This window comes from Pseudomonas sp. Q2-TVG4-2 (assembly GCF_013620795.1).
Lineage (GTDB): Bacteria > Pseudomonadota > Gammaproteobacteria > Pseudomonadales > Pseudomonadaceae > Stutzerimonas.
Genome location: NZ_LGLW01000004.1, coordinates 396,851 through 452,221, shown reverse-complemented (window position 1 = coordinate 452,221; position 55,371 = coordinate 396,851). Strand labels below are relative to the sequence as shown.

The following is a 55,371-nucleotide window of genomic DNA, read 5'->3' as shown; positions in this document are numbered from 1 at the left end:
TACACGCTTTGGTTGGGTGCAGAGTTACGGTTCGCGTTGCGTGAAACCGGCGATCATATACGGTGATCTGAGGCGCCCGGCGCCAATGACCGTGGAGTGGATTCGCTACGCACAGCAGCAAACCGGGAAGGTCATGAAAGGCATGCTGACCGGGCCGGTGACGATGTTGATGTGGTCGTTCACCCGCGAGGACCTCAGCCGAGAGCAGCAGGCACGACAGCTGGCGCTGGCAATCCGCGACGAGGTCTGTGATCTGGAAGCGGCAGGAATAAGAATCGTGCAGATCGACGAAGCGGCCTTCCGTGAAGGCCTGCCGTTGCGCCGTGCACAGTGGCAAGACTATCTCGACTGGGCGGTCGAGGCGTTCCGCCTGTGCTCCAGCGGAGTGCGCGATGAGACCCAGATTCATACACACATGTGTTACAGCGAGTTCAACGATGTGATCGAGTCGATCGCAGCGATGGACGCCGACGTCATCACCATCGAAACCTCCCGCTCGCAGATGGAGCTGCTCGAGGCCTTCCGCGCCTTCGACTATCCCAACGACATCGGCCCGGGCGTCTATGACATCCATTCTCCTCGGGTGCCGGATACGGGCGAGATGGTTCAGCTGCTGGAGAAGGCCTGCGAGCGCATCCCCGCGGAGCGGCTTTGGGTCAATCCGGACTGCGGTTTGAAGACTCGCGGCTGGCCGGAAACAGAGGCAGCGCTGGTCAACATGGTCGCCGCGGCTCGGCAGCTACGTTTGGCGCAGCGGGCAAAGGTGGCCTGAGCCAGGATTGGCCGTCGCCCCGCTCGGTCCCGCTGCAACCTGTTCGGCCTGCACACTGTGCGGGCCGTTGTGTTTTTGGCTAATGTAGCGGCTCTCATTCAATGACCTTACCGTAATGACGCCCGCCATCGATCTGCTGAAAAAGGCCAAGGCTGGCCATCGCATCCACAGCTACGAACACGACCCGAAATCCGCCTCCTACGGGCTCGAGGCGGCCGAGAAGCTCGGCCTGGAACCCGCGCGGGTGTTCAAGACGCTGCTAGCCTGCAGCGAGAAGAACGAACTGCTGGTCGCCGTCGTGCCCGTCGCCGGTAGCCTCGATCTCAAGGCGTTGGCGCAGGCGGCGGGGGTGAAAAAGGTCGACATGGCCGATCCCATGGCGGCGCAGCGGGCGACGGGCTATTTAGTGGGTGGTATCAGTCCGCTGGGTCAGAAGAAACGACTTCGTACCTTTATAGACAGTTCGGCTCAGGCGCAGCCGAGTATCTATGTCAGTGCCGGACGGCGAGGATTGGAGGTGGAGTTGGTGGCCCAGGTGCTGGCCGAGCACACCGGCGGCAGCTTCGCGCCGATCGGCCGGCCTTGATCAGGCTGGCAGCAGAGTGGGTTAGAGCGGCGGCAGGATCTCACCGAGATCGGTATCGTTGATGCCGGGGATGTGAATGTCGTTGTGCACCAGCTGCTGGCCTTCCATCTGCGGCTGGGTCACCCAGGTCAGAATGTCGTAGTAGCGGCGGATGTTGGCGACGAAGTGCACCGGTTCGCCTCCGCGCGCATACCCGTAGCGCGTCTTGGTGTACCACTGTTTCTGCGACAGGCGTGGCAGCATCTGCTTCACGTCCAGCCACTTGTTCGGATCCAGCCCTTCGCTCTCGGCGAGCTTGCGTGCGTCTTCCAGATGGCCTCCGCCGACGTTGTAGGCGGCCAGGGCGAACCAAGTGCGGTCCGGTTCCTTGATGCTGTCTGGCAGGTTGGCATGTACGCGGGCAATGTACTTGCCGCCACCCTGAATGCTCTGGACAGGGTCGAGGCGGTTGGTCACGCCCATGGCCTTGGCGGTATTCAGCGTCAGCATCATCAGGCCGCGCACACCGGTTTTCGACGTCGCTTCCGGCTGCCAGTGGGATTCCTGATAGCCGATCGCGGCGAGTAGACGCCAGTCGACGCCATACTCCTTGGCCGTTTCGCGAAATACTTTTTCATAGCGAGGCAAGCGCTGCTGCAGGTGTTTGGCGAAGGCGTAGGCCCCGACGTAGCCGAGCACGTCGACGTGGCCGTAATAGCGCTCGCGCAAGCGCTGCAAAGTACCGTTCTCCTGAGCCAGATCGAGAAACTTGTTGGCGGCCTCGAGCACCGTGTCGTCTTCACCCTTGCCAATGATCCACGACAGGCTGTTCTGCTCGCCCAGGTCGAACGCCACCCGCGCATTAGTGAAGTACACCTGATTGAGCGCCAGTTCATTCGACTCGACCAGCGTCAGGTCCACCTGACCTTCGTCGACCATGCGTAGCAGGTCGACCACTTCCACTGCGTCGGATTCCTCATAACGCAGATCGGGCAGCTCGGCTTGCAGCGCCTCGAGCTTTTCCGCCTGGCTGCTGCCCTTGAGCACGAGAATGCGCTTGCCGACCATATCTTCGGGCTGGGTCGGTCGGCGTTGCCCGCGGCGGTAAACCACCTGCGTGGTAACGTCCAGGTAGGGTTTGGTGAAGCGCGCCAAATCTTTACGCCCTTCGCTGGCCACCAGGCCGGCCGCCGCCAGGGTAGGGCCACCGGGGCGATTAAGGCGGGTGAAGATGTCTTCAATGCTATCGGCGGTTTCGATCTGCAGCTTGACGCCGAGGTGGCTGGCAAAGCGCTTGACCAGCTCATACTCGAAGCCGGCCTCGCCGTTGCGGTCTTGGAAATAGGTGGACGGGCTGTTGCGGGTGATCACGCGCAGTACACCTTCCTCCTTAACACGCTCGAGTGCGCTGGGCGGTTCAGCGCAGCTGCCGAGCATCAGGAAGAGTCCGGTCGCTAGCAACCAGGAGGTGCAGCGCTTGCGGAACGCGGTTTGGGCAAACATCGGCGCAGTATACGCAAAGGCGAACCGCCACCATATCTCGACAGGATCGACGGACTTTGCTAAGCGAGGCGGCGAGCGCTGGTAATGCCGGGCTGGTCTGGGCCGATTTAGTAAGACCCGTCAGGGCTCATATGTGTCGAGACATTGCCGTACCGATCGTTGGCGATGCCAGGGTTGGATTAGCCTGTACGTACTCGCCAGCCTGGCGAGCTTGCCGTGGGCGATGTGGACCGGGAAAATCTGCCGTCCATGGCCGGATGTCCGGTATGTCCGGTATGTCCGGGTGGTTATCCATCCTCGTCGAGGAATTCCGTCGCATGAGCGTCGCTTCTGCAAAGCCCTGGTTCGTTTACCTGGTACGGGCCGCCAACGGCTCGCTGTATTGCGGAATAAGCGATGATGCGCAGCGCCGCTTCGCCACGCATCAGGCCGGGCGAGGGGCGCGTTTCTTTCATTCGAGCCCGGCAGTGGCGCTGGTTTATGTCGAAGCCTGCGAGAGCAAGAGTGATGCGCTACGCCGGGAGCGTGCAATCAAGCGCCTGAAAAAGCCGGCCAAAGAAGTGCTGGTCGCCATGCACGGTGGCTGCGACATGGTGAATACTGCGGCAATCAGCTGAACGGCTGGGCTGCCTCGTCTCTCGCGAGTAAGCTGCCGGTCTACTTACAAGACTGGCGGAGCCTGCAATGCACGAGATCATTCTGCACCATTATCCAACCTCTCCCTTCGCCGAAAAGGCGCGTCTGATGCTGGGCTTCAAACAGCTGTCCTGGCGCTCGGTGGCAATTCCGCCCATCATGCCCAAGCCGGATCTCACCGCATTGACCGGTGGTTATCGACGCACGCCGGTGCTGCAGATCGGGGCCGATGTGTATTGCGATACCGCACTGATGGCCCGCCGTCTCGAGGCGGAGAAAAGCACGCCGGCGCTGTTTCCTGAGGGCCAGGAATTCGTCGCCGCGACCTTAGCGCAGTGGGCTGACTCGGTGCTGTTCCTGCATGCGGCGAGCCTGGTGTTCCAGCCCGAGTCCATGGCTATGCGTTTCGCTCAGGTGCCCAAGGAATTCGTGCAGGTGTTCAGCAAGGATCGCGCCGCGTTGTTCAGCGGCGGCTCTGTGACACGCATCCCACCGGAGCAGGCCAAGAGTCATTGGCCGGTGCTGATGGCGCGCCTGCAGCAACAGCTGGCACGGGAGGATGGTGAGTTCCTGTTGGGCAGTGCGCCCTGTGTGGCTGATTTCGCGGTGGCCCATTGCCTGTGGTTCCTCAAGGGCACCCCAGTGACTTCGCCGCTGGTCGATGATTACCCTGAGGTCGCGGTCTGGCTGAGTAAGATTCTGGGTGTCGGGCATGGCTCGCATAGCGAACTGTCATCCGAAGACGCGCTGACAATTGCTCGGGAGGCCTCGCCAGCCGCTTTACCCGACGAAGCCTTCGTCGAACCCAATGGCTTCCAGCTCGGCCGGCAGGTCAGCATCAGCGCCGTGGATTACGGTACCGAACCGGTGACCGGCGAGTTGGTATTCGCCGGTGTCGAGGAGCTGATCCTGCGCAGGGAAGACGAGCGCGCTGGTGTGGTGCACGTGCATTTTCCGCGTATCGGCTATCGAATCGACGCGCTTTGATGCGTATGGCCCGCGGTTTGGCGAATCGCCGCGCCGCGGGTCGCTCCGGCGCCTGCAGCTACAGCGCGATGAACAGCAGGGTGACGCCCAGCAGCAATCGGTAGATCACGAACGGCAGCATGCCCATTGCATCCAGTGCCTTTAGGAACAGCTTGATGCAGAGAAAGGCGGCGACGAAGGACAGCGCCGCACCGATGAGAATGTCGTTCCACTGCGCATCTTCCCCTGATTGGGCCAGTTCCACGGCCTTCAGCCCACCCGCCGCGAGAATCAGCGGTATCGACAGCAGAAACGAGAAGCGCGCGGCGCTCTGCCGGGTAAACCCGAGCAGCAGCGCCGCGGTCATGGTGATGCCTGAGCGGGACGTACCAGGAATCAATGCCAATGCCTGGGCGCAGCCGATGATCAGTGCGCTCTTCCAGGTCAGTTGATCCATCTCGGCGACGCGTCTGCCCTTGACGTCCGCGTACCACAGCAGCAAGCCGAAAATGATCGTGGTGGCGGCGATGAACAGCATGGAGCGGGTGTACTGCTCGATGTAGTCCTCCAGCAACAGTCCGATGATCGCCGCCGGCAGGGTACCAATGATGATCGCCCAACCCAGCCGGCTTTCGGCACTGGCCTGCTGGCGGAACACATGTGCCAGCCAGCCGCGGCTGGTGGCGATCACTTCATGGCGGAAGCAGATCAGCACGGCGAACAAGGTGCCCACGTGCACGGCGACGTCGAATGCCTGGCCCTGGTCCGGCCAGCCAAGAACCTGGGAAGGGAGGATCAGGTGAGCAGAGGAGGAGATCGGGAGAAATTCGGTGATGCCCTGAACCAGGGACAGAACAATCAGGTGAAGCCAATCCATTGTGAATCCTTACCAGAACGGGTCGTGCACAGTTGCTGCTCCAATCAAGCAGCCCATGTGACTGACAAACCGGCGTTTCATTCAGCCGCGGTTGGAATTCGTTCCGCTCAGTGAACCGGCGCCGGCAAGTTCTCGAGCCGCTGCAGCGGTAGCGGCTGCTCTGCAGCCAGGGTGAAAGTAGCGTCAGCTGTTGCCGCTGGCTGACGGCTTAGCCCTTGCGGCGCTTGAGCTGATCGGTCAGCTGGGTCGGGAGTTGACGGATGATCAACATATCGCGGGCTTCGTCATATTCGACCTTCGAGCCCAGCAGATGAGATTCGAAGCTGATCGACAACCCCTCGGCGCGCCCGGTGAAGCGCTGGAATTGATTGAGGGTGCGTTTGTCCGCCGGAATCTCCGGCGAAAGTCCGTAGTCCTTGTTGCGGATGTGCTCGTAGAAGGCGCGCGGGCGCTCTTCGTCGATCACGCCAGACAGCTCCTCGAGCGACATTGGCTCGCCGATCTTGGCCTGACTGCTGGCGTAACCCACCAGGGCGCTGGTTTTCTCGCGCGCCTTCTCGTCCGGGAGGTCTTCGCTCTCGACGTAATCACTGAAGGCCTTGAGCAGCGTTCGTGTCTCGCCGGGGCCATCGACGCCTTCCTGACAGCCGATGAAGTCGCGAAAATACTCCGAGACCTTCTTGCCGTTCTTCCCTTTTATAAAAGAGATGTACTGTTTGGATTGCCGATTGTTCTTCCACTCCGACAGGTTGATCCGGGTGGCGAGGTGCAACTGGCCGAGATCCAGATGCTTGGCTGGCGCGACGTCCAGCGAGTCGGTGACGGTCACGCCGTTGCTGTGGTGCAGCAAGGCAATCGCCAGATAGTCGGTCATACCCTGTTGATAATGGGCAAATAGCACGTGGCCGCCGGTGGAGAGATTGGACTCTTCCATCAGCTTCTGCAGATGTTCCACCGCCTGCCGGCTGAACGCGGTGAAATCCTGATTGGCTTCCATGTACTGGCTCAGCCAGCCGCTGAAGGGGTAGGCGCCGGATTCCTCGTGGAAGAAGCCCCAGGCCTTGCCCTGCTTGGCGTTGTAACTCTCGTTGAGATCGGCCAGCAGGTTTTCGATGGCCTGGGACTCGCCCAGCTCCGAGTCGCGGGCGTGAAGCACGGCAGGGGTGCCGTCCGGCTTTTTCTCGATCAGGTGGACAATGCAGTGGCGAATCGGCATGGGTTACTCGCGTCGGGTGAGGCAGACAGGCGGCAGTTTACCCGAGCAGTCATGTCCGCCGCAGAGCAAAAAAAGTGGATGCGAGCGGGTGGGGGTATACGAGTAAGATGATCCCCCCTTGTTTTTGCTAAGTGTGTCGGCGATGAATGCGATATGGCGCAACAGTGTCTGGATTCTGCTGGGTGGTTCCCTGATCTTGGCCGTTTCTCTCGGGACGCGACATGGGTTCGGCTTGTTCCTGCCACCCATGAGTGCGGAGTTCGGCTGGGGGCGCGAGGTCTTCGCGTTCGCCATCGCGCTGCAGAACCTGATCTGGGGCCTGGCGCAGCCGGTCACCGGAGCTCTGGCCGATCGTTTCGGGGTCGCGCGGGCGGTACTGATTGGCGGCGTGCTTTACGCGGTCGGTCTGTTATTCATGGCTGGCGCGGATTCGCCGCTGTCGCTCTCGCTGAGCGCCGGACTGCTGATCGGGCTGGGGCTTTCCGGCACCTCGTTTTCGGTAATTCTCGGCGCGGTCGGTCGCGCCGTACCGGCGGAGAAGCGCAGCATGGCGATGGGCATCGCCAGTGCAGCGGGATCTTTCGGCCAGTTCGCCATGCTGCCCGGCACACTCGGACTGATCGGCTGGCTGGGCTGGTCCTCGGCCTTGCTGGCCTTGGGGCTTCTGGTGGCGTTGATCATGCCGCTGGCGCTGATGCTACGCAGCGGTCCACCAGCGCCGGTGACCGGGCCGCAGCAGTCGCTGGCTGAGGCGCTGCGAGAGGCTGTTGCCCATCCGGGCTTTCGCCTGTTGGCGCTGGGTTTTTTCGTCTGTGGTTTCCAGGTGGTGTTCATCGGCGTGCACCTGCCGGCGTATCTGGTGGATCAGCAACTGCCGGCCATGGCGGGCACCACGGTCCTGGCGCTGGTAGGGCTGTTCAATATTGTGGGTACCTATACCGCCGGTTGGCTGGGTGGCTGTTATTCGAAACCCAAGCTGCTGACAGCGCTCTATCTGCTGCGAGCGGTGGTGATCAGTGCGTTCTTCTTCACCCCGCTGACGCTGTGGACCGCCTATGCCTTTGGCATCGCCATGGGCCTGCTGTGGCTGTCCACGGTGCCGCTGACCAACGGCACCGTGGCGACGTTGTTCGGTGTGCGCAACCTGTCGATGCTCGGTGGCATCGTCTTCCTGTTTCATCAGATCGGCTCGTTCTTCGGAGGTTGGCTGGGCGGTTGGGTATACGACCAGACCGGCAGCTACGACCTGGTCTGGCAAATCTCCATCGCGCTTAGCCTGATGGCCGCCGCACTGAACTGGCCGATTCGAGAGCAGCCGGTCGAGCGGGTGCGCCTGGCTGCGGGAACAGCCTGATGCGTAGCGTTGGACTCTGGGCAGGCGGCGCCGTGCTGGCGTCGTTGGTGCTGGCTGCGGTCTGGTGGGGCTGGCAGCAAGGCGGACTGGCTCTGCTGCAGCTGGGCGTAGGCATCTGCTGATCGACCGTTTGGTCGTTTTTGCCGCTGGCTATGGAATCAATTCGCTAACCAATGGCTCCAACAAACGAGACGATTGAAAGCTGTCGCGCAATCGTCATCGAAGATCTGTAAAAAGCTGCGGCATGCAGTTATCTGGAGCCACCGAACCATGTCTACTCTCACCGAACTCGCCCAACAGATCGCCCAGCTCTACCCTCTGCAGGACAAGCGTGTTGGCAAGCGCTACCGCGTGGTAGGCGAGCTTGCCGGAATGACCGAGCTGGAGGAGATCAATGGCGAGCCGCGCTACATCCAGACCATGGCGCTGAAGAACAAACAATTATGGGACGTGGCAATCTGAGCCATGGCTCACGTGCGCGACGCGCATTGCGGCGATGCTACAGCGATAACCCATCTGCTTGCCGAACTGGGTTACCCAGGGACCGGTAAGTTCATCGACCATCGCCTACAACAACAGCTGAATCACGCTGATGCCTGTCTGCTGGTGGCGGAAGGGGACGATGGTCAATTGATGGGGTTCATCTCCCTCCATTTCGTCGTGCAACTCGCCCTTGAAGGCGACTTCTGCCGCATCAGCTATTTCTGCGTCGACTCGAAGGCACGCAGCCTGGGGGTCGGGTCGCTGCTGGCGAGGGCTGCCGAACAGCGAGCCCGTGCCCGTGGCTGTGATCGGCTGGAGCTCCATTGCGATGTTCGTCGCGAAGCGGCCCATCGCTTCTATACGAGACTGGGCTACGAAGATGCACCGAAGTACTTTCTCCGCTCGCTGACGACCTGAGTCAGCCGGGCTGACGCTTCCAGCGTGTCGCGCGCCACTCGCTCTGCTGGTGTTCGGTCAGGAAGGACCAAGCGACGAATCGGCTACGCTTCTGCCCTTGAGACATGTCCGAGACGCGTACCAGCCGGGCGCCAAGCTTCTTCAGTCGGGCCTGTAGCGGTTGCACATTGCCTGCCTTGGATACCAGCGTGCTGAACCAGCAGACTTGCTGCGCCACACTGTGGCTTTCGTCCGCCAATCGCGCGATGAATGCCGCCTCGCCCCCTTCGCACCAGAGCTCGGCCGCCTGGCCGCCAAAGTTCAACGCCGGTAGCTTGCGCTTGGGGTCGAGCTTGCCGAGGTTGCGCCACTTGCGTTGGCTACCACTGCTGGCCTCGGCCTGCGAGGCGTGGAAGGGTGGGTTGCAAAGCGTGATGTCGAAGCGGTCCTCCGGCTGCAGCAGCTTCTCGAAAACGTGTCGTGGGTCAGTTTGCTGGCGCAGGGCGATGCTCTTGCCCAGCTTGTTCGCAGCGACGATGGTACGCGCCGAAGCCAGGGCAGTGGCGTCGATGTCCGAGCCGGTAAAGCGCCAGCCGTATTCGCGCAAGCCGATCAGCGGATAGATGCAGTTGGCGCCGGTGCCGATATCCAGCGCATGAATGCTTGCGCCACGAGGGATCTCGCCGGCATTTTCGTCCGCCAGCAGATCGGCGAGTCCATGCACATAGTCGGCCCGGCCCGGAATCGGCGGGCACAGGTATCCCGGTGGAATATCCCAGTACGCGATTCCGTAGAACTGCTTGAGCAGCGCCCGGTTGAACACGCGCACCGCATCCGGGTTGGCGAAGTCGATGCTCTGCTTGCCGTAGGGGTTGATGACCACGAAATCGGCCAGCTCCGGACTGGCGGCTATCAGGGCGGGGAAATCGTAGCGCCCGGTGTGGCGATTACGGGGATGCAAAGTGGTCTTGTCAGCGGCGGGCTTGGCGGCGCGCGATGGCGCCTTGGCTGATTTCGAGACGGTCATGTTCGGCTGCTGGTAGCGATTGAAAAGCTGCATTGTCCCACAGCTTTCAGGCGCGACGTGGAACCAGCAGCATCCAGATCAAACCCCACAGCAGCGCACCGGCACCGAGCCAGAAAGCGCTGTGTAGGGAGCCGCCCATATTTAGCCAGACGCCAGTGAGCCAGGGGCCTACCAACTGGGTCAGGCTGTAGAGCGCTATCAGCGCAGCGGAGAGCCGCGGCCCCTGGTGTGGATGCAGCGCGCGGGCCAATCGCTGGGTCAGCAACACAGTGCCGAGGAAGGTTCCGCCGACCAATACCCCACAAAGCAAGATGCCCGGTGCACCCGGCAGTAATAGGGCGGCCAGTACGCCGGCCAGTTGGGCGACATAACTTAGACGCAGGGCCAGGATGTCTCCGAGCAGCGCACCGAGACGGTTCCACAACCAGGGTGAGGGAAGTGTCGCGAGCGCGACCACCAACCAGCTGCTTTCGATGAGGAAATCACTCGGGTCGACCTGCAGGCTAGCCACCATGGGTAGGAAGGTCATCGGCAGGATGTAGCCCATACCGGCGCCAGCGTAGGAGAGAAATAGCGGTGTGCTGGCGCGATCCAGCAGACGCCCGCTTGGTACGTGTACTGGCTCCTCGGTGGGCTCAGCTTCCGGCATGTCCAGGCGGGCCAGCCGCCACCAGCCCCACCATGCCAGCGGAATGGACAGCAGCGCGGCCGGCCACCAGCGATCGGCACCTTCGAGCACGCCGTTGCTCAGGCTCACCAGGAGGCTGGAAAGGATCATCCCGACACCCACGCCTAGGTAGACCAGGCCGCTGGAGGACACGCGGCGATGGCGCGCCAGCCACTCGAGGATCAATGAAGGGGCCTGGACGAAAACCAGCCCATTGCTGATGCCGTTGAGCAGGCGCAGCGCGGAGAGCGCGTCGGCTGATTCGACCTGAGTCTGCGCCAGCGTGCTGAGCCCATGCAGGACCAGCGCCCACGGCAGGCTGCGGCGGATCTGAGCAACCCGGTGCCAGCGCAACGCAAGGAGCGCCCCGATGAGATAGCCCAGGTAGTTCCAGCTGGCGATGCTGGCGCCTTCCTGTACCGTCAGCAGTCCGTCTTGCACCAGCCACGGCAGTAGCGGTGTGTAGACGAAGCGGCCAAGGCCGTGAACGACCAGCAGCAGCGTGGCACCGGCCAGCAGAGTCGGGAATAGGGCGGGGCGTTGGGGCATCGGGAGCGGACCATCAAGCAAAAAGGTCCACAGCTTAGCGATACCCGCGACAAACGAACACGCTACCGATGGATAGTACGGCGCGTGTGTCAGTGCATGGCAGAGCGGAGCGTAACCCTATCGGCGGCGCCTCGCCGCCGGGCGCAAGTCATGGATAGCCGAGAACAGATTTGAGTTGGGCGAGGTTGCGCTCGATCCATTGCTGGTCGATCGCACCCCAATCGTAAATACGGTACTGGCCGGCGTTATGTCGCTCACCGTCTTCCTGGGTGAACCGGCAGTCGATATCGAGATCGGCCAATGCAGCCAGGGTGTCCTGAGCGGTACGTCTGGGCATGCCGGTTGTAGCCATCAACGCTGGCACGCTGGTGGCCGCTCCGGTGTCGATCAGCCAGGCGACGTAGAGGCGTCGGTAGAAACTGCTCTTGGTCTTGCTGATGGTCATCGCGATTCCATGATTTTGAAACCCGGGCCGTTGAAGCCCGCTTTATGCGGCTTCGACGACTCGAGGATTGCCACGCATCAACGCAGGGCGAGCATGCCGATGTAGGTGACCGTGCCGGCCGTGTAACCGAGGAAAGCAAGCAGGCTGACACGCTTGACGTACCAGGTGAAACTGATCTTTTCCATGCCCATGGCTGCGACACCGGCCGCCGAACCGATGATCAGAGTGCTGCCTCCGGTGCCGGCGCAATAGGCGAGCATCTCCCAGAAATTACCGTCGACCACGAACTGCGACAGCCAGGCGACCTCACCCGGCGCGGCCGCCGCAAGTACGGCAGGACTGACCAGCGGATACATTTTCATCGACCCGGCCACCAGTGGCACGTTGTCGACCACCGCCGAAAGCAGGCCGATGGTGTAGTTGATCGGATAGATGTGACCCATCGACTCGCGCAGCAACGTGGCCACCTGGGTCAGGTGACCGGCGGTGGCCAGCGCCGCGACAGCCAGCAAGATGCCGAGGAAAAATAGCACGCTCGGAGTATCTACCTTGCGCAGCACGCCCACGACCGAGAGAGGATGCTTGTGCTCTTCTTCCTTGTGGCGATGGAGGAATTCAGTGGCGACCCAGAGGACGCCAAGGCCGAACAGGATGCCCATGTAAGGTGGCAGGTGCGTAACAGTCTTAAATACCGGCACGAATACCAGTGCACTCAGACCCAGGGCTAGTACCAGGTTGCGTTCGAAGGCTGTGGTAGCCGACGGATGGCGCTCGGCCAGATGCGCGCGGGCCCGAGGGCGGGGCACCTCGCCGCGCAGGCGGAAACTGAGGATCAGCAGCGGTACCAGCAGGCAGACCAGACTCGGCAGAAACAGCCCGACGATCACACCTGGTGCGGTGATCTGATTGCCGATCCAGAGCATGGTGGTGGTTACGTCGCCAATGGGCGACCAGGCACCACCGGCGTTGGCGGCGATCACCACAACGCCGACGAAAAGCCAGCGCTCCGGACGGCCGCGGATCAGCTTGCGCAGCAGCGAGACCATGACGATGGTGGTGGTCAGGTTGTCCAGTGCGGCAGACAGGAAGAACGTCAGGAAGCCGATGATCCAAAGCAGGTGGACGCGCTTGCGAGTCTGAATGCGGTCGGTGATGACCTTGAAGCCTTCGTGGGAATCGATCAGCTCGACGATGGTCATGGCACCGAGCAGGAAGAACAGGATTTCCGAGATCTCTCCCAGGTGGTGCCGCAGCGCCTCGACCACCACGGCGGACGAGTCGCCCGGATCGTGGCTGCCCGGCTGCAACAGCGGGACGATGGCGTCCGCGCCTAATACCAGCACCGTCCAACAAAGCACCGCGGTTAGAATCGCGGCGGCCGCTTTGTCGATCTTCAGCGGATGTTCGAAGGCTATGCATAGATAGCCAATGACAAACACAACAGCCATGAGTACATACATCGGGAGGGGCTCCACTTTTAGAAACCGCACCGGCCCGTTCGGCGAAACTGGCTCGGGTTGCTGGCAGGCTTAAAAAGAGGGGCGACTGGCTATGCGAGAGAATTAAGTTGAAACCGCAATACAGACGGGGGGACCTGCGTCGTGAACGGCTGCGCGTACAGCTACCCCGCTCGGGAGTCGCTTCGCTGCTGGCTTACTTCAATGTCGTAGAGCTTTCTGCGTCGATTCGAGCCTGCCAGTTGTAATCGGATATTTCGATGTGCGACATAGTGTACCAGCCGCACCGGCAGCAACTTGTCATCAATCAAGAACATTTGCGTAAGCAAAAAGGCCAGCACATCAAGTGCTGGCCTTTGGCTTCGTTACAGGCTGGCGATGCGCTCGCGCTGTTCCACCAGTCGCGCTTTGGCCTGCTCGGCCTCTGCCAGTTTCGCGCGTTCCTTGTCGATCACTTCGGCCGGTGCCTTGTCGACGAAGCCGGCATTGCCGAGCTTGCCACCGACGCGCTTCACCTCGCCTTCGAGCTTGCCGATTTCCTTGTCGAGGCGGGCGAGCTCGGCGTCCTTGTCGATCAGCCCGGCCATGGGCACCAGCACCTGCATATCACCGACCAGCGCCGTGGCGGACATTGGCGGTTCTTCATTCGTGGCGAGTATGCGAATGTTGTCGAGCTTGGCCAGCTTCTTCAACAGTGGCTCGTTTTCAACCAGACGATGCTGGTCTGTGTCGGAGGCGTTGCTAAGAACCACGTCGATCCGCTTGGCCATGGAGATATTCATCTCGCCACGGATCTGGCGAATGCCGAGCATGAACGCCTTGACCCACTCGATATCGCCCTCAGCTGCTTCATCAAGGCGCTCCGGATTGAATTCCGGCCAGGGTTGCAGCATCAGGGTCGGTCCGGACTTGCCTGCCAGTGGTGCGACGCGCTGCCAGATCTCTTCGGTAATAAAGGGCATGAACGGATGTGCCAGACGCAGTGCGGTTTCCAGTACGCGCACCAGCGTACGGCGAGTGCCGCGCTGGCGTTCGAGGCTGGCGCTCTCGTCCCAGAGTACCGGCTTCACCAGTTCCAGATACCAGGCGCAGTATTCGTCCCAGACGAACTCGTAAAGCGCCTGGGCCGCCAAGTCGAAGCGGAAGGCCTCGAGCTGGCGGGTGACTTCCGCCTCGGTACGCTGCAGAGCTGAAATGATCCAGCGGTCGACGGGAGACAGCTCAACCGACGTGCCATCCGCTCCGGTGTCTTTGCCTTCGGTGTTCTCGAAGACGAAGTTGGCGGCGTTCCAGATCTTATTGCAGAAGTTGCGATAACCTTCCACGCGGCCCATGTCGAATTTGACATCGCGGCCGGTGGAGGCCAGCGAGCAGAAGGTAAAGCGCAGGGCGTCGGTGCCATAGCTGGCGATGCCTTCTGGAAATTCGGCACGGGTCTGCTTGGCGATCTTCTCGGCGAGCTTGGGCTGCATCATGCCGCTGGTGCGTTTTTGCAGCAGCTCGTCCAGGCCGATCCCGTCGACGATGTCCAATGGGTCGAGCACGTTGCCCTTGGACTTGGACATCTTCTGGCCTTGGCCATCGCGGACCAGACCGTGTACATAGACGGTCTTGAACGGGATCTGCCCCGTCAGATGGGTCGACAGCATGATCATCCGGGCGACCCAGAAGAAGATGATGTCGAAGCCGGTGACCAGCACATCGGTCGGATGGAACGTCTTCAGGAAATCGGTCTGCTCGGGCCAGCCGAGCGTGGAGAACGTCCACAGGCCGGAGCTGAACCAGGTGTCCAGTACATCGTCATCCTGGCGCAATTGGACCTCGTTGCCGAGGTTATAGCGCGTACGCGCTTCCATCTCGTCGCGACCAACGTAGACATTGCCGGCCTCGTCATACCAGGCCGGAATCCGATGGCCCCACCACAGCTGGCGACTGATGCACCAGTCCTGGATGTCACGCATCCAGCTGAAGTACATATTCTCGTATTGCTTGGGTACGAATTGGATCTCGCCGCTCTCCACGGCCTTGATCGCCTTGTCCGCCAGTGGCTTGGTCGAGACATACCACTGATCAGTCAGCCAGGGCTCGATGATGGTGCCGGAGCGGTCACCGCGCGGGACTTTCAGCGCATGGTCGTCGATCTTCTCCAGAAGGCTCATGGCGTCGAATTCGGCAACGATGGCCTTGCGCGCATCGAAGCGATCCATGTGCGCGTAACCGTCGGGCAGGCTGGCGTCCACCTTGTCGTTCGGCGTGCCATCGATGTTGAATACCTGCGCGCGGCCCAGTATTGCCGCGTTGCGATCGAAGATGTTGATCAGTGGCAGGCGATGGCGCTTACCGACTTCGTAGTCGTTGAAGTCGTGAGCCGGGGTAATCTTCACGCAGCCGGTGCCGAACTCGAGGTCGACGTAGTCATCAGCCACGATTGGAATCAGACGGTTTACCAGCGGCAGCATGATGTGCCGGCCGATGAGGTTCTTATAACGTTCGTCCTCGGGGTGCACCGCAACTGCTGCGTCGCCCAGCATGGTTTCCGGGCGGGTGGTGGCAACGACCAGGTAATCCTTGCCGTCCGCCGTCTTGCAGCCATCGGCCAGCGGGTAGCGCAGGTGCCATAGGTGACCCTTCTCGTCGTGGTTCTCGACTTCGAGATCGGAAATCGCCGTGTGCAGCTTGGTGTCCCAGTTGACCAGGCGCTTGCCGCGGTAGATCAGGCCGTCTTCATGCAGTCGGACAAAGGCTTCCTTCACGGCGTTGGACAGGCCAGCATCCATGGTGAAGCGCTCGCGCGACCAGTCCACTGAAGAGCCCAAGCGGCGAATCTGGCGAGTGATGTTGCCGCCGGATTCCTCCTTCCATTCCCAGACCTTTTCCAGAAACTTGTCGCGGCCCAGGTCGTGGCGGCTGACGCCTTGTGCGCCCAGCTGACGCTCGACGACCATCTGTGTGGCGATACCGGCATGATCGGTACCCGGTTGCCACAGCGTGTTGCGGCCCTGCATGCGGCGGAAACGAATCAGCGCATCCATGATCGCGTTGTTGAAGCCATGACCCATGTGTAGGCTGCCAGTGACATTCGGCGGCGGGATCATGATGGTGTAGGACTCGCCTGAACCCTGGGGGGCGAAGTAATTGTTCGATTCCCAGGTCTGGTACCAGGAAGTTTCGATGGCATGCGGCTGGTAGGTCTTGTCCATGCGGCGGGACCCTTAGAACGGCTAATCGGAAAAGCGGGCAAGTATAAAGGCAAAGTGCGTGAGCGGCCGAATCGCAATGCCGTTTTAACCCACTGCGGCGGGTGAACTGCAGTGCGCGGGGGAGAAGAGCGCTGTCAAGGGTGCCTTGGACTGTGGTAGCGAACCCTTACGGCCGATGGGATTTGATCAATTGCTCCGCACTGGACTCCAGGCGACTGCGCAGTTCGGCCTCGATCTGCGGTACGAAGTCATCGATGACATCCTGCAAGATCAGCTGTGCAGCAGTGCGCAGCTCATGATCGAGGTGCCGCTCAGCAAGCGTACGAAAAGCCGTGCGAACGGCTGGCTCGCGCGGCTCGATCTTGGGATGCGCAGCTGCCGTTGCCGGGGGCGCGACGACGTCAGAGAGCAGCGGGATACTGTCTGGGTCCACCATCTCGCTCAGCACAGGGGGGTCCTGATCGCCGAGCAGCGCACGGATGGATTCCAGGTCGTCGAGAAGGTGGGAGGCTTTTGAGGGGGGCGTCTGCGTCATGTACGGTGGTTTCCGAAGATTTAAGCGTCCAGGCGAGTATTGGCGCTCCTGAAACGGGCGTTGGCCCGATGGCAATCGTTGTTGACCGGCTGTGCTGGGGTGAGTTCGCCGTCGGCCATCGCTCGCTACAGTTCGACTCTCTTTGGATCATAGCCGCGCTGCCGATAGAGACGAAAATTGTCCCGGCAAACGGTCAATAGCTCCGGCTGCTGGTTGACGATCTCGATCACGCGGCTGAACTGATCGGTATGCGGCGACAGGGTGGGCGACAGGTTGATCAGCAGACCCTGTGCCGTGGCGGGCGGCTGCTCCGTGCCGATCACCACAGGTGCCTGTGGATCGTCCTCGTGGAGCTCGTGGGGAATGAAGCGTTCGGCGCGAAAACTCCACAGCAGCTGATCCAGTTCGGTGCATTGCTGACCGTCCTGGCAACGGATGAATACCGGCATGCCGTGCTGCCAGCCCTTGCTAGCCAGCTGGCAGGCTGCTCGGGCGCGGCCTGCCGGTTCGCTGTCGGGCAGTACGTAAAATTCGATGCGCGTCATGCCCGGTATCCGCTCGCTTGGCTCATGCCTGCTCGGCTCGATCCAGCAGGTATTGGGTCAGTAGCGGCACCGGACGACCTGTCGCGCCTTTTTCTTTGCCGCCACTGGTCCATGCGGTGCCGGCGACGTCCAGGTGCGCCCACGGGTAGGCCTTGGTAAAGCGAGAGAGGAAACAGGCCGCGGTGATGGTGCCGGCCTTGGGGCCGCCAATGTTGGCAATGTCAGCGAAGGGGCTGTCCAGCTGCTCCTGGTACTCATCGAACAGTGGCAATTGCCAGGCGCGGTCGTCGGCTTTCTGGCCAGCGCCCAACACCTGCTGCAGCAGCTCATCGTTATTGCCTAGCAAGCCCGAGGTGTTGCTGCCCAGGGCAACGATGCAGGCGCCGGTCAGCGTAGCAATATCAATCACGGCGCGCGGCTTGAAGCGTTCGGCGTAGGTCAGCGTATCGCAGAGCACCAGGCGGCCTTCGGCGTCGGTGTTGAGAATCTCGACGGTCTGGCCGCTCATGGTGGTGACGATGTCACCCGGGCGCGTGGCGTTGCCGCTGGGCATGTTTTCCGCGCAGGCGAGCAGGCCGACGAGATTGATCGGTAACTGCAGCTCCAGTGCGGCGCGGAAGGTGCCAAGCACGCTGGCCGCGCCACACATGTCGTACTTCATTTCGTCCATGCCCTGGCCGGGCTTGAGGCTGATGCCGCCGGTATCGAACGTTATGCCCTTGCCGACCAGCGCATAGGGCTGTTCGCCCTTCTTGCCGCCGTTGTACTGCATGACGACGATGCAGCCGGGCTGATCGCTGCCTTGGGAGACGGCCAGGAAGGAGCCGGCGCCAAGTTCACGCAGCTTCTTTTCGTCGAGGACTTCGACTTTAAGGCCTTTGTAGGTTTTGCCGAGCTGTTTGGCCTGGTCGGCCATATAGCTCGGATGGCAGATATTCGGCGGTAGGTTGCCCAGGTCACGGGCGAAGCTCATGCCCGCGGCGATCGCGGCGGCATGGCGTGTAGCCCGCTCTACCTGAGGTTGTTCTGCCTTGTCGGCGAGGAGGGTAATCTTGCCGAGGGAAGGGGCTTCGTTCTTCTTGCTCTTGAACTGATCGAATACATACTGACCGTCCGCCAACACCTCGATCAGCATGCGGGTGCGAGCGTACGTGTCGCGGTCCTTGACGTGGACATCTTGGATGGCAAAGGTCGCATCGCTGCCGCCGAGCCCCTTGAGAACAGCGAGCGCGGCCCCAGCGGTTTTGCGCCATTGGCGCGCGTCGAATTCGCCTTCCTTGCCAGTGCCGACCAACAGCACACGGTCGGCTTTGAGCTCCGGCAGGTTGTGCAACAGCAGGGTCTGGCCCGGCTTGCCTTGCAGGTCGCCACGTTTGAGGACGGCGCTGATCGCGCCACCGCTGGCCTGGTCCACGCTCTGCGCAATGGCGCCAAGCTGTTGGTTTTCACCGACTGGTAGAACCAGTGTGGCCGTTTTTGCCGCAGCTGCTTTAGCGATTTTTACAACAAATTCCATGGCGTCGAGTCCCCAAGACAAAGAGTCGGGTTTGCAGGATAATGCCGGGCTTATTTTCCGGTGGTTCGTACACCGGGGCGTTGGGAAAACTGCGTAATGTCCAACGTCCTGTTGCTGGCGGACCGGCTGCTTGGCGGCTAGTTTGAGCGTAGCCGCCGGAGCCTGACAACCCTGGAGTGTCCGGTTTGATCGTCTTTCGTTACCTGTCCCGTGAGCTTCTGGTCACCCTGAGCGCCGTTAGCGCCGTGCTGCTGGTGATCATCATGAGTGGCCGCTTTATCAAATACCTGGCGCAGGCCGCGCAGGGGCTCCTTGATCCGGGTGTACTGCTCATGATCATGGGGTTCCGTCTGCCAGGGTTCCTTCAGCTGATTCTGCCGCTGGGTCTGTTCCTTGGCATTCTGCTTGCGTACGGGCGGCTCTATCTCGATAGCGAGATGACCGTCCTCTCGGCCACGGGCATGAGCCAGCGCCGCCTGCTGGCCTACAGTTTGGCGCCGGCCGCGCTGATCGCTGGGCTGGTTGGCTGGCTCAGCCTCGGATTGGCTCCGCAAGGTGTTGCTGAGGTTGATCGTATTCTCAATGAGCAGGATTCTTTGACTGAGTTCGATACGCTAGTGCCTGGGCGCTTCCAGACCCTGCGCGACGGAACTCGGGTGACCTATACCCGCGAACTGACTGACGATCGCACCGAGCTGGCCGGCGTTTTCATATCCGAGACCAACCTGTCCAGCGCGACCGGTGAAAAACGTGGGCTCTCCTTGCTGGTGGCTGAAAGTGGGCGACAGGAGATCCAGCCTGATGGAACTCGCTACCTGATTCTGGAAAATGGCTATCGCTATGATGGCAATCCGGGGCAGGCCAATTATCGGGCGATCCAGTACGACACTTATGGTGTGCTGCTGCCCAAACCGGAAGTCAGTGTCGAATTGAGCGACCGCGAGGCGATGCCGACCCGCGATCTCTTCGGCAGCGATAACATCCGGTTGCAGTCCGAGTTGCAATGGCGACTGTCGCTGCCGCTTTTGGTATTCATCGTTACGCTGCTGGCGGTGCCCCTGTCGAAGGTGAACCCGCGTCAGGGGCGCTTTCTCAAGTTATTGCCCGCCATCCTCTTGTACATGACCTACCTGGCCTTGCTGATCGCGGCTCGTGGTTCGCTGGACAAGGGGCGAATCCCGCCGGCACTGGGGCTCTGGTGGGTGCATGGAATCTTTTTCGCGATAGGCATGCTGATGCTCTACTGGGAACCGCTGCGACTCGCCATCGATAAGCGTCGCGTCGTGTCGAGGGCTGCTCATGCGTAAGCTCGATCGCTATATCGGCAGTCACGTGCTGCTGGCGATTCTCACCGTGCTCGGCATCATCGTCGGCTTGGCGTTGCTGTTCGCCTTCATCGACGAGCTGGGCGATGTGAAGGGCAGCTACGGCACGCTGAATGCTGCCGTCTACGTGCTGCTCACGACACCGTCGCGGGTCTACGAAATGTTACCGATGGCGGCGCTGATTGGCTGCCTCATCGGTCTTGGCACACTCGCCAGCAGCAGCGAGCTGACCATCATGCGTGCCGCCGGTGTGTCGCTCGGGCGAATCGTACTGGCGGTGATGAAGCCGATGCTGCTACTGATGCTGGTCGGCGTGCTGATCGGTGAGTACGTGGCGCCTTGGAGCGAAAATATCGCACAGGCCAGTCGCTCCTCGGCGCAGGGTGCGGGTGAAGCGCAAAGCAGCAAGCGTGGCCTCTGGCATCGCCAGGGTGATGAATTCGTGCACATCAATGCGGTGCAACCAAGCGGGACATTGCTCGGGGTCACCCGTTATCGCTTCGACGAGCAACGGCAGTTGCTTTCGGCAAGCTTTGCCCGCAGGGCGCGCTACGACGGTGGCGAGTGGCTGCTCAGCGACGTCGCTACGACGCATTTTCGCGGTGATCATACCGAAGTAATCAAGGCGGCCGAAGAGCGCTGGGACGTGCAACTCACGCCGCAGCTTGTCGGTACCGTAGTCATGGAACCGGATGCTTTATCCATTACGGGGCTGTGGCGCTACATCCACTACCTGGGTGACCAGGGATTGAACAACGGCCGCTACTGGCTGGCGTTCTGGACCAAGGTGTTACAGCCGGCTGTGACGGTGGCATTGGTGTTGCTGGCGATCTCGTTCATTTTTGGGCCGTTGCGCTCGGTGACGCTTGGCCAGCGGATCTTCACCGGTGTAATTGTCGGCTTCGTGTTCCGGATCTTGCAGGATCTGCTGGGGCCGGCCAGTCAAGTGTTCGGATTCTCGCCCTTGTTGGCCGTGGCCGTGCCAGCTGGCATCTGCGCGCTTGCAGGTGTGTTCCTGCTGCGTCGGGCTGGCTAGCGCGGCGGCCGGACGAGAAGGGGCGTTTACACCCTTGCGTCACTTCTTGTGGATGTTTTTCGGCAGCTGAACGACCAGGCTTTCTGAATAGATGTCATGCCAGGTCCGATGCTGCTTGTCCCAAAGCATCCACCAATAGCCCAGTCCGAGGGCAAGCCAGGAAATGATCGCAATCAAGAAGCGCAGCAGCGCTTGCCACAGGTCGATGGCGCTGCCGTCGGCATTCTGAATGCGCACGCCCCATACTTGCATGCCGAGCGTCTGGCCGTTATGGGTCCAGAACTTGGCGAAAAAACCGAACAGGCTGAACAGCAGCAGGGTGGACAGGATTGGGTCGATATCCAGCCCGCCGGTATCCGCCAGTGCCTTGAGGCCTTCGCTGCCGTAAACCAGGCGCAGCACGACCTGCTGGTAGAGCAGTGTGACCACTATCATCAATGCAATCGAAAGAAAAGCATCGTAGAAGATCGCGGCGAGTCGGCGGGTCAGGCCGGCGGCAGGAAACTGGCCCTGTGGGCTGAGCAAATGGTTGCGCATGAATGTCTCGCAGAGAATGGCAGCGCGCATTCTACGGAATCGCGCGCATAAAAAAGCCCCTGATGTTGCCATCAGGGGCTTTTGCGGAGCGGGGCTTATTCCTGGATTTGCACCTGGTCAGCCTGCATGCCCTTTTGACCTTGCACAGCGATGAAGCTGACTTTCTGGCCTTCTTTCAGGCTCTTGAAGCCGTTGCCTTCGATCGCGCGGAAGTGCACGAACAGATCCGGACCGCTCTCGGGAGTGATGAAACCAAAACCTTTCTCGTCGTTAAACCACTTGACGGTACCGTTCTGACGATTCGACATAGCGTTGTATCCTTGAAACTCAATAGTAGAAACGCCCCTGCATAGGGCAGAAGGCGGAGACTGGCTGCAAGGAGTAAAGAGTCGAACGGGATGTAGCGGATCTTAAGATCTACTGCACCAGGTCACGATTCAACGGCGACCCATGCAAACACAGTGGGCACACTCTACGATAACTCGCCGGCCGATGCCAAGCCCTCGGAGTCATAGAGTTTGCCCACTGCAAACTGCGCTTTTCAGCGTGTTTTGGTGGTGCAGATCTGCTTGTAATGTTGCTGTCGTGCGATGCCTTGGAGCGATCTCAACCAAACCACTCAACGCCAACAATCGCGCCGTTTTGCTGCGGGTCGGCTTGATGAAGCCTGTTGCGTTTGCTCGATGCATGGATGCATCGACTACTGCTTGGGGCGATGCCGCTGCTGCTGCGCGGTTCCCCTTCCCAAAAGCTGTCGGCTGCCTCTGGTGCTTGATTCATGGTGCCTCGAGAGAGACTCGAACTCTCACGTTGTTACCAACGGCGGATTTTGAATCCGCTGCGTCTACCGATTCCGCCATCGAGGCACAGTGGCGGCGGAGTATAGGGATGCGATGCGAAGCGGTCAATCGTCTGGCGTGGTCATATTGAGGTGTTTCCGATAAGCTTTGCGCCCCCAAAGCCCTGCGCCGATCATTTTCAATGCAAGTCTCCGATTTTTCCTTCCAGCTACCCGATTCGCTGATCGCTCGCCACCCGCTGGCCGAACGCCGTGCCAGCCGGTTGCTGGTGCTCGATGGGCCGACCGGTCGGCTGGAGCACCGTGGTTTTGCTGAGTTGCTCGATTTTCTGCGCCCTGGCGATCTGATGATCTTCAATAACACGCGGGTCATTCCGGCGCGCCTGTTCGGTCAGAAGGCCACCGGCGGAAAAGTCGAAGTGCTTGTCGAACGGCTGCTTGATGATCGCCGTGTACTGGCGCATATCCGCTCGAGCAAATCGCCGAAGCCTGGGACGAAGATCTACGTCGACGGCGGTGGAGAGGCATCGATGCTTGCGCGCCATGAGGCGCTGTTCGAACTGGAGTTCGGCGAGGACGTTTTGCCATTGCTCGACCGCGTCGGGCATATGCCTCTGCCTCCTTATATAGATCGGCCAGACGATACCGCTGATCGCGAACGCTATCAGACCGTCTATGCGCAGCGGGCGGGTGCGGTCGCCGCGCCGACGGCGGGTTTGCATTTCGATGCTGAATTGCTGGGGTCGCTGCAAGAGAAGGGTGTCGAGCGCGCTTTCGTCACGCTGCATGTGGGGGCGGGTACGTTTCAGCCGGTGCGTGTTGATCGCATTGAAGAGCATCACATGCACCGTGAGTGGCTGGAAGTCGGTCAGGATGTGGTCGATGCGGTCGCGGCCTGTCGGGCGCGTGGCGGCAGAGTAGTTGCGGTTGGCACCACCAGTGTGCGCTCGCTGGAAAGTGCGGCGCGTGACGGCGTGCTCAAGGCATTCAGCGGCGACACCGATATCTTCCTCTACCCAGGCAAGCCGTTTCACGTGATCGATGCGCTGGTGACCAATTTCCACCTGCCCGAATCCACGTTGCTGATGCTGGTCTCTGCGTTCGCCGGTTATCCGGAAACCATGGCCGCCTATGCCGAGGCTATCGCCAACGGTTATCGTTTTTTCAGTTACGGTGATGCCATGTTCATCACGCGCAATCCGGCCCCGCGCGGCCCTGAGGATTTCCAATGAGTCGTACCTGCCACATGTCTTTCGAGCTGCTTGCCACCGAAGGCAAAGCCCGTCGTGGGCGTTTGACCTTCCCGCGAGGCACGGTAGAAACGCCGGCGTTCATGCCGGTGGGCACGTATGGCACGGTGAAGGGCATGCTGCCGCGCGATATCGAGGGGATCGGCGCGCAGATCATTCTCGGCAATACATTCCATCTTTGGCTGAGGCCGGGTACTGAAGTGATCAAGGCGCACGGCGACCTTCACGACTTCATGCAGTGGCAGGGGCCGATCCTGACCGACTCTGGCGGTTTTCAGGTGTTCAGTCTGGGTGCGATGCGCAAGATCAAGGAGGAGGGCGTCTACTTCGCTTCGCCAGTCGATGGCGCCAAGGTCTTCATGGGGCCCGAAGAGTCCATGCAGGTACAGCGCGATCTCGGCTCCGACATCGTGATGATATTCGACGAATGCACACCCTATCCGGCCGACGAAGACGTCGCGCGGCGCTCGATGGAGCTGTCGCTGCGCTGGGCGCGACGCTCCAAGGATGCACACGGCGATAGTGCTGCGGCGCTGTTCGGCATCGTTCAGGGCGGCATGCACGAGTCGCTGCGCATGCGCTCATTGGAAGGCTTGTGCGAGATCGGTTTCGATGGTTTGGCGATCGGAGGACTCTCGGTCGGCGAACCCAAGGAAGAAATGATCCGCGTGCTCGACTTTCTACCGCCGCAGATGCCGGCCGATAAGCCGCGCTACCTGATGGGGGTGGGCAAGCCGGAAGATCTGGTCGAAGGCGTGCGCCGTGGTGTGGACATGTTCGATTGCGTAATGCCAACTCGCAATGCTCGTAACGGGCACCTGTTTACCGACAGCGGCGTGGTCAAGATTCGCAACGCCATGCACCGGCATGACGATTCTCCGCTGGATGCCGGCTGCGATTGTTACACCTGCAAACACTTCTCCCGCGCCTATCTGCATCATTTGGATAAGTGTGGCGAAATGTTGGGCAGCATGTTGAATACAATCCATAACTTGCGTCATTACCAACGTCTGATGGCTGGTTTACGCGATGCTATTCAACAGGGTACATTGGCGGCCTTTGTCGACGCCTTCTATGCCAAGCGCGGCCTGCCAACGCCGCCGCTTGCGTGACGAATCCATAACTAAACTGATCTCTGCAACAGGAGTGCTACATGAGCTTTCTGATTCCCGCCGCCTACGCTCAAGAGGCTGCCGCTGGTCCCGCTGGTAGTGGCTTCGAGTGGCTGTTCCTGGTTGGTTTTTTGGTCATCTTCTACCTGATGATCTGGCGCCCGCAGGCCAAGCGCGCCAAGGAGCATAAGAACCTGATCGGCGGCCTGCAAAAGGGCGACGAAGTGGTTACCTCCGGTGGTATCGCGGGCAAGGTTACCAAGGTTTCCGATGATTTCGTCGTGATCGAAGTTTCCGACTCGGTGGAGCTGAAGTTCCAGAAGGTGGCGATTGCCGCAACGCTGCCCAAGGGCACGCTGAAAGCCATCTGAGCTGACTACTACTCAACACCAACGACGGGGCGCGCAAGGCGCCCCGCGTCATTAGACGGGCTGCGTCATGCTCAATAGATTCCCTCTCTGGAAATACCTGCTGATACTGGTAGTGCTAGGCATTGCCTTCATTTATTCGGCACCAAACCTCTATCCGGATGACCCGGCGGTTCAGGTCACCGGTGCTGCGGCTTCGCTCAATGTCACCAAAGCCGATCTCGACCGTGCCAGCAAGGCGCTTGCTGAGGCCGGCATCGAAGTCAAGGCAGCGAGTCTGGACGAGCAGGGTCGTGGCGGTCTGTTGCGACTGACCAATCAGGACGATCAGTTGCCAGCCAAGGATGTGGTGCGCCGCGCCCTGGGTGATGCCTACGTGGTTGCGCTCAACCTTGCGCCCACTACGCCTGAATGGCTGCGCAATTTGGGTGCGGGCCCGATGAAACTGGGTCTGGACCTGTCTGGTGGTGTGCACTTCCTGCTCGAAGTCGACATGGACAAAGCGATCGAGACGCGCCTCAACGTCTACGAAGGCGAGATCAAGAGCCTGCTGCGCAAGGAACGTGTGCGTTATCGCAGCCTCCCGCCGTCCGGGAATGCTGTGCAGCTCGGCTTTGCTGACGACGCCGCGCTGTCGGCTGCCCAGTCGCTGATCCGCAAAAATTTCAACGATTTCGAGCTGACTTCCAGCGAGCGCAATGGTCAGCAGGTCCTGCGTCTGGCGATCACCGAGGCCAAGCTGGCGGAGATCCGTGAGTATTCCATCAAGCAGAACCTGACCACGGTCCGTAATCGGGTCAACGAGCTTGGGGTTTCCGAGCCGTTGGTTCAACGCCAAGGCGCGAACCGCATCGTTGTCGAACTCCCGGGCGTGCAAGACACTGCCGAAGCCAAGCGTATCCTGGGTAAGACCGCCAACCTCGAGTTCCGTCTGGCGGCCGAGGCTGATGCGCCCCGAGCCACAACCGAGACCTTCGAGTTTCGTGAAGAAGGGCGTCCGCCTGTACAGCTTGAGCGTAGCCTGATCATCACTGGCGATCAGGTCACCGATGCTCAGGCCAGCTATGACGAGAACGGCCGCCCGCAGGTGAACATTCGTCTGGATGGGCATGGCGGCGATCTGATGAATCGCGCCACTCGTAACAACGTTGGTCGCAGCATGGCGGTTATTTTCATCGAGCAACGCCCGACCACACGCTATGTTAAGCAGATGGTCGAGGGCGTCGAGCAGGAAGTGCGCGTCGAGACCTTCCAGGAAGAAAAGAAGATCATCAGTCTGGCGACCATTCAGTCGCCCCTGGGTAGTCAGTTCCGTATCACCGGTCTGGATGGTCAGGGTGAGTCATCCGAATTGGCTCTGCTGCTTCGTGCTGGCGGGCTCGCAGCGCCGATGTACTTCGCCGAAGAGCGCACCATTGGCCCAAGCCTGGGCGCCGAGAATATCGAGCTAGGCGTCGAGGCAGCGATGTGGGGCTTTCTCTTCGTCGCGGTATTCATGCTGCTGATCTACAAGTTCTTCGGGGTGCTAGCCACGGTTGCGCTGTTGTTCAACATGGTGGTGCTGACTGCGTTGATGTCGATGCTGGGCGCCACGCTGACGTTGCCAGGTATCGCCGGTATCGTATTGACGATGGGCATGGCGGTCGACGCCAACGTGCTGATCTTCTCGCGTATCCGCGAGGAAATAGGCAACGGCATGTCGGTCCAGCGCGCTATTCACGAAGGCTTTGACCGGGCGTTCTCCGCGATCGTGGACGGAAACCTGACCACGTTGCTGGTCGGCGGCATCTTGTTCGCCATGGGCACGGGTCCGATCAAAGGCTTCGCCGTGACCCTCTCGCTGGGAATTCTGACCTCCATGTTCACTGCAATCATTGTGACCCGTGCCATGGTCAACCTGATCTACGGTGGCCGCGATCTCAAGAAGTTGTGGATTTAAGGGGCTAGCACGATGAAACGCGTAATTAATTTCATGGGCGTGCGTCATGTGGCGTTCGCCCTGACCGTACTGATCACTCTTGCCTCGCTGGGCAGTCTGGCGATGAAAGGCCTGAATTTCGGTCTGGATTTCACTGGCGGAACCCTGGTCGAGTTGTCCTATGCTCAGCCGGTGAGTCTGGAGCAGGTACGGGCACAGCTTTCCAGTTCCGGCTACGGTGACGCCGTGGTGCAGAGCTTCGGAGCTACTACTGACGTACTGGTGAGGATGCCGGGTGATGACCCGATGCTGGGTGAGCGTATCGCTGAAGCGCTACGTGGCGATGCGTCCGCTAGCGCCATCACGGTCGAGCGCGTCGAGTTCGTCGGGCCGGCAGTAGGTGAGGAGCTTCGCGATCAGGGCGGGTTGGGCATGTTGCTTGCCCTGGGGGCCATTCTCGTCTATGTCGCCTTTCGTTTTCAGTGGAAGTTCGGGTTGGGTGCAGTGCTTTCGCTGTTCCATGACGTGATTCTGGTGCTTGGGGTCTTCTCTTTTTTCCAGATTTCGTTCGACCTGACGGTACTGGCTGCGGTGCTCGCGGTGATCGGCTACTCGCTCAACGACACCATCGTGATCTTCGATCGGATTCGAGAGAACTTCCGCATGCTGCGCAAGGCGGAGCTGCTGGAGAACATCAATATCTCCACCACGCAGACTTTGCTACGCACCCTGGCGACCTCGGTATCCACCTTGCTGGCGGTCGGTGCGCTGATGTTTTTCGGTGGCGAAAATCTCTGGGGCTTCTCCTTGGCGCTGCTGATTGGGGTCGGCGCGGGTACCTATTCGTCGGTTTATGTCGCCGGTATGTTGCTGGTTTGGCTGAATCTGACGCGCGATGATCTGATTCCGCCAGTGGTAGAAGAGGTGGACGAGCGCCCCTGAACGACTATGAACTTCTTCCAGGCTGCGCTGCCTAACGCGCCGCCGCGGGCCTGGCCCGTCAGAGAAGGAAGAGTCAATGAACAAGTCGATGTTGGTTGGTGGTGTTCTAGGTGCTGCGGTTGTCACGGCTGGCGGTGCGTTTGCCACCTATACGCTGGTTGATCGCGGGCCGCAGTTTGCCGAAGTGCTGGCTGTTGAGCCGATCAAGGAAACCATCGAGACGCCTCGCGAGGTTTGCCGGGATGTGACCGTGACGCGGCAACGGCCAGTGCAGGACACCAATCGAATCGCCGGTACGGCTGTGGGTGCGGTTGTCGGGGGCCTGCTGGGGAATCAGGTTGGAGGCGGCAACGGCAAGAAGATTGCGACGGTTGTCGGGGCGGTAGGTGGCGGTTATGCCGGTAATCAGGTGCAGGGTCGTATGCAGGCAAATGACACCTATACGACTAACGAAACCCGCTGTAATACCGTAACTGACAGCTACGACAAGGTCGTCGGCTATGACGTTAGGTATGATCTGGGTGGCGAGGTCGGTCAGGTCCGGATGGACCGGGACCCTGGCGAGCGGATTCCATATCGCGATGGTCAGCTGGTGCTGACGCAGCAGTGAGCTGACTCAAAACACAAAAAAACGCCCTATTGGGCGTTTTTTTGTGCCGATCCTAGCGCTTCAGAGAGGGCGTCAGGTGTGGCTGGATAGCGGTCAGTACGGCCTTGAAGCACTTAGTGTTGCCGGCGACGATCTGGCCTTTCTCGAGGAAATCGTGGCTGCCGCTGAAGTCGCTGACCAGGCCACCTGCTTCTTGGATCAGCAGTGCGCCAGCAGCCATGTCCCATTCGGAGAGACCGAACTCCCAGAAGGCGTCATAGCGGCCAGCCGCTACGTACGCCAAATCCAGGCTCGCGGCGCCGGCGCGACGCAGGCCTGCGGTCTGACCTACCAGGCTGCGGAACATGTTCAGGTAGCTGTCCATGTTATCCATCTGCCCGTCGCGGAACGGGAAGCCGGTGCCGAGCAGGGCGCCTTCTAGGCTCTTGCGTGCGCTCACGCGTAGGCGGCGTCCGTTGAGCGCGGCGCCGCGACCGCGACTCGCAGTGAATTCTTCCTGGCGTACCGGATCGAGGACTACGGCATGCTCAAGACGGCCGCGGTATTTGCATGCAATGCTGACCGCATAATGCGGGACGCCACGCAGGAAATTGGTTGTGCCATCTAGCGGATCGATCACCCATAGGTAATCCTTGCCGTCACCGCTGCCCTCCAGTAGCCCGCCTTCCTCACCCAATATGCCGTGGTTCGGATAGGCTTTGCGCAGCGCTGCAACGATGAGCTGCTCGGCGGTACGGTCGATTTCCGAGACGTAATCGCGCGCGTCCTTTTCGCTAACCGAGATCACGTCCAGGCGCTCGGTGGAACGAACAATCATTTCGCCAGCGCTACGGGCGGCGCGCAGCGCGATATTCAGCATGGGCTGCATCGATTAAATACCTGGTCGTTTAAAGAAAGCCGGCAATTCTATCAGAAAGGTCGTTCGGGATGTTGTGTGGTTGGAGGCCGCCGGGGTGGTAATGGCGGAGCCGCGGGGCCTTCCTGTAAGCTTTCGCTTTACCTTTCGATCGAGAACAACAGTGTCGCTTCAGAACATTCGTGTGGTGCTGGTCAATACCAGTCATGCCGGTAACATCGGCGGCGCAGCCAGGGCCATGAAAAACATGGGTTTGTCCCGCTTGGTACTGGTAGACCCAGAAGATTTTCCCAGTCCGAACGCCATCGCCCGTGCGTCCGGTGCGACGGATGTTCTTGATTCGGCGCAGGTCGTTGCAACCCTCGAGGAGGCGCTGGTGGGATGCAGTCTGGTGCTGGGCACCAGTGCGCGGGATCGGCGCATCCCCTGGCCGGTTCTGGATCCGCGCGAAACTGGCGCGGTTTGCCTGGAGCAAGTCGAGCGGGGTGGCGAGGTCGCTTTGGTGTTCGGGCGTGAATATGCCGGACTTACAAATGAAGAGCTTCAGCGCTGCCAGTACCATGTGCACATTCCATCCGATCCTGACTTCAGTTCGCTGAACCTGGCGGCGGCGGTGCAGGTGCTTGCCTATGAGGTGCGCATAGCCTGGCTCGCGGCAAATAACCAGCCAAGCAAGCCCGAGAAGCTCGAAACCACTTCGATGCTTAATGCGCAGCCGGTTACCGCTGACGAGCTGGAACATTATTACGGACACCTCGAGCAAACTCTGGTCGATATCGGTTTTCTTGACCCGCAGAAGCCTCGGCACCTTATGCCGCGTCTGCGCAGGCTCTACGGCCGTAGCGGTATAAGCAAGCTGGAAATGAATATCCTGCGCGGAATCCTTACCGAAACCCAAAAAGCCGTCCGCGGCGAACCCCACAAGCGGAGATCTGATTGATGTTCGAGCGCATGCGCGAAGATATTCAGAGTGTTTTTCATCGCGATCCGGCAGCGCGTAACGCATTCGAGGTCATTACCTGCTACCCGGGGCTGCACGCTGTCTGGTTTCATCGGGTTTCGCATTGGCTGTGGCTTAACGATTGCAAGTGGCTGGCGCGGATGAATTCGAACCTGGCGCGCTGGCTGACGGGGATCGAAATACATCCTGGAGCGCAGATCGGTCGGCGTTTCTTCATCGATCATGGGATGGGGATCGTCATTGGTGAGACGGCGCAAATCGGCGACAACGTGACGCTCTACCATGGGGTAACCCTAGGTGGTACCAGCTGGAACAAGGGCAAACGTCACCCTACGCTCGAGGACGGTGTGATCGTTGGCGCTGGGGCGAAGATCCTCGGCCCGTTCACGGTGGGAGCCGGTGCCAAGGTCGGCTCCAATGCGGTCGTTACCCGGGCGGTTCCGGCTGGAGCCACGGCGGTGGGCATTCCCGGGCGCGTGATCGTCAAGTCCGATGACGAGCAGGAAGCCAAGCGCAAGGCGATAGCCGAGAAGATCGGCTTCGATGCTTATGGTGTGACTGAAGACATGCCTGATCCAGTGGCGCGGGCTATCGGTCAGCTGCTTGACCACGTTCAAGCGGTCGAGGAGCGAATGGAAGGTATGTGCCAGGCGTTGACTGCACTTGGCAGTGATTACTGTGCAAAGCAAATGCCCGAGTTGCGCGACGAGGATTTCGCTGAGGTCAAGGATGTAGGCGACCAGCCTCGTTCTTGAAAGTGCCGCCGGCAGGGGTGTGCTGTTATGATGAGCGTCCCGTGCGGTCGGGCTGCTGGTCTTTTTTCGTTCGCCTCCTGCTGTACGGCTAAAGTCCGAGTAGTTTAATCAGGCTTATAGTTGATCTAAATAGTCGGGTATTGCATACTTGCCCAAACCATGATGCTTGGTGCAAGCCGATGCGATTGACTACCAAAGGCCGTTACGCCGTTACTGCGATGCTCGATCTTGCGCTACATGCGCAGCACGGGCCGGTGTCCCTTGCGGACATTTCCGAGCGGCAGGGCATCTCGCTTTCCTACCTCGAACAGCTATTTGCCAAGTTGCGCCGTGGCAGCTTGGTTACAAGCGTTCGCGGGCCGGGCGGCGGCTATCAGCTTTCTCGCGAAATGGCGGGTATCCAGGTTGCCCAAGTTATCGATGCGGTCAACGAGTCAGTCGACGCTACCCGCTGCCAAGGGTTGGGCGACTGTCATTCGGGCGATACCTGTCTGACCCACCATTTGTGGTGCGATTTGAGCCAGCAGATCCATGAGTTTCTAAGCGGTATCAGTCTGGCGGATCTGGTGATGCGTCGCGAGGTTCAGGAAGTAGCTTTGCGCCAGGATATGCGCCGCACCAATGGCCAGACTTCGCAACTGGATAAGATTGAAGCGTCCGCCGTCGAGTGAGCAGGACGACAGCCTGATAGGAGATACCTGATGAAGTTGCCGATTTACCTGGACTACTCCGCTACCACACCAGTCGATCCTCGCGTCGCCGAGAAGATGGTCGATTGCCTGACTGCCGAAGGCAACTTCGGTAATCCGGCGTCGCGTTCCCATGCCTTTGGCTGGAAAGCCGAGGAGGCAGTCGAGAATGCGCGCCGCCAAGTTGCAGAGCTGGTCAATGCAGATCCTCGCGAAATTGTCTGGACCTCGGGTGCGACCGAGTCGGACAACCTGGCGATCAAGGGTGTTGCGCACTTCTATGCCTCCAAGGGCAAGCACATCGTAACCAGCAAGATCGAGCACAAGGCCGTTCTGGATACGACCCGTCAGCTCGAGCGCGAAGGTTTCGAAGTGACCTATATCGAGCCTGGCGAGGACGGTGTGATCACCCCTGCCATGGTTGAAGCAGCGCTGCGCGATGACACCGTCCTGGTGTCCATCATGCACGTGAACAATGAGATCGGAACGATCAACGATATTGCCGCCATCGGTGAGCTCACCCGCTCGCGCGGCGTGCTGTTTCATGTCGACGCTGCTCAGTCCACCGGTAAGGTGGAGATCGATCTGGAACGCATGAAGGTTGATCTGATGTCCTTCTCCGCCCACAAGACCTACGGTCCGAAAGGCGTCGGTGCCCTGTACGTGCGTCGTAAGCCACGCGTACGCCTTGAGGCGCAGATGCACGGCGGTGGTCACGAGCGCGGCATGCGCTCGGGCACGCTGGCGGCGCACCAGTCGGTCGGCATGGGCGAGGCGTTCCGCATCGCCAAGGAAGAAATGGCCGCTGAGAACGAGCGCATCACCAAGCTGCGTGACCGCTTCTTCAAGCAGGTTGAGCATCTTGAAGAACTCTATGTAAACGGCAGCATGACTTCGCGTGTGCCGCACAACCTGAACCTGAGCTTCAACTATGTCGAGGGCGAGTCGCTGATCATGGCGCTCAAGGACCTCGCGGTTTCCTCCGGTTCGGCCTGCACTTCTGCTTCGCTGGAGCCGTCCTACGTGCTCCGTGCGCTGGGGCGCAACGACGAGCTGGCACACAGCTCGATCCGTTTCACGTTCGGCCGTTTTACTACCGAAGAAGAAGTCGACTACGCCGCGCAGAAAGTCAGCGAGGCGGTAACGAAATTGCGTGAGCTTTCACCCTTGTGGGACATGTTCAAGGATGGCGTTGATATCTCGCAGGTTGAGTGGGCAGCCCACTGATCCGCTGAGTCGTCGAGTTCCGCATAGCCTGATTCAATGAGGATTGCACCATGGCATACAGTGAGAAGGTCATTGACCATTACGAAAATCCCCGCAACGTCGGCAAGTTCGACGCTGAGGATCCTTCCATCGGCACCGGTATGGTCGGCGCGCCGGCCTGCGGCGATGTGATGCGTCTGCAAATTAAGGTCAACGAGCAGGGCGTCATCGAAGACGCCAAGTTCAAGACCTATGGTTGCGGTTCGGCCATCGCCTCCAGCTCCCTCGCCACCGAGTGGATGAAGGGTAAGACGCTGGAAGAGGCCGAAACCATCAAGAACACTCACCTGGCTGAAGAGCTGGCGCTGCCGCCGGTGAAGATCCATTGCTCGGTACTGGCAGAGGATGCCATCAAGGCGGCCGTTCGCGATTACCGTGAAAAGAAAGGGTTGCCGCAAGCCTAAGGAGGTATCGATGGCTATCAGCATGACAACCGCCGCCGCTGATCACGTGCGCCGTTCTCTGGAAGGGCGCGGCAAGGGGCTAGGAGTCCGGTTGGGCGTACGCACCACCGGCTGCTCCGGCTTGGCCTACGTGCTCGAGTTCGTTGACGAGGCGGCAGCAGAGGATTCGGTTTTCGATAATCACGGTGTGAAGATCATCATCGATCCCAAAAGCCTGGCGTACCTCGATGGCACGGAGCTCGACTTCGTCCGGGAAGGACTGAACGAAGGTTTCAAGTTCAACAACCCCAACGTGCGTGGCGAATGCGGCTGCGGCGAAAGCTTCAATATCTGAGGACGCTGTGGGAACTCCCTGTCACTACGCGCTGTTCGAGTTGCAGCCGGCTTTCGATATCGATCCGGAAATGCTTTCGTCTCGTTACCGCGAGCTGGCCCGCAAGGTCCACCCCGATCGGTTTGCCGACGCCGGGGAAACGGAACAGCGTCATGCCATCGAGCGCTCGGCGAACCTGAACGAGGCCTATCAGACGCTGAAAAGCCCGTCGCGTCGGGCCCGCTATCTGCTGACTCTGCAGGGGCGCGAAATGCCGCTTGAGGCAACCGTCCAGGATTCTGCTTTCCTTATGCAGCAGATGCAGTGGCGGGAAGAGCTCGAAGAGCTTCAGGACGACGCGAATATCGCTTCTTTCAAGGCTCGGCTCAAAGCTGCTCAGCAGGATCTCAATGACTCCTTCGCGCGGATATGGCGGGAGGAGTCGCAGCGCGAGCAGGCGGAGCGACTGGTGCGTCGAATGCAGTTTCTCGACAAGCTGTCTCAGGAAGTGCGCCAGTTGGAAGAGCGCCTCGACGATTAACCCCGCGTAGCGCCAGACGCTGCGCCCGATATCAGACAGACATGGCCTTACTTCAGATAGCTGAACCCGGACAAAGCCCGCAACCCCACCAGCGCCGTCTGGCGGTTGGCATCGATCTGGGCACGACCAATTCACTCGTGGCCGCATTGCGCAGTGGCGTTACGGCGCCGTTGGCTGACATTAATGGCGAGGTGATTCTGCCTTCCGCGGTGCGTTATCACAACGATCGCGTCGAGGTGGGGCATGCCGCAAAACGCGCTGCATCCAGCGATCCGTTGAACACAATCCTGTCGGTCAAGCGCCTGATGGGGCGTGGTATCGGTGATGTAAAGCAGCTGGGAGGACAGCTGCCGTATCGATTCAGTGAGGGGCAGTCGCAGATGCCCTTCATCGAGACGGTGCACGGTGCCAAGAGCCCGGTGGAAGTCTCCGCCGAAATCCTTCGTACATTGCGTGAGCGTGCGGAAGCGGTGCTGGGCGGCGAGCTTGTAGGTGCAGTAATCACGGTGCCCGCGTATTTCGATGAGGCTCAAAGGCAAGCGACCAAGGATGCCGCGCGCCTAGCCAATCTCAATGTGCTACGTCTGCTCAATGAGCCTACCGCTGCTGCTGTCGCTTATGGCCTGGACCGCGAGGCTGAAGGCGTCGTGGCGATCTATGATCTGGGTGGCGGAACCTTCGATATCTCAATTCTGCGTCTGACCAAGGGCGTATTCGAGGTGCTGGCTACCGGCGGAGATACTGCGCTCGGGGGCGATGACTTCGATCATGCGATCGCCGGCTGGATTCTGGCCCAGGCCGGTGCGTCTGAAGACCTTGATCCAGGTGCCCAGCGGGAGGTGCTGAAGATAGCCTGCGATGCCAAGGAGCAGCTCAGCAGCGCCGAGTCGGTCGAGGTGCGCTATGCCGGCTGGCAGGGTGCCCTGACGCGTGCAACCTTTAACGAGCTCATTGATCCGTTGATCGCGCTCAGCCTCAAGTCCTGTCGACGTGCATTGCGTGATTCGGCTGTTGAGATGGAAGAGGTCCAGGCGGTGGTCATGGTTGGCGGCTCCACCCGGGTACCGCGGGTGCGCGAGCGGGTTGGTGAGATGTTCGGTCAGGACCCGCTGACCGATATCGATCCCGATCAGGTCGTTGCTATCGGTGCAGCGATCCAGGCCGAGACCCTGGCGGGCAACAATCGCGATGGCGAGGAACTGTTGCTGCTCGACGTCATTCCGCTGTCGCTGGGTTTGGAAACGATGGGCGGTTTGATGGAAAAGATCATTCCACGCAACACCACGATTCCAGTTGCGCGTGCGCAGGATTTCACGACTTACAAAGATGGCCAGTCGGCCATGATGATTCACGTGCTGCAAGGTGAGCGCGAGCTCATCGCCGACTGCCGTTCGCTGGCTCGCTTCGAGCTGCGCGGCATCCCGCCGATGGTGGCCGGTGCCGCGAAGATCCGTGTGACCTTTCAGGTCGACGCCGACGGGCTGCTCAGCGTATCGGCCCGTGAGCTGGCGTCCGGCGTCGAGTCGAGCATTCAGGTGAAGCCTTCCTACGGGCTGACCGACGGCGAGATCGCTCGCATGCTGGAAGATTCTTTTCATAAAGCCAACGAAGACAAGGCAGCCCGGGCGCTACGTGAGCAACTGGTCGATGCGCAACGGTTGCTCGAAGCGGTCGAGGGCGCCCTGGCCGTAGACGGCGAGCGCCTGCTCAGTGAGGAGGAGCGCGCGGCGATCGATTCACAGATGCAGGGTCTTCGCGAGCTTCTCGATAGTCAGGATGAAGTTGCCATCGAACGCCAGATCAAGCGCTTGAGCCAGATTACCGATGCCTTTGCCGCGCGCAGGTTAGATTCAACCGTCAAGGCCGCGTTGGCTGGGCGACGGCTTAACGATATCGAGGAATGACCCAGATGCCGCAGATTGTTTTCCTGCCCCATGTCGACCATTGCCCCGAAGGGGCTGTGGTGGAAGCGCAGCCCGGTGAGACGGTGCTTGATGCTGCGTTGCGAAATGGTATCGACATTGAGCATGCCTGTGAAAAGTCTTGCGCCTGTACTACCTGTCACGTGGTAGTCCGTGAGGGCTTTGCCTCGCTGGAGGCGTCGGATGAGCTCGAGGACGACATGCTGGACAAGGCGTGGGGGCTCGAACCCAATTCGAGGCTGTCTTGTCAGGCAGCTGTTGCGGACGTCGATCTGGTGGTCGAGATTCCGAAATACACCATCAATCAAGTCTCGGAAGGCCATTGAGGGCGGGGTGAAGCATGGCGCTTAAGTGGTCTGATGTGCTGGATATCGCGATTGAACTGGCCGAAAGCAAGCCGAATGTAGATCCGCGTTACGTGAACTTTGTCGAGCTGCATCGTTGGGTCGTCGAGCTACCGGATTTTTCGGACGATCCGAAGCGCGGCGGCGAAAAGGTGCTCGAAGCCATACAGGCCGCCTGGATAGAAGAAGCCTAGAGCCAGCAGGCACCCGGCGGCGCGCTTCAAGGCAGAAGTGTGTGCGTTACGGTCTTCGCCGCCACTCAGCAGGTCACAGCTACTCTTATATTTTTATTCGTGACCCGCGTATAATTCGCGGGTTTACTCGTTTGTTTTAACCTATCAATTTCTGGAGTTTCAAATGGCCCTGCAACGCACTTTCTCCATCATCAAACCTGACGCCGTCGCCAAGAATGTTATCGGCGAGATCACCTCCCGTTTCGAGAAGGCCGGGCTGCGCGTCGTTGCGTCGAAAATGGTCCAGCTGTCCGAGCGCGAAGCTGGCGGTTTCTATGCCGAGCACAGCGAGCGCGGCTTCTTCAAAGATCTGGTTGCTTTCATGGTTTCCGGTCCGGTCATCGTTCAGGTTCTGGAAGGCGAAGACGCCATCGCCAAGAACCGTGAGCTGATGGGCGCTACCAACCCGAAAGAAGCTGCTCCGGGCACCATTCGCGCTGATTTCGCCGTTTCTATCGACGAGAACGCCGTTCACGGTTCCGATTCCGAAGCGTCCGCTGCTCGCGAGATTGCCTACTTCTTCTCCGCCACCGAAGTGTGTGCCCGCATTCGCTGATCAGGCGAAGGTGAATTCAGATGACTGTTACGACCGGTAAAGTGAATCTGCTGGGGCTGACCCAGCCCCAGCTGGAAAGCTTCTTCGATTCAATAGGGGAGAAGCGCTTTCGTGCCGGTCAGGTCATGAAATGGATTCACCATTTTGGCATTGATGACTTCGATGCGATGAGCAACATCGGCAAGGCCCTGCGCGAAAAACTCAAGGCCTCTGCCGAGATCCGCGGCCCCGAAATTGTCAGCGAAGACATCTCCACCGATGGCACCCGTAAGTGGGTGGTGCGTGTGGCTTCGGGTAGCTGTGTGGAAACCGTCTACATTCCTCAAGGCGGACGCGGCACGCTCTGTGTCTCCTCTCAGGCCGGCTGCGCCCTGGATTGCAGTTTCTGCTCGACCGGCAAACAAGGTTTCAACAGCAACCTCACCGCCGCCGAAGTGATCGGACAGGTGTGGATTGCCAATAAATCGTTCGGCACCATACCGGCCAAGGTCGATCGCGCCATTACCAACGTGGTGATGATGGGCATGGGCGAACCCTTGCTCAATTTCGACAACGTAGTCGCCGCCATGCAGATCATGATGGACGACTTGGGCTACGGTATTTCCAAGCGCAAGGTGACGCTGTCAACATCCGGCGTTGTGCCGATGATCGATGAGCTTTCCAAGGTCATCGACGTATCCCTGGCGCTGTCGTTGCATGCGCCGAACGATGCGCTGCGTGATCAATTGGTGCCGATCAACAAGAAGTATCCGTTGGATATGCTTCTGGCGGCCTGCCAGCGCTATATCTCCAACTTGGGCGAGAAACGCGTTCTCACAATTGAATACACGCTGATGCAGGGCATTAACGACCAGCCCGAACACGCCGAGCAGATGATCGCTTTATTAGCGAAGATTCCCTGCAAGATAAATCTGATCCCCTTCAATCCCTTCCCCCATTCTGGATATGAGCGGCCGAGCAACAATGCGATTCGTCGTTTTCAGGACATCCTGCATAAAGCCGGGCACAATGTAACGGTACGTACCACACGTGGTGAGGATATCGATGCAGCCTGCGGCCAACTGGTCGGGCAGGTAATGGATCGCACACGCCGAAGCGAGCGTTACATCGCAGTGCGTGAACTGCAATCCGAGCCAGGTACGGCGTCCATTGCTACGAACCGTTCCTGAGGGGGATGCTGCTGATGATATTGCGCGTTGCGCTGCTGTTTCTGCTCGCCGGCCTTATGGCTGGTTGTGTGTCCTCCGGATCGGGTAACCCGATGCGCACCTCGGAAGGTCGCGACGAAGCGCGAGACGCCTATATCCAGCTTGGCATCGGCTATTTGCAGCAAGGCGAGGCCTCCCGCGCTAAAACGCCGCTACGCAAAGCGCTCGAGCTGGATTCGAACAGCGCGGATGCCCACGCGGCACTGGCCCTGGTATTCCAGAACGAAATGGAAAATCAGTTAGCTGACGAGCACTACCGCAAGGCCTTATCCAATCGCAACGACGCCCGCATCCTGAACAATTACGGCAGTTTTCTCTTCGAGCAAAAACGTTATCAGGAGGCGATGGAGCGCTTCGCGAAAGCATCTGAAGACAACCTCTACTCTGGACGCTCGCATGTCTTCCAAAACATGGGCATGACCGCGTTGAAGCTCGGTCAGCGCGAGCAGGCCGAAACCTACTTTACCCGCGCCTTGCGCCTCGATAGCCGCCAGCCACGAGCGCTGCTAGAGCTGGCATTGCTGGCTTACGAAGCCAAACAGTACGTCCCGGCAAAGCGTTACTACGATGGGTTCAGCAGCCTTTCCGAGCAGAATGCTCGTAGTCTGCTCCTGGGTATTCGTCTGGCGCGGATTCATCAGGACCGGGATCAGGCGGCGAGTCTTGGTTTGCAGCTCAAACGACTGTATCCCGGAGCGCCTGAATATCAACAGTTTCTTTCGGAGCAACGATGATAGCGCCACATTCTGAAGCCGCTGCCCCGACAATGCTGGCCAATCCAGGCGATACGCTCCGCGCCGCGCGCGAGAGCAAGAACTGGCCACTTTCTTCGGTGGCTAAGCAGCTCAATCTGTCGGAGCGCTCGCTCACGCAAATTGAGGCCGGTGACTTCAGTCAGTTGCCTGGCCATACATTTGCCCGTGGCTACGTTCGTGCTTACGCCAAGCTGCTGGGCCTGGACCAGAATCGTCTCGTGCAACAGTTCGACCAGCATACCGGTACGGATGCAACCGGTAGCAGTGTCAATAGTCTCGGCCACATCGATCAGCCCGTGCGCCTGTCACGCAGCATGGTGCGCTTCTTTACCTTTATCTTGACGCTGGCGATCGGAGCCGGTGCTTTCTTCTGGTGGCAAGATCGCATGGCCCGCACCGAGCCTGGCCCATCTGTCACGGCGCTGGAGCGGATTGAGGTCGAGGCGGCAGACGGAACCACGGAGATACATCTGCTGGATCGAACCGAGGAGCCTGTTGACCTCGCTCCGGGCGAGGAGGTTGGCTCGGCGCCCTTATCGGTAGGCGAGGAAGCGCAGGATCCGGCAGCCGGAAGCCTGCCGCTCGACGAGCAACCAGCAATCGAAACGCCTGCCGAAACGCCTGCCGAGCAGGGCGAGACGGTACCTTCCAGCGAAGCGCCGGCGACTGCTCCGGAAGCGGATGTCAGTGCGGCTCCAGTGGCTGAAGCGGAGGCCGTTGCACCGGGTGAAGGGCGCTTGACGCTGGATTACACCGCGGACTGCTGGACTCGCGTTACCGATGCAAACGGCAAAGTGCTTTACAGCGGACTGGCGAAAGCCGGCAGCAGTCGTACCCTGATCGGGCAAACCCCGCTGGATCTGCATTTAGGCTTCGCTTCTGGTGTGCAAGTCAGCTTTAACGGCGAAGCCGTCAGTCTTTCTGGCAAAACGCGCGGTGAGACCGCGCGTCTCAAGCTCGGACAGTAATCATGCATAGTGAATCTCCCATCAAGCGGCGTCGTACCCGGAAGATCTGGGTAGGCAGTGTACCGGTCGGTGGCGATGCGCCTATCGCCGTACAGAGCATGACCAATACCGAAACCTGCGACGTCGAAGCGACCGTCGCGCAGATCGAACGGCTGCAGAATGCCGGCGCCGACATCGTTCGCGTGTCGGTGCCCTCAATGGACGCCGCCGAGGCGTTCGGCAAGATCAAGCAGCGTGTCGGTCTTCCGCTGGTGGCCGACATTCATTTCGATCATCAGATTGCTCTACGTGTCGCCGAGCTCGGCGTCGATTGCCTGCGCATCAACCCGGGCAACATAGGCCGCGAGGATCGTGTGCGGGCTGTGGTTGAAGCAGCTCGTGATCGGGGCATCCCGATTCGTATTGGGGTCAACGCCGGCTCGCTGGAAAAGGATCTACAGAAGAAGTACGGCGAGCCGACACCTGAGGCGTTGGTCGAATCCGCGCTACGCCATGTCGAGCACCTTGATCGGCTTAATTTCCCGGACTTTAAAGTCAGCGTAAAGGCGTCCGACGTGTTCATGGCTGTGGCCGCGTATCGGCTCTTGGCGGACAAGATCGAGCAGCCGTTGCACCTGGGCATCACCGAAGCCGGGGGGCTACGTTCGGGTACGGTGAAGTCAGCGGTAGGGCTGGGCATGCTGCTAGCCGAAGGTATCGGCGATACCATCCGCATCTCGCTGGCAGCCGATCCGGTGGAGGAAGTCAAGGTTGGTTTCGATATCCTCAAATCGCTGCGTCTGCGCTCGCGAGGGATCAACTTTATCGCCTGCCCGAGTTGCTCGCGGCAGAACTTCGACGTGGTCAAAACCATGAACGAGCTCGAAGGGCGACTCGACGATCTGCTGGTGCCGATGGACGTAGCGGTGATTGGCTGCATCGTCAACGGCCCGGGAGAGGCCAAGGAGGCGCACATCGGCCTCACAGGCGGCACGCCGAACAACCTCATCTACATCGACGGCAAGCCGGCGCAGAAGCTGAACAATGAGAATCTGGTCGACGAACTGGAGCAGCTGATTCGCCGCAAGGCCGCGGAAAAGGCCGAGACCGATGCCGCGCTGATCGTGCGCAGCTGATTTAAGGAACCGAATTGAGCAAGTCCCTGCAAGCCATTCGTGGCATGAACGATATCCTGCCGGCCCAGACGCCGGTCTGGCGCTATCTGGAAACGACCTTCGCGCAGCTGCTCGATAGCTATGGCTACAGCGAGATCCGTCTGCCAATCCTCGAATTTACCGATCTGTTCGCCCGCGGCATCGGCGAGGGGACCGACGTGGTCGACAAGGAGATGTACACCTTCCTCGACCGTAACGAGGAATCACTGACGTTGCGCCCCGAGGGTACTGCCGGTTGCGTCAGAGCCGTGCTCGAACATGGCATGACCGGCGGCGGCCAGGTGCAGAAGCTCTGGTATGCCGGTCCCATGTTTCGTTACGAGAAGCCGCAGAAGGGCCGCTATCGCCAGTTTCATCAGATTGGGGTGGAGGTTTTCAATCAGCCGGGGCCGGATGTCGATGCCGAGCTGATCGTGCTTACGGCCCGGCTGTGGAAGCAGCTCGGCATGTCCGATGCGGTCACCCTGCAGTTGAACAGCCTGGGCTCCAGCGAAGCGCGCGCGACCTATCGGGACGCCCTAGTAGCCTATCTGCAGCAGCATTTCGATCAGCTCGACGAAGACAGTCAGCGCCGCCTGACCAGCAACCCGCTGCGTATCCTGGACAGCAAGAATGTCCAGACCCAGGCGCTGTTGGCCGATGCGCCGACGCTGCATGACTACCTGGACGACGAATCGCGCGCGCATTTCGACGGCCTCAAGACTCGGCTCGAAGCGGCGGGAATTGCCTATCAGATCAATCCCAAGCTGGTTCGTGGCCTCGATTACTACGGCCGCACCGTATTCGAGTGGGTGACCGACAAGCTCGGCTCGCAGGGCACCGTCTGTGCGGGCGGCCGCTATGACGGCCTGGTCAGCCAGTTCGGCGGCAAACCGACGCCGGGCGTGGGCTTCGCCATGGGGATCGAACGTCTGGTGTTGTTGCTGGAAACACTTGAGCTGATCCCCGAAGAACTCAACCAGCCGGCACACGCATTTATCTGTGCCTTCGGCGAGGCGGCCGAACTGGCGGCGCTGGCGCTGGCGGAACGGCTCCGTGACGCCCTGCCGGGTCTTCGCCTGCTGGTCAACGCCGGTGGCGGTAGCTTCAAGAGCCAGTTCAAAAAGGCCGACAAGAGCGGGGCGCGTTTCGCGCTGATTCTTGGTGACGACGAACTGGCCGAACGCGTGGTAGGTTGCAAGCCGCTGCGCGACGACAGCGAACAGCAAAGCATTGCCTGGGATGCTCTACCCGAGCGTCTGGCTGCCTGTCTGGCTTGATCGGACGGGTCTGAATTCAGCGAATGTAAGGAGTGACAGTGTGACCTCGGGTACCGATGAAGAACAGCTGGCGCAGATCAAGGAGTGGTGGCAGCGTAACGGCATGCCTTTGCTGTTGGGGGGCGCACTCGCTCTGGTGTTGGTGTTTGGCTGGCAGTTCTGGCAGAAGCATCAGCTCAATCAAGCACAGAGCGCCTCGACCGTCTATCAGCAGATGCTGAATGCCGTGCTGGAGGAGGGTGGGGTGAATGCTGCCGAGGTTTCGCGCCTGGGCAATTTGCTGAAGAAGGAATTCGCCGGCTCGCATTACGCTCAGTATGGCAGTCTCTTCGTGGCCAAGGTGGCGGTGGAGTCTGATCGTCTCGATGAGGCCGCGACAGAATTGCGAAGCGTGCTCGACAAGCCGGCCGACAAGACCCTCGAAGAGCTGGCTCGCCAGCGTCTGGCCCGTGTTCTGGCAGCGCAGGGCAAGGCCGAAGAGGGGCTTGCATTGCTCGAAGGTGACGCTAATGAGGCCTTCGCAGCCAGTCGTGAAGAGCTGCGGGGTGATCTGCTGGTCAAGCTGGGGCGCCATGACGATGCCCACGCTGCCTATTCCAAGGCAAAAGAGTCGCTGTCACAGGATGCCGCGATTGGTGGCCTGCAGCTGAAACTGGACGATCTGGCTCGTGGAGAGGCATGAATTGATGCGCTGGAAAACTGCCGCACTGCTGACCCTGGCCGTCCTGGCTGCTGGTTGCAGCAGCAATGACAAGAAAGAGCTCGAGCCCGCCGAGCTGGTCAAGTTCGACGCTGAAATACAGCTGAACGAGGAATGGAGCCGCTCGATAGGCGAAGGCCAGGGCGAGACCTATAACCTTCTGGCCCCTGTCGTCTATGGCAATGAGATATTTGCCGCCGACGTCGAGGGGCTGGTGGTGGCAATGGATCGCATGACCGGTAAGGTTCACTGGAAGAACGATCTGGAAGTGCCGATCTCCGGTGCGGTGGGGGCTGGCTACGGCCTTGTCCTGGTTGGCACTTTACGGGGTGAAGTGCTGGCGCTGGACGTGTCGACCGGTGAAGAGCGCTGGCGCAGCCAGGTCAGCAGCGAGGTTCTCGCCGCGCCTGCCGTCAATGGTGACGTAGTGGTGGTTCAGACTCAGGATGACCGCGTCATTGCGTTGGAAATCGACACTGGCGAGCAGCGTTGGAGTTACGAAAGCGCCCCAGCGGTGCTGACCCTGCGGGGTACCGGAGCGCCATTGCTGACCAACCAGCTGGCGATTGCCGGTCTCTCCAGCGGTAAAGTCGTGGCGCTGGATACCCGCCGTGGCCTGCCGATCTGGGAGCAGCGCGTAGCTGTTCCGCAAGGCCGTTCCGAGCTCGAACGCGTCGTCGATATCGATGGCGGTCTGTTGCTCTCAGGCGGGACCTTGTACGTCGCTTCCTTTCAAGGGCGCGCCGCCGCGCTGGATCTAGAAAGCGGCCGGATTCTCTGGCAGCGCGATGCCTCGACGGCAAACGGTGTTGCGCTCGGTTACGGAAGTGTCTATGTAAGCCAGGCTGATGGCACTGTCATGGGGATCGATGAGCGATCGACTACCGTGCTATGGAGCAACGACGCGCTACTGCGTCGGCAGCTTTCCGCTCCGGCGGTTTTCTCCAGCTACGTGGCGGTGGGCGACAAGGAGGGCTATCTGCACTTCCTGAGCCAGGTCGACGGGCGCTTCGTTGCTCGGACCCGTATCGACAGCGCCGGGGTGCGTGCCCGCCCGGTGGTCGAAGGAGATTGGCTGTACGCCTACGGTAACGACGGCAAGCTTGTCGCGCTGACCATTCGCCAGGCGGATTGACGGCTTCACCTCGTTCGTCCTGTTCCGCCGAGGCGGAGCGCTTAATATATTCGGCCGCTGCCTTGCAGCGGCCTTCGTGTTTTCTGAAATATCGCAGTGGAGAGCCGTATGGTTCCCGTAATCGCCCTGGTGGGCCGTCCGAACGTTGGCAAATCCACCCTATTCAACCGTCTGACCAAGAGCCGTGACGCCATCGTCGCGGAATATGCCGGTCTGACCCGTGATCGCCAGTACGGTGAGGCCAAATGGCAGGGCCGTACCTATATTGTCATCGACACTGGGGGCCTGACCGGGGACGAAGAAGGCATCGACGCCAAGATGGCGGAGCAGTCGCTACAAGCGATGCAGGAAGCCGATGCGGTGATGTTCATGGTCGACGCACGTGCCGGCATGACGCCGGGCGATCAGATGATCGCCGAGCATTTGCGCAAGATGAACAAGCGCCACTTCCTCGTGGCGAACAAGGTCGACAGCATCGATCCGGACATCGCGCGAGCCGAGTTCAGCCCGCTGGGTCTCGGCGATGCCTTGCCGATTGCTGCGGCACATGGCCGTGGTATCAGCCATATGCTGGAGCAGGCGCTCGGCACGTTTCCCAAGGACAACGCCGAAGAAGCGGAAGGTGAGGGTGAAGCGGTTGAGGCGGTTGCCGAAGGCGAAGAACCCAAACGCATTCCCGGGCCTAGCGAAAAGGACGGCATCAAGATCGCCATCATCGGCCGTCCCAATGTTGGCAAATCGACGCTGGTCAATCGCATGCTCGGTGAAGAGCGGGTCATCGTCTACGACCAAGCGGGCACCACGCGAGACAGCATTTATATTCCGTTCGAACGCGGCGACGAAAAATACACGCTGATCGACACCGCCGGCGTCCGGCGCCGCGGCAAGATCTTCGAGGCGGTAGAAAAGTTCTCCGTGGTCAAGACGCTGCAGGCGATCCAGGACGCCAACGTAGTGATCTTCGTCATGGATGCCAGAGAAGGCGTGGTCGAACACGACCTCAACCTGCTCGGCTTCGTTCTCGAGAGTGGCCGAGCGCTGGTCATCGCGCTGAACAAGTGGGACGGCATGGAGCCAAGCGAGCGCGACTACGTGAAGACCGAGCTGGAGCGTCGGCTGTTCTTCGTCGAGTTCGCCGACATCCACTTCATCTCCGCCAAGCATGGCACCGGCGTCGGCAACCTGTACAAATCGGTACAGGCCTCGTTCGCCTCGGCCGTTACCCGCTGGCCCACCAGCCGGCTGACCCAGATCCTCGAGGACGCCGTACGCGAGCATGCGCCGCCAATGGTCGCTAGTCGCCGGATCAAGCTGCGCTATGCTCACCTGGGCGGCGCCAACCCGCCGCTGATCGTGATCCACGGCAACCAGGTCGACTCGATTCCCAAGTCCTATACGCGCTATCTGGAGAATACCTACCGGCGTGTGCTGAAGCTGGTGGGCACGCCGATCCGGATCGAGTACAAGGGCGGCGAGAACCCCTACGAGGGCAAGAAGAACACCCTCACCGATCGCCAGGTGAATAAGAAACGCCGTCTCATGTCGCACCACAAGAAAGCCGAGAAAAAGCGTAGAGACAAACGATAGCCCGAAGTTTGAAGCCATAAGCTGGAAGTCGTCTCGCATGAGCTTCCAGCGTTCGACTTCAGCTTCAAGCTTTGAATGAGACCAAATGATCACGAGCAAGCTTCCCTACGTCGGTACCACCATTTTCACCACGATGTCGCAGCTGGCGAGCCAGACCGGCGCGTTGAACCTGTCCCAGGGCTTTCCGGATTTCGACGGCCCTGATGCGCTGCGCGAAGCCGTGACGCGTCATGTCATGGCCGGTCACAACCAGTACGCGCCGATGACAGGCTTGCCGGCGCTGCGCGAGCAGGTGGCGATCAAGGTCGCATCGCTCTATGGTCGCCAAGTCAGCGCTGACGCCGAAGTCACCATCACCCCTGGAGCGACCCAGGCCATCTTCTGTGCGATCCACGCAGTCATCCGCCCCGGCGATGAAGTGATCGTCTTCGATCCCTGCTACGACAGTTACGAGCCGGCTGTGGAGCTCGCCGGCGGGGTCTGCGTCCATCAGGCGCTGAGCCTGCCGAGTTTCGCCATCGATTGGCAGAAGCTGGCTGATGCGGTTACATCGCGCACCCGCATGATCGTGCTGAACACGCCGCACAATCCCAGCGGCGCGCTGATCGACGCGGCGGATCTTGATCGCCTCGCCGAGCTGATCCGCGACAGGGATATCTACCTGCTCAGCGACGAGGTCTACGAACATCTTGTGTTCGACGGCCGGCAGCATGCCAGCGTGTTGCGCCATGACGAGCTGTATCATCGGGCCTTCGTCGTCAGCTCCTTCGGCAAGACCTACCACGTCACTGGCTGGAAGACGGGTTATGTGGTCGCGCCCGCCGCGCTCAGCAGTGAGCTGCGCAAGGTTCACCAGTACGTCAGCTTCACAGGCGTTACGCCATTGCAGTGGGCTCTGGCCGATTTCATGGCGGCGCATCCTGAGCATCTCAGCGAGCTGCCGGCGTTCTACCAAGCCAAGCGCGATCTGTTCTGCGATCTGCTGGCCGGCTCGCGCTTCAGCTTTACCCGTACGGCCGGCACCTATTTCCAGCTGGCCGACTATTCGGCAATTCGCCCTGATCTCGACGATGTCGCCATGGCCGAATGGCTCACCCGCGAGCACGGCGTGGCCAGCATCCCGATTTCGGTCTTCTACCAGACGCCTCCGGAGGAATCACGACTGGTCCGCTTCTGCTTCGCCAAACGAGAGGAAACGCTGCGCCTGGCAGGAGAACGACTATGCGCGATCTGAACGATTTGCCGGACCTCGAACTGGCCCTGATCCAGACCAGCCTCGTCTGGCAGGACGCTACCGCTAACCGCGAGCGCTTCGTCGACTTGCTCGAGCAGGCCCGTGGGGCTGATCTCATCGTATTGCCGGAGATGTTCACTACGGCCTTTTCGATGAACTCTTCGGAGCTGGCCGAACCCGAGGAAGGCCCGACCTATATCTGGCTGCGGGAGCAGGCGGCGCGCATGGACGCGGTGATCACCGGTAGCGTGATCATCGAGGCCGCGGATGGCAGCCACCGCAACCGCCTGCTCTGGGCGCGGCCGAACGGCGAGATTTCACACTACGACAAGCGTCATCTGTTCCGCATGGCAGGTGAGCACAAGCATTACACGGCTGGCGAACAGCAGGCGCTGTTCGAACTGAACGGCTGGCACGTGCGCCCGCTGATCTGCTATGACCTGCGCTTCCCGGTCTGGAGCCGCGACCCCCACGACACCGACCTGCTGCTTTACACCGCCAACTGGCCCGCGGCCCGCCGCAATGCCTGGAATCGCCTGCTGCCGGCACGCGCGATTGAGAATATCTGCTACGTCGCGGCGGTGAATCGGGTCGGGGAAGACGGCAAGGGCTACCCTTACAGTGGCGACAGCCAGGTGCTGGATTATCTGGGCGACCCGCTGCTCGAGGCGGGCGATGTCGACGGCGTATTCCGCACCACGCTACGTGCTCGGGACCTTGCGGCGTTCCGCAGCAAATTCCCGGCGTATCACGACGGTGATGCCTTCGAACTGAAGATCTAGCTACGCTGCGTATCAGCTTGGTGGCGCTGCCGTGCGCCGCCAGCGCCATACCAGCCAGCCATAGATCAGCAAATTAGCGAGTACCACTATGGCGGCCAGTAGGTATTGCACCGGTAGGCTCAGCCAGGTCGGATAGATCACTGGCAGCAGATACTGCTCGACGAAGCTGGTTTCGTAACCGGCACCACCAGCCAGATGCCGCAGCCGGTTCTCCCAGTGCGTAAGCGGGCACAGGCGCTCGGTCAGTTCGACGAAGACGCCCCAGGCCACGGCCGGCAGATGCAGCCAAAGTAGGCGGCGCCTCCAGGCCACCAACAGCCCACCCAGCAGCACGAAGACGATAAAGCTGAGGTGCAGGACCAGCACCGCATCAGCCGCGAAGCGATAGAGCATGACGGCTATCCTGCTGCGCCGGACTTCGCTTGCCGCGCAATCTGCCGATCCTGAAGACCTGCCAGGCCGGTGGCCGAAAGCAGGGCGCCAAGCAGCGCGATAAGCATGTGCGACTGGGTATCCCAGGGGTCGCCCTGGGTGCCGAGAAAATCACCGGCGCCCTGGCCGGCGATCAGCGCTACCCACCATTCGATCAGTTCGTAGAAGGCACTGAATGCCAGCGCGACGCAGACCGAGAGGAAGCCGAGCATTGCGCCGGGCTTGAGAAAGCCAAGGCGCTGCAGGATCTCACGGGCCAGCAGCGCTGGTACCAGGCCTTGCATGAAGTGGCCGAGCTTGTCGTACGGGTTGCGGCTGAGCGCGAGCCAATCCTGTACCCAGAAACCCGCTGGAACGCGGGCGTAGGTGTAAGCGCGCAGGATCAGCGCCAGGGCATGGACGGCGATCAGCACATAAAGCAGCCGCGTGAGCGGGAAACGCCGGTAGCTGAGCAGCAGGAGCGCTGCGATCAGCACCGGTGCGACTTCCAGCAGCCAAGTGGCCCGGTTATGAGGATCGATGCCGGAGGCAATAAGCGCCAACAGAACCGCCAGGCCCAGGGTTGCGTAGAGCGTCTTATCCTGCATAGTGAACTGTCATGATCGCGGTGGGAGGCATCAGCATGCAGTGCTCGGGCGGCGACATCCAAGATCGCGGGCGAGGCCTTAGCGTACCGGATCCGGGCGTTTTGGCGCAGGCTCGCTGTTAACTGACTCCCTCAGCTTCGCTCGGGGCGAATTGCAGCCGAACGAGCAATCGATTTGGCGCAGCGGTTCAGATCAACCGGCCCTACGTAGCGATTGGCATTGCCTTGCACGCAGGCAATGCTGCGGTTACGCCATTGCTCCCATTCGTTGACCGGGTGCTGACGATTCCAGATGCCGTAGAGGCGCCGATCCTGCTTCGACAGGCGCAGCCCATAGCGTTCGCTCATGTACAGATAGGCACGGGCTATGGCGCCCCGGCTGTATTCCGGAGGCATGGCGGTGCGTTGTTTGAAGTTCACTACGAAGGGGCAGGCGCCGTACTGGCTCGGTTTCTCGCTCAGCATTCCGAAGCCGTAATTACTGCGGTCGCCGTTGACCTCACCGACGACCGGGACGAGGTTATGCAGGTCCGCTTCGGCTTTGCTGAATACCGGGTCGCTCGAGGTGCACTGCTTGCGTCCGCCCTGCTGCCAGCATTGGCGCTGATGGCCGATCACCCAGGCGGGCACGATGTGCTCCCACTCCACGCGTGCGGCGCGTTTGGGCTGTTTGCGCGGGACGTAGCCGCAGCTGGCGAGATCGATCCGCTTGCCCTTGAAGGCGCAACCGCAATAGAAATCTACCGGCCGTTCGGCGTAGATATGCCAGGCCAGCTTTTTCGCTTCGCGAAAGGTGCGCGGCGCTTCGGCATGAGCGGTTGGAAAGAAAAACAGGACGAGCAGAAGCAAGCTGACGCGGCGCATGGATATCTCGACGACTGACTGAGAAATGCATCCATGCGTGGCGCCGCAATCTTACCGATGTGTTAGCTAAACATATATGTAAAACAATGAGTTAGCAGGCCGCTCGTCGGCCCAGTCGATTGATCCATAGCGAAGCGAGAATGATCAGCCCGCCGATGCCGAGCAACAGCAGGTTGGTTGACGTGCCCCAAAACAGCAAATTGAGCAATAGCCCGACCGGCACCGCCATGTTGTTCATCACGGCCAAGGTTCCGGCATCGACTTGAGTGGCACCCTTGTTCCAGCAGAACTGGCCCAGCGCGGTGGCCAGTACCCCCATCCATAGCAACACGCTCCACTGGCTGATCGTTGTCGGCAGCTTGTCGGCGTCGCCGAACAACAGCCAGGCCGGCAGCACGATGATCAACGCACCCAGAAAGAAATAGCCGAAGCGCCGATGCAGCGGAATAGCTGATGGATAGCGCTGGGCCAGATGCTTGTAGCCCACCTGCCCGGCAGCAAAGGTGAAGTTGGCGAGTTGCATCAGCAGGAAGCCGCCGAGGAAGTCGCTGGATACGCCGTCATAGCGGATCAGGCCGGCGCCGAACACCGCGACCGCTGCGGCCACCAATGCCCAGGGGTTGAAGCGGCGGTTAAGTGCGTCGTCAATCAGCGTCACGTGCAGCGGCGTGAGTACCGTGAACAGAAGCACCTCGGCCACGGTCAGGACGTTGAAGCTCAGGTACAGGCACAGGTAGGTCACCCCGAATTGCAGCGCGCCGACCAAGGTCACGCCGGCAATGAAGCCCGGCGCCACGCCGCGCCAGCGTGTGAGGGGAAGAAAGACCAGGCCGGCGAGGATTACGCGCGTGAGTACAGCGAAATAGCTATCCACCTGGCCCGCCAGGTAGGCGCCGATCAGGTTGAAGGAAAACGCCCAGAGTAGCGTGACGAAAATCAGGTAGCGCATGCCGGCTCCTCAGCAGAAGGCCAGCGACCTTAGCGGCTCATCTGCAAAGAGGGAAGGCCTGGGTGGCGTCCGGTGTGGAAGTAACTGGCGCGCCCCGGATTGGCGCGCCATCGGCAGCGCGTCATGCGGACTTGAGCGAGGCCATGTCGATGACGAAACGGTACTTCACGTCGCTCTTGAGCATGCGCTCGTAGGCTTCGTTGATGTTCTGGATATCGATCATCTCGATATCCGAAACGATGCTGTGCTCAGCGCAGAAATCGAGCATTTCCTGGGTTTCGGCGATGCCGCCGATCAACGAGCCGGCCAGGCGGCGGCGCTTGAAGATCAGCCCGAAGACGCTGGGCGATGGGTGGGGTGAGGCTGGCGCGCCCACCAGCGTCATGGTCGCGTCGCGCTTGAGCAGCGACAGAAACGCGTCGAGATTGTGCGGGGCCGCGACGGTGTTGAGGATGAAGTCAAAGCTGTTCAAGTGCGCAGCCATCTCATCCTTGTTCTTCGATACCACGACTTCGCTGGCGCCGAGGCGCAGAGCGTCTTCCTTTTTATCCGGTGAGGTGGTGAAGAGCACCACATGCGCGCCCATGGCGTTAGCTATTTTCACAGCCATGTGGCCAAGGCCACCGAGGCCGACCACGCCCACTTTCTGTCCAGGGCCGACTTTCCACTGGCGCAGCGGTGAGTACGTCGTGATACCGGCGCACAGCAGCGGCGCGACGGCGGCAAGGTTGTCTTCGGTATGGGAGATGCGCAGAACGAATTTCTGGTCCACCACGATGTTGTCCGAGTACCCGCCAAAGGTGTTTTCGCCACCACCGAACGCGGGACCATTGTAGGTGCCGACAAAACCGTTCTCGCAGTATTGCTCAAGGCCCTCGCCGCAAGAGGCGCAGCTCTGGCAGCTGTCCACCAGGCAGCCGACGCCAGCGATGTCACCGACCTTGAATCCGCTGATCGACTCGCCCACGGCCGTTACCCGTCCGACAATCTCATGGCCTGGAACGGAGGGATAGAGCGTGTTGTTCCATTCGTTGCGGGCGGTGTGCAGATCCGAATGGCAGACGCCGCAGTAGAGGATCTCAATCTGCACATCGTTGGGTCCCACGGCGCGGCGCGAGAATGAATAGGGCGCGAGTGGCGTGCTCGGGTCGAATGCGGCGTAACCGATGGTGCTGCTCATGGGAGCTCCTTTGAAATGAACATTCGAATGGGGAAGGCCAAGCGTAATACCGATTTCGGCAAGACCGATTGCACGATCCTGCCGGCGGCTGATGTGTTTCTGCTAAAACATCGGAACGATGTGCGGCGGCGGTCCGTTCATTCGGTTCCGCTGCGATATGACATGGCGATAGGCGGGAAGAGACCGAATGTCTTTGCCGATACAGGTGAGGCTTATCGGAAGACCCGCCGCATGCCATACGCCTGATGCGTAAATGAGAGGGCTGGTACGGCTGATGGTTCGGCATTCACACGGCCAGCGGTCAGAGCAACCGCCGAGAAATTGCGTCGGATTCGCCGCGGAGCGCGGCGGCCAGCCATTGTTCGTGCTCGATAGCCGTGCGTGCCGGCTCTTTCACGGCGAACCCACGGACGGGGCTCGCCGCTCAGGCTCAGGCGGCTTTCACCTCCGCCTCTCGCAGCGCACGGTTCAGCGCACTGAACAGCGCCCGGATGCTGGCGGTGGTGATGTTTTCATCGATGCCAATGCCGTGTAGTGAACGCTCACCGTCCAGACGCACTTCGATATAGGCCGCAGCCTTGGCATTGCTGCCGGCACCGATCGAATGCTCGTGGTAATCCATGATCTCCAGCTTGACCGGCAGGCCGGCGACCAGCGCTTCCAGCGGGCCCTTGCCGATGCCGCGCCAGTGCATGGTTTCGCCGTTGCTAGCGACTTCCACGTCCAGAGCGCTGGTGCCGTTTTCTTCCTGCAGACGATGGCTCTTAAGCGTGTAGGGCGTGCTGGCCTGCAGATACTCAGCCTCGAGCAGTGCGTAGATCTGCTTGGCACTCATTTCCAGTCCGAGGCGGTCGGTCTCCTTCTGCACCACCTGGCTGAACTCGATTTGCATGCGCCGCGGCAGGCTGATGCCATATTCCTGCTCGAGCAGATAGGCGATGCCGCCCTTGCCGGACTGGCTGTTGACGCGAATCACTGCCTCGTAGCTGCGCCCGATATCGGCCGGGTCGATCGGCAGGTAGGGCACTTCCCACGCGCCGTTCGGGTTCTGCTGGGCGAAGCCCTTGCGAATCGCGTCTTGGTGCGAGCCGGAGAACGCGGTGTGGACCAGATCGCCCACATAGGGGTGCCGGGGATGGACCGGCAATTGGTTACATTCCTCGACCACCTTGCGCACGGCGTCTATGTCGGAGAAGTCCAGCTTCGGGTCGACGCCCTGGCTGTACATGTTCAAGGCCACGGTCACCAGGTCGACGTTGCCGGTGCGCTCGCCGTTGCCGAACAGGCAGCCCTCGACGCGGTCGGCGCCGGCCATCAGGCCCAGCTCGGTGGCGGCCACGCCAGTGCCGCGGTCATTGTGGGTATGCAGGCTGATCAGCACGCTGTCACGCTTGTTGATGTGACGGCCGAAGTATTCGATCTGATCGGCATAAATATTCGGCGTGGCTGCTTCGATGGTGGCCGGCAGATTGAGGATCAGTTTCTGGTCCGACGTCGGTTGGAATACCTCGATTACGGCGTTGCACACCTCGACGGCGAAGTCGGTCTCGGTGGAGCTGAATACCTCCGGCGAGTACTCGAAGCGCCACTGCGTTTCAGGCGCAGCATCGGCCAGGCGTTTGACGACCTGCGCAGCGCTGACCGCGATCTGCACCACCCCAGCCTTGTCCTGATTGAAGACGATGCGGCGAAAGCTCGGCGCGGTGGCGTTGTAATAATGGACGATGGCCTGCTTGGCGCCCTTGAGGGACTCGAAGGTGCGGCTGATCAAATCTTCGCGGGCCTGGGTCAGGACCTGAATGGTGACGTCATCGGGAATGTGGCCGCCTTCGATCAGCTCACGAACAAAATCGAAGTCGGTCTGCGAGGCGGAGGGAAAGCCCACCTCAATCTCCTTCACGCCAACCTGCACCAGCGTCTTGAAGAAGCGCATCTTCTTCCCAGCGTCCATCGGCTCGATCAGCGACTGGTTGCCGTCGCGCAGGTCAGAGCTCAGCCAGATCGGTGCCTGGGTGATTGTCTGTGATGGCCAGGTGCGGTCGGGCAGGTTGATGACCGGAAAAGCTCGATATTTTTTCGACGGATCTTTGAGCATGGTCATGGCGTTTTCCTTTGAGCGGCTCTCCGCACTTGATGCGTAGCGGAGAAAACAGAGCGGATCGATACGGGTTGATGGTTCGAATTTAGTGGCTGGCGGAGGTGAATTGCAACGGTTCGGAATAAATTGGTGTTTTATTCCAAAAGAACACCGCTATAAGAAATATTGTTCTTTTTTTAGCGCCGAAGCATGCATTTGATTGCCAGATGATTGAGGCTCCGTCGCGCACTCAGCAGCTCGCACAGCCTGATCATCCAGCCTCTATTGAAAGGGTAGAGCGGGAGGGCTGCGGTACACACTGCCGCGGCTCTCCCAACACGATCCATTATTCCAACGCCTGGCTCTCGCCGCGCCAGTCGGCTGGATGGGGCTGTCGAGGCGTCGGCCGGCTGAGCAGCTGATTGACCGAACCATAACCTTCGCGCATGTCGGCACCGCTTGGGTGCTGGAATACGCGCAAGCCGAACTCCGGCAGGATCGCCAGCAGATGGTCGAAGATGTCCGACTGGATGCTTTCGTACTTGGTCCATTCCACCGTGTTGGTGAAACAGTAGATTTCCAGCGGCAGGCCATCTGCCGTCGGGCTGAGCTGGCGCACCATCAAGGTCATGGACTGGTGTATGCCACCGTGGCTGCGCAGATACTGCTCCACGTATGTGCGGAAACTGCCGATATTGGTGATGCGCCGGGTATTGACGGGCTCTTTGCCGCGCTTCTCGAGCTTGGCGTTCCACTCGTCGATCTCACGGCGCTTGTCCGTCAGATAGTCATCCAGCAGGTTGAAGCGGTGCAGGTGCTCGCATTCCTCGGCGCTGAGAAAGTGCACGCTCTGCTGATCCAGATACAGGCTGCGCTTGATCCGTCGACCGCCGCTTTCCTGCATGCCTCGCCAGTTCTTGAACGCATCGCTGATGAAGCGCTTGGTGGGGATGTTGGTGATGGTCTTGTCCCAGTTCTGCACCTTCACCGTATGCAGCGCAATGTCGATGACGTCGCCGTCGGCGTTGAGCTGCGGCATCTCGATCCAGTCACCG

Annotated in this window: 60 protein-coding genes and 1 tRNA gene (2 of these 61 only partly in view); 38 read left to right on the top strand and 23 right to left on the bottom strand. The window is 60.4% G+C overall.

Annotated elements, in window-relative coordinates; all coding sequences use genetic code 11:
• Positions 1–772 carry the end of a 5-methyltetrahydropteroyltriglutamate--homocysteine S-methyltransferase gene (metE, locus tag H3028_RS10345; RefSeq protein ID WP_181296922.1) on the top strand. 1,529 nt of this gene lie to the left of the window's left edge, so only the last 772 of its 2,301 coding nucleotides appear in the window; its start codon lies beyond the left edge, outside the window; it ends in the stop codon at positions 770–772.
• A 115-nt stretch (positions 773–887) separates the two neighbouring features.
• A complete protein-coding gene (gene ybaK, locus H3028_RS10340) occupies positions 888–1,358 on the top strand; it encodes a Cys-tRNA(Pro) deacylase (protein WP_181296921.1) in 471 nt (156 codons plus the stop codon).
• A gap of 21 nt (positions 1,359–1,379) precedes the next feature.
• Here ybaK and mltF read toward each other — a convergent pair whose 3' ends face one another.
• A complete protein-coding gene (gene mltF, locus H3028_RS10335; protein WP_181296920.1) occupies positions 1,380–2,840 on the bottom strand; it encodes a membrane-bound lytic murein transglycosylase MltF in 1,461 nt (486 codons plus the stop codon).
• A gap of 317 nt (positions 2,841–3,157) precedes the next feature.
• On the opposite strand from mltF, the gene H3028_RS10330 reads away from it, so the two are divergent.
• Positions 3,158–3,457: a GIY-YIG nuclease family protein gene (locus H3028_RS10330; protein WP_181297115.1), complete on the top strand. Its 300-nt coding sequence runs from the start codon at positions 3,158–3,160 to the stop codon at positions 3,455–3,457.
• Between the two features lie 67 nt (positions 3,458–3,524).
• On the top strand, positions 3,525–4,463 hold the full coding sequence (locus H3028_RS10325) for a glutathione S-transferase family protein (protein WP_181296919.1): 939 nt from the start codon (positions 3,525–3,527) through the stop codon (positions 4,461–4,463).
• Between the two features lie 58 nt (positions 4,464–4,521).
• Here the strand turns inward: H3028_RS10325 and H3028_RS10320 are convergent, their stop codons facing one another.
• On the bottom strand, positions 4,522–5,319 hold the full coding sequence (locus H3028_RS10320) for an undecaprenyl-diphosphate phosphatase (RefSeq protein WP_181296918.1): 798 nt from the start codon (positions 5,317–5,319) through the stop codon (positions 4,522–4,524).
• Positions 5,320–5,527: 208 nt separating this feature from the next.
• Entirely contained in the window at positions 5,528–6,535 is a 1,008-nt protein-coding gene (yejK, locus tag H3028_RS10315) for a nucleoid-associated protein YejK (RefSeq protein WP_181296917.1), read from the bottom strand.
• Positions 6,536–6,686: 151 nt separating this feature from the next.
• Here yejK and H3028_RS10310 point away from each other — a divergent pair, with 151 nt between their 5' ends.
• The 4 genes from H3028_RS10310 (at position 6,687) to H3028_RS10300 (ending at position 8,789) form a co-directional block, all read left to right on the top strand.
• Positions 6,687–7,889, top strand: a complete 1,203-nt coding sequence (locus H3028_RS10310) for an MFS transporter (protein ID WP_181297114.1) — start codon at positions 6,687–6,689, stop codon at positions 7,887–7,889.
• Complete coding sequence (locus H3028_RS21265; protein ID WP_258237749.1) at positions 7,889–8,011, top strand: hypothetical protein; 123 nt, start codon at positions 7,889–7,891, stop codon at positions 8,009–8,011. The genes H3028_RS10310 and H3028_RS21265 overlap by 1 nt, the downstream gene beginning before the upstream one ends.
• Before the next feature lie 148 nt (positions 8,012–8,159).
• A complete protein-coding gene (locus tag H3028_RS10305; RefSeq protein ID WP_168425356.1) occupies positions 8,160–8,351 on the top strand; it encodes a hypothetical protein in 192 nt (63 codons plus the stop codon).
• 3 nt (positions 8,352–8,354) lie between these two features.
• Positions 8,355–8,789, top strand: coding sequence for a GNAT family N-acetyltransferase (locus H3028_RS10300; RefSeq protein ID WP_181296916.1), 435 nt, complete (start codon positions 8,355–8,357; stop codon positions 8,787–8,789).
• A 1-nt stretch (position 8,790) separates the two neighbouring features.
• On the opposite strand, the gene rlmF is transcribed toward H3028_RS10300, so the two are convergent.
• The 8 genes from rlmF to H3028_RS10260 form a co-directional block, all read right to left on the bottom strand.
• Positions 8,791–9,795 (bottom strand): 23S rRNA (adenine(1618)-N(6))-methyltransferase RlmF, encoded by a 1,005-nt coding sequence (gene rlmF, locus H3028_RS10295; RefSeq protein WP_181296915.1) that lies wholly within the window; start codon positions 9,793–9,795, stop codon positions 8,791–8,793.
• 46 nt (positions 9,796–9,841) lie between these two features.
• On the bottom strand, positions 9,842–11,011 hold the full coding sequence (locus H3028_RS10290; protein ID WP_181296914.1) for a YbfB/YjiJ family MFS transporter: 1,170 nt from the start codon (positions 11,009–11,011) through the stop codon (positions 9,842–9,844).
• Positions 11,012–11,159: 148 nt separating this feature from the next.
• Positions 11,160–11,456: a helix-turn-helix domain-containing protein gene (locus H3028_RS10285; RefSeq protein WP_181296913.1), complete on the bottom strand. Its 297-nt coding sequence runs from the start codon at positions 11,454–11,456 to the stop codon at positions 11,160–11,162.
• Between the two features lie 77 nt (positions 11,457–11,533).
• On the bottom strand, positions 11,534–12,916 hold the full coding sequence (nhaD, locus tag H3028_RS10280; protein ID WP_181296912.1) for a sodium:proton antiporter NhaD: 1,383 nt from the start codon (positions 12,914–12,916) through the stop codon (positions 11,534–11,536).
• 362 nt (positions 12,917–13,278) lie between these two features.
• The gene (locus H3028_RS10275; RefSeq protein WP_181296911.1) at positions 13,279–16,113 is read right to left on the bottom strand and encodes a valine--tRNA ligase; all 2,835 of its coding nucleotides are present in this window, start codon (positions 16,111–16,113) and stop codon (positions 13,279–13,281) included.
• Positions 16,114–16,279: 166 nt separating this feature from the next.
• Complete coding sequence (locus H3028_RS10270) at positions 16,280–16,648, bottom strand: DNA polymerase III subunit chi (RefSeq protein ID WP_181296910.1); 369 nt, start codon at positions 16,646–16,648, stop codon at positions 16,280–16,282.
• A gap of 125 nt (positions 16,649–16,773) precedes the next feature.
• Positions 16,774–17,193: a DNA polymerase III subunit chi gene (locus tag H3028_RS10265; protein WP_181296909.1), complete on the bottom strand. Its 420-nt coding sequence runs from the start codon at positions 17,191–17,193 to the stop codon at positions 16,774–16,776.
• Positions 17,194–17,215: 22 nt separating this feature from the next.
• The gene (locus H3028_RS10260; protein WP_181296908.1) at positions 17,216–18,709 is read right to left on the bottom strand and encodes a leucyl aminopeptidase; all 1,494 of its coding nucleotides are present in this window, start codon (positions 18,707–18,709) and stop codon (positions 17,216–17,218) included.
• A 185-nt stretch (positions 18,710–18,894) separates the two neighbouring features.
• On the opposite strand from H3028_RS10260, the gene lptF reads away from it, so the two are divergent.
• Positions 18,895–20,016 (top strand): LPS export ABC transporter permease LptF, encoded by a 1,122-nt coding sequence (lptF, locus tag H3028_RS10255; protein ID WP_181296907.1) that lies wholly within the window; start codon positions 18,895–18,897, stop codon positions 20,014–20,016.
• Entirely contained in the window at positions 20,009–21,070 is a 1,062-nt protein-coding gene (gene lptG / locus H3028_RS10250) for an LPS export ABC transporter permease LptG (RefSeq protein ID WP_181296906.1), read from the top strand. Before lptF ends, lptG begins: the two co-directional genes overlap by 8 nt.
• A 39-nt stretch (positions 21,071–21,109) precedes the next feature.
• Here lptG and H3028_RS10245 read toward each other — a convergent pair whose 3' ends face one another.
• From H3028_RS10245 to H3028_RS10230, 4 genes are all read right to left on the bottom strand, one after another.
• Positions 21,110–21,607, bottom strand: a complete 498-nt coding sequence (locus tag H3028_RS10245; protein ID WP_181297113.1) for an RDD family protein — start codon at positions 21,605–21,607, stop codon at positions 21,110–21,112.
• A 95-nt stretch (positions 21,608–21,702) separates the two neighbouring features.
• Complete coding sequence (locus H3028_RS10240; RefSeq protein ID WP_014853413.1) at positions 21,703–21,915, bottom strand: cold-shock protein; 213 nt, start codon at positions 21,913–21,915, stop codon at positions 21,703–21,705.
• Between the two features lie 298 nt (positions 21,916–22,213).
• Positions 22,214–22,387, bottom strand: coding sequence for a hypothetical protein (locus tag H3028_RS10235; RefSeq protein ID WP_181296905.1), 174 nt, complete (start codon positions 22,385–22,387; stop codon positions 22,214–22,216).
• Positions 22,387–22,473 (bottom strand) — tRNA-Leu (locus H3028_RS10230). The genes H3028_RS10235 and H3028_RS10230 overlap by 1 nt, the downstream gene beginning before the upstream one ends.
• Before the next feature lie 115 nt (positions 22,474–22,588).
• Between H3028_RS10230 and queA the strand changes: the two genes are divergently transcribed.
• From queA to H3028_RS10200, 6 genes are all read left to right on the top strand, one after another.
• Positions 22,589–23,638, top strand: a complete 1,050-nt coding sequence (gene queA / locus H3028_RS10225; protein ID WP_181296904.1) for a tRNA preQ1(34) S-adenosylmethionine ribosyltransferase-isomerase QueA — start codon at positions 22,589–22,591, stop codon at positions 23,636–23,638.
• Between the two features lie 14 nt (positions 23,639–23,652).
• Positions 23,653–24,768: a tRNA guanosine(34) transglycosylase Tgt gene (tgt, locus tag H3028_RS10220; RefSeq protein ID WP_181297112.1), complete on the top strand. Its 1,116-nt coding sequence runs from the start codon at positions 23,653–23,655 to the stop codon at positions 24,766–24,768.
• Between the two features lie 41 nt (positions 24,769–24,809).
• Complete coding sequence (gene yajC, locus H3028_RS10215) at positions 24,810–25,139, top strand: preprotein translocase subunit YajC (protein WP_021209500.1); 330 nt, start codon at positions 24,810–24,812, stop codon at positions 25,137–25,139.
• A 67-nt stretch (positions 25,140–25,206) separates the two neighbouring features.
• Positions 25,207–27,075, top strand: coding sequence for a protein translocase subunit SecD (gene secD / locus H3028_RS10210; protein WP_181296903.1), 1,869 nt, complete (start codon positions 25,207–25,209; stop codon positions 27,073–27,075).
• Positions 27,076–27,087: 12 nt separating this feature from the next.
• Positions 27,088–27,996, top strand: coding sequence for a protein translocase subunit SecF (secF, locus tag H3028_RS10205; RefSeq protein ID WP_181296902.1), 909 nt, complete (start codon positions 27,088–27,090; stop codon positions 27,994–27,996).
• 76 nt (positions 27,997–28,072) lie between these two features.
• A complete protein-coding gene (locus H3028_RS10200) occupies positions 28,073–28,606 on the top strand; it encodes a glycine zipper 2TM domain-containing protein (RefSeq protein ID WP_181296901.1) in 534 nt (177 codons plus the stop codon).
• Between the two features lie 52 nt (positions 28,607–28,658).
• On the opposite strand, the gene suhB is transcribed toward H3028_RS10200, so the two are convergent.
• A complete protein-coding gene (suhB, locus tag H3028_RS10195; RefSeq protein WP_168425373.1) occupies positions 28,659–29,474 on the bottom strand; it encodes an inositol-phosphate phosphatase in 816 nt (271 codons plus the stop codon).
• Between the two features lie 91 nt (positions 29,475–29,565).
• Here suhB and trmJ point away from each other — a divergent pair, with 91 nt between their 5' ends.
• From trmJ to H3028_RS10090, 21 genes are all read left to right on the top strand, one after another.
• Complete coding sequence (gene trmJ / locus H3028_RS10190; protein WP_181296900.1) at positions 29,566–30,402, top strand: tRNA (cytosine(32)/uridine(32)-2'-O)-methyltransferase TrmJ; 837 nt, start codon at positions 29,566–29,568, stop codon at positions 30,400–30,402.
• Positions 30,402–31,178, top strand: a complete 777-nt coding sequence (gene cysE / locus H3028_RS10185) for a serine O-acetyltransferase (protein WP_181296899.1) — start codon at positions 30,402–30,404, stop codon at positions 31,176–31,178. Before trmJ ends, cysE begins: the two co-directional genes overlap by 1 nt.
• Positions 31,179–31,357: 179 nt before the next feature.
• A complete protein-coding gene (gene iscR, locus H3028_RS10180; RefSeq protein WP_181296898.1) occupies positions 31,358–31,849 on the top strand; it encodes a Fe-S cluster assembly transcriptional regulator IscR in 492 nt (163 codons plus the stop codon).
• Positions 31,850–31,879: 30 nt separating this feature from the next.
• The gene (locus tag H3028_RS10175) at positions 31,880–33,094 is read left to right on the top strand and encodes an IscS subfamily cysteine desulfurase (protein ID WP_181296897.1); all 1,215 of its coding nucleotides are present in this window, start codon (positions 31,880–31,882) and stop codon (positions 33,092–33,094) included.
• A gap of 50 nt (positions 33,095–33,144) precedes the next feature.
• A complete protein-coding gene (gene iscU, locus H3028_RS10170; protein ID WP_181296896.1) occupies positions 33,145–33,537 on the top strand; it encodes a Fe-S cluster assembly scaffold IscU in 393 nt (130 codons plus the stop codon).
• Positions 33,538–33,547: 10 nt separating this feature from the next.
• Entirely contained in the window at positions 33,548–33,871 is a 324-nt protein-coding gene (gene iscA, locus H3028_RS10165) for an iron-sulfur cluster assembly protein IscA (RefSeq protein ID WP_168425378.1), read from the top strand.
• 7 nt (positions 33,872–33,878) lie between these two features.
• On the top strand, positions 33,879–34,391 hold the full coding sequence (hscB, locus tag H3028_RS10160) for a co-chaperone HscB (protein ID WP_181296895.1): 513 nt from the start codon (positions 33,879–33,881) through the stop codon (positions 34,389–34,391).
• A 41-nt stretch (positions 34,392–34,432) separates the two neighbouring features.
• Positions 34,433–36,295, top strand: a complete 1,863-nt coding sequence (gene hscA, locus H3028_RS10155) for a Fe-S protein assembly chaperone HscA (protein ID WP_181296894.1) — start codon at positions 34,433–34,435, stop codon at positions 36,293–36,295.
• A gap of 5 nt (positions 36,296–36,300) precedes the next feature.
• Entirely contained in the window at positions 36,301–36,639 is a 339-nt protein-coding gene (fdx, locus tag H3028_RS10150; RefSeq protein ID WP_181296893.1) for an ISC system 2Fe-2S type ferredoxin, read from the top strand.
• A gap of 14 nt (positions 36,640–36,653) precedes the next feature.
• Positions 36,654–36,851: a Fe-S cluster assembly protein IscX gene (iscX, locus tag H3028_RS10145; protein WP_181296892.1), complete on the top strand. Its 198-nt coding sequence runs from the start codon at positions 36,654–36,656 to the stop codon at positions 36,849–36,851.
• 163 nt (positions 36,852–37,014) lie between these two features.
• Positions 37,015–37,446 carry a nucleoside-diphosphate kinase gene (gene ndk / locus H3028_RS10140; RefSeq protein ID WP_021209485.1) on the top strand — a complete coding sequence of 144 codons (432 nt, stop codon included), beginning with the start codon at positions 37,015–37,017 and terminating at the stop codon, positions 37,444–37,446.
• 20 nt (positions 37,447–37,466) lie between these two features.
• Positions 37,467–38,615 carry a 23S rRNA (adenine(2503)-C(2))-methyltransferase RlmN gene (rlmN, locus tag H3028_RS10135; protein WP_181296891.1) on the top strand — a complete coding sequence of 383 codons (1,149 nt, stop codon included), beginning with the start codon at positions 37,467–37,469 and terminating at the stop codon, positions 38,613–38,615.
• Positions 38,616–38,629: 14 nt separating this feature from the next.
• A complete protein-coding gene (gene pilW, locus H3028_RS10130; protein WP_181296890.1) occupies positions 38,630–39,388 on the top strand; it encodes a type IV pilus biogenesis/stability protein PilW in 759 nt (252 codons plus the stop codon).
• Entirely contained in the window at positions 39,385–40,377 is a 993-nt protein-coding gene (locus tag H3028_RS10125; RefSeq protein ID WP_181296889.1) for a RodZ family helix-turn-helix domain-containing protein, read from the top strand. Before pilW ends, H3028_RS10125 begins: the two co-directional genes overlap by 4 nt.
• A gap of 2 nt (positions 40,378–40,379) precedes the next feature.
• Positions 40,380–41,492: a flavodoxin-dependent (E)-4-hydroxy-3-methylbut-2-enyl-diphosphate synthase gene (ispG, locus tag H3028_RS10120; protein ID WP_181296888.1), complete on the top strand. Its 1,113-nt coding sequence runs from the start codon at positions 40,380–40,382 to the stop codon at positions 41,490–41,492.
• 14 nt (positions 41,493–41,506) lie between these two features.
• The gene (gene hisS / locus H3028_RS10115; RefSeq protein WP_181296887.1) at positions 41,507–42,790 is read left to right on the top strand and encodes a histidine--tRNA ligase; all 1,284 of its coding nucleotides are present in this window, start codon (positions 41,507–41,509) and stop codon (positions 42,788–42,790) included.
• A gap of 40 nt (positions 42,791–42,830) precedes the next feature.
• Positions 42,831–43,472: a tetratricopeptide repeat protein gene (locus H3028_RS10110; RefSeq protein ID WP_181296886.1), complete on the top strand. Its 642-nt coding sequence runs from the start codon at positions 42,831–42,833 to the stop codon at positions 43,470–43,472.
• A gap of 4 nt (positions 43,473–43,476) precedes the next feature.
• Entirely contained in the window at positions 43,477–44,625 is a 1,149-nt protein-coding gene (bamB, locus tag H3028_RS10105) for an outer membrane protein assembly factor BamB (RefSeq protein ID WP_181296885.1), read from the top strand.
• Positions 44,626–44,733: 108 nt separating this feature from the next.
• Entirely contained in the window at positions 44,734–46,212 is a 1,479-nt protein-coding gene (gene der, locus H3028_RS10100) for a ribosome biogenesis GTPase Der (RefSeq protein ID WP_181296884.1), read from the top strand.
• A gap of 85 nt (positions 46,213–46,297) precedes the next feature.
• Complete coding sequence (locus tag H3028_RS10095; RefSeq protein WP_181296883.1) at positions 46,298–47,446, top strand: pyridoxal phosphate-dependent aminotransferase; 1,149 nt, start codon at positions 46,298–46,300, stop codon at positions 47,444–47,446.
• Entirely contained in the window at positions 47,434–48,228 is a 795-nt protein-coding gene (locus tag H3028_RS10090) for an amidohydrolase (RefSeq protein ID WP_181296882.1), read from the top strand. The genes H3028_RS10095 and H3028_RS10090 overlap by 13 nt, the downstream gene beginning before the upstream one ends.
• 12 nt (positions 48,229–48,240) lie before the next feature.
• Here H3028_RS10090 and H3028_RS10085 read toward each other — a convergent pair whose 3' ends face one another.
• The 5 genes from H3028_RS10085 to H3028_RS10065 all read right to left on the bottom strand — a co-directional run bounded on the left by H3028_RS10085 (position 48,241) and on the right by H3028_RS10065 (position 52,239).
• The gene (locus tag H3028_RS10085; RefSeq protein WP_181296881.1) at positions 48,241–48,621 is read right to left on the bottom strand and encodes a DUF2784 domain-containing protein; all 381 of its coding nucleotides are present in this window, start codon (positions 48,619–48,621) and stop codon (positions 48,241–48,243) included.
• 5 nt (positions 48,622–48,626) lie between these two features.
• Complete coding sequence (locus H3028_RS10080; protein WP_181296880.1) at positions 48,627–49,247, bottom strand: DUF2238 domain-containing protein; 621 nt, start codon at positions 49,245–49,247, stop codon at positions 48,627–48,629.
• Between the two features lie 131 nt (positions 49,248–49,378).
• On the bottom strand, positions 49,379–50,110 hold the full coding sequence (locus H3028_RS10075) for an endonuclease (RefSeq protein ID WP_181296879.1): 732 nt from the start codon (positions 50,108–50,110) through the stop codon (positions 49,379–49,381).
• A gap of 91 nt (positions 50,111–50,201) precedes the next feature.
• A complete protein-coding gene (locus H3028_RS10070; protein WP_181296878.1) occupies positions 50,202–51,059 on the bottom strand; it encodes a carboxylate/amino acid/amine transporter in 858 nt (285 codons plus the stop codon).
• A 121-nt stretch (positions 51,060–51,180) separates the two neighbouring features.
• On the bottom strand, positions 51,181–52,239 hold the full coding sequence (locus tag H3028_RS10065; protein ID WP_219920050.1) for an NAD(P)-dependent alcohol dehydrogenase: 1,059 nt from the start codon (positions 52,237–52,239) through the stop codon (positions 51,181–51,183).
• Between the two features lie 15 nt (positions 52,240–52,254).
• On the opposite strand from H3028_RS10065, the gene H3028_RS10060 reads away from it, so the two are divergent.
• Positions 52,255–52,485, top strand: coding sequence for a hypothetical protein (locus H3028_RS10060; RefSeq protein WP_181296877.1), 231 nt, complete (start codon positions 52,255–52,257; stop codon positions 52,483–52,485).
• Positions 52,486–52,669: 184 nt separating this feature from the next.
• On the opposite strand, the gene leuA is transcribed toward H3028_RS10060, so the two are convergent.
• Together leuA and H3028_RS10050 are read right to left on the bottom strand one after the other, a co-directional pair.
• Positions 52,670–54,340 (bottom strand): 2-isopropylmalate synthase, encoded by a 1,671-nt coding sequence (leuA, locus tag H3028_RS10055; protein ID WP_181296876.1) that lies wholly within the window; start codon positions 54,338–54,340, stop codon positions 52,670–52,672.
• Between the two features lie 322 nt (positions 54,341–54,662).
• On the bottom strand, positions 54,663–55,371 hold the 3' portion of the coding sequence (locus H3028_RS10050; protein ID WP_181296875.1) for a mechanosensitive ion channel family protein. 596 nt of this gene lie beyond the right edge of the window; only the last 709 of its 1,305 coding nucleotides appear in the window; the start codon falls outside the window, past its right edge — the gene reads right to left on this strand; its stop codon occupies positions 54,663–54,665.

Excerpts from the sequence above, each read along its gene's own strand:
- ybaK (WP_181296921.1), top strand. The coding sequence starts at position 888 with ATGACGCCCGCCATCGATCTGCTGAAAAAGGCCAAGGCTGGCCATCGC.
- mltF (WP_181296920.1), bottom strand. The coding sequence starts at position 2,840 with ATGTTTGCCCAAACCGCGTTCCGCAAGCGCTGCACCTCCTGGTTGCTA.
- H3028_RS10330 (WP_181297115.1), top strand. The coding sequence starts at position 3,158 with ATGAGCGTCGCTTCTGCAAAGCCCTGGTTCGTTTACCTGGTACGGGCC.
- H3028_RS10325 (WP_181296919.1), top strand. The coding sequence starts at position 3,525 with ATGCACGAGATCATTCTGCACCATTATCCAACCTCTCCCTTCGCCGAA.
- H3028_RS10320 (WP_181296918.1), bottom strand. The coding sequence starts at position 5,319 with ATGGATTGGCTTCACCTGATTGTTCTGTCCCTGGTTCAGGGCATCACC.
- yejK (WP_181296917.1), bottom strand. The coding sequence starts at position 6,535 with ATGCCGATTCGCCACTGCATTGTCCACCTGATCGAGAAAAAGCCGGAC.
- H3028_RS21265 (WP_258237749.1), top strand. The coding sequence starts at position 7,889 with ATGCGTAGCGTTGGACTCTGGGCAGGCGGCGCCGTGCTGGCGTCGTTG.
- H3028_RS10305 (WP_168425356.1), top strand. The coding sequence starts at position 8,160 with ATGTCTACTCTCACCGAACTCGCCCAACAGATCGCCCAGCTCTACCCT.
- H3028_RS10300 (WP_181296916.1), top strand. The coding sequence starts at position 8,355 with ATGGCTCACGTGCGCGACGCGCATTGCGGCGATGCTACAGCGATAACC.
- rlmF (WP_181296915.1), bottom strand. The coding sequence starts at position 9,795 with ATGACCGTCTCGAAATCAGCCAAGGCGCCATCGCGCGCCGCCAAGCCC.
- H3028_RS10290 (WP_181296914.1), bottom strand. The coding sequence starts at position 11,011 with ATGCCCCAACGCCCCGCCCTATTCCCGACTCTGCTGGCCGGTGCCACG.
- H3028_RS10285 (WP_181296913.1), bottom strand. The coding sequence starts at position 11,456 with ATGACCATCAGCAAGACCAAGAGCAGTTTCTACCGACGCCTCTACGTC.
- nhaD (WP_181296912.1), bottom strand. The coding sequence starts at position 12,916 with ATGTATGTACTCATGGCTGTTGTGTTTGTCATTGGCTATCTATGCATA.
- H3028_RS10275 (WP_181296911.1), bottom strand. The coding sequence starts at position 16,113 with ATGGACAAGACCTACCAGCCGCATGCCATCGAAACTTCCTGGTACCAG.
- H3028_RS10270 (WP_181296910.1), bottom strand. The coding sequence starts at position 16,648 with ATGACGCAGACGCCCCCCTCAAAAGCCTCCCACCTTCTCGACGACCTG.
- H3028_RS10265 (WP_181296909.1), bottom strand. The coding sequence starts at position 17,193 with ATGACGCGCATCGAATTTTACGTACTGCCCGACAGCGAACCGGCAGGC.
- H3028_RS10260 (WP_181296908.1), bottom strand. The coding sequence starts at position 18,709 with ATGGAATTTGTTGTAAAAATCGCTAAAGCAGCTGCGGCAAAAACGGCC.
- lptG (WP_181296906.1), top strand. The coding sequence starts at position 20,009 with ATGCGTAAGCTCGATCGCTATATCGGCAGTCACGTGCTGCTGGCGATT.
- H3028_RS10245 (WP_181297113.1), bottom strand. The coding sequence starts at position 21,607 with ATGCGCAACCATTTGCTCAGCCCACAGGGCCAGTTTCCTGCCGCCGGC.
- H3028_RS10240 (WP_014853413.1), bottom strand. The coding sequence starts at position 21,915 with ATGTCGAATCGTCAGAACGGTACCGTCAAGTGGTTTAACGACGAGAAA.
- H3028_RS10235 (WP_181296905.1), bottom strand. The coding sequence starts at position 22,387 with ATGAATCAAGCACCAGAGGCAGCCGACAGCTTTTGGGAAGGGGAACCG.
- queA (WP_181296904.1), top strand. The coding sequence starts at position 22,589 with ATGCAAGTCTCCGATTTTTCCTTCCAGCTACCCGATTCGCTGATCGCT.
- tgt (WP_181297112.1), top strand. The coding sequence starts at position 23,653 with ATGTCTTTCGAGCTGCTTGCCACCGAAGGCAAAGCCCGTCGTGGGCGT.
- yajC (WP_021209500.1), top strand. The coding sequence starts at position 24,810 with ATGAGCTTTCTGATTCCCGCCGCCTACGCTCAAGAGGCTGCCGCTGGT.
- secD (WP_181296903.1), top strand. The coding sequence starts at position 25,207 with ATGCTCAATAGATTCCCTCTCTGGAAATACCTGCTGATACTGGTAGTG.
- secF (WP_181296902.1), top strand. The coding sequence starts at position 27,088 with ATGAAACGCGTAATTAATTTCATGGGCGTGCGTCATGTGGCGTTCGCC.
- H3028_RS10200 (WP_181296901.1), top strand. The coding sequence starts at position 28,073 with ATGAACAAGTCGATGTTGGTTGGTGGTGTTCTAGGTGCTGCGGTTGTC.
- suhB (WP_168425373.1), bottom strand. The coding sequence starts at position 29,474 with ATGCAGCCCATGCTGAATATCGCGCTGCGCGCCGCCCGTAGCGCTGGC.
- trmJ (WP_181296900.1), top strand. The coding sequence starts at position 29,566 with ATGGCGGAGCCGCGGGGCCTTCCTGTAAGCTTTCGCTTTACCTTTCGA.
- cysE (WP_181296899.1), top strand. The coding sequence starts at position 30,402 with ATGTTCGAGCGCATGCGCGAAGATATTCAGAGTGTTTTTCATCGCGAT.
- iscR (WP_181296898.1), top strand. The coding sequence starts at position 31,358 with ATGCGATTGACTACCAAAGGCCGTTACGCCGTTACTGCGATGCTCGAT.
- H3028_RS10175 (WP_181296897.1), top strand. The coding sequence starts at position 31,880 with ATGAAGTTGCCGATTTACCTGGACTACTCCGCTACCACACCAGTCGAT.
- iscU (WP_181296896.1), top strand. The coding sequence starts at position 33,145 with ATGGCATACAGTGAGAAGGTCATTGACCATTACGAAAATCCCCGCAAC.
- iscA (WP_168425378.1), top strand. The coding sequence starts at position 33,548 with ATGGCTATCAGCATGACAACCGCCGCCGCTGATCACGTGCGCCGTTCT.
- hscA (WP_181296894.1), top strand. The coding sequence starts at position 34,433 with ATGGCCTTACTTCAGATAGCTGAACCCGGACAAAGCCCGCAACCCCAC.
- fdx (WP_181296893.1), top strand. The coding sequence starts at position 36,301 with ATGCCGCAGATTGTTTTCCTGCCCCATGTCGACCATTGCCCCGAAGGG.
- iscX (WP_181296892.1), top strand. The coding sequence starts at position 36,654 with ATGGCGCTTAAGTGGTCTGATGTGCTGGATATCGCGATTGAACTGGCC.
- ndk (WP_021209485.1), top strand. The coding sequence starts at position 37,015 with ATGGCCCTGCAACGCACTTTCTCCATCATCAAACCTGACGCCGTCGCC.
- rlmN (WP_181296891.1), top strand. The coding sequence starts at position 37,467 with ATGACTGTTACGACCGGTAAAGTGAATCTGCTGGGGCTGACCCAGCCC.
- pilW (WP_181296890.1), top strand. The coding sequence starts at position 38,630 with ATGATATTGCGCGTTGCGCTGCTGTTTCTGCTCGCCGGCCTTATGGCT.
- H3028_RS10125 (WP_181296889.1), top strand. The coding sequence starts at position 39,385 with ATGATAGCGCCACATTCTGAAGCCGCTGCCCCGACAATGCTGGCCAAT.
- ispG (WP_181296888.1), top strand. The coding sequence starts at position 40,380 with ATGCATAGTGAATCTCCCATCAAGCGGCGTCGTACCCGGAAGATCTGG.
- bamB (WP_181296885.1), top strand. The coding sequence starts at position 43,477 with ATGCGCTGGAAAACTGCCGCACTGCTGACCCTGGCCGTCCTGGCTGCT.
- der (WP_181296884.1), top strand. The coding sequence starts at position 44,734 with ATGGTTCCCGTAATCGCCCTGGTGGGCCGTCCGAACGTTGGCAAATCC.
- H3028_RS10095 (WP_181296883.1), top strand. The coding sequence starts at position 46,298 with ATGATCACGAGCAAGCTTCCCTACGTCGGTACCACCATTTTCACCACG.
- H3028_RS10090 (WP_181296882.1), top strand. The coding sequence starts at position 47,434 with ATGCGCGATCTGAACGATTTGCCGGACCTCGAACTGGCCCTGATCCAG.
- H3028_RS10085 (WP_181296881.1), bottom strand. The coding sequence starts at position 48,621 with ATGCTCTATCGCTTCGCGGCTGATGCGGTGCTGGTCCTGCACCTCAGC.
- H3028_RS10080 (WP_181296880.1), bottom strand. The coding sequence starts at position 49,247 with ATGCAGGATAAGACGCTCTACGCAACCCTGGGCCTGGCGGTTCTGTTG.
- H3028_RS10075 (WP_181296879.1), bottom strand. The coding sequence starts at position 50,110 with ATGCGCCGCGTCAGCTTGCTTCTGCTCGTCCTGTTTTTCTTTCCAACC.
- H3028_RS10070 (WP_181296878.1), bottom strand. The coding sequence starts at position 51,059 with ATGCGCTACCTGATTTTCGTCACGCTACTCTGGGCGTTTTCCTTCAAC.
- H3028_RS10065 (WP_219920050.1), bottom strand. The coding sequence starts at position 52,239 with ATGAGCAGCACCATCGGTTACGCCGCATTCGACCCGAGCACGCCACTC.
- H3028_RS10060 (WP_181296877.1), top strand. The coding sequence starts at position 52,255 with ATGAACATTCGAATGGGGAAGGCCAAGCGTAATACCGATTTCGGCAAG.
- leuA (WP_181296876.1), bottom strand. The coding sequence starts at position 54,340 with ATGACCATGCTCAAAGATCCGTCGAAAAAATATCGAGCTTTTCCGGTC.